Annotated in this window: 58 protein-coding genes, 1 tRNA gene and 1 pseudogene (2 of these 60 running past the window's edge); 43 read left to right on the top strand and 17 right to left on the bottom strand. The window is 66.7% G+C overall.

Going from position 1 to position 56,127, the window contains the following annotated elements; translation table 11 throughout:
- From murG to FPZ54_RS07505, 10 genes are all read left to right on the top strand, one after another.
- On the top strand, positions 1–106 hold the 3' portion of the coding sequence (gene murG, locus FPZ54_RS07550) for an undecaprenyldiphospho-muramoylpentapeptide beta-N-acetylglucosaminyltransferase (RefSeq protein ID WP_145846154.1). The gene continues 1,058 nt to the left of window position 1, outside the view; 106 of the gene's 1,164 nt are visible here — the last part of the coding sequence; its start codon lies off the left edge, out of view; it ends in the stop codon at positions 104–106.
- Positions 103–1,533: a UDP-N-acetylmuramate--L-alanine ligase gene (gene murC, locus FPZ54_RS07545; RefSeq protein WP_145846152.1), complete on the top strand. Its 1,431-nt coding sequence runs from the start codon at positions 103–105 to the stop codon at positions 1,531–1,533. The genes murG and murC overlap by 4 nt, the downstream gene beginning before the upstream one ends.
- Entirely contained in the window at positions 1,530–1,724 is a 195-nt protein-coding gene (locus FPZ54_RS07540) for a hypothetical protein (protein WP_145846150.1), read from the top strand. The genes murC and FPZ54_RS07540 overlap by 4 nt, the downstream gene beginning before the upstream one ends.
- A gap of 109 nt (positions 1,725–1,833) precedes the next feature.
- Complete coding sequence (murB, locus tag FPZ54_RS07535) at positions 1,834–2,775, top strand: UDP-N-acetylmuramate dehydrogenase (protein WP_145846148.1); 942 nt, start codon at positions 1,834–1,836, stop codon at positions 2,773–2,775.
- Between the two features lie 145 nt (positions 2,776–2,920).
- Positions 2,921–3,826 carry a D-alanine--D-alanine ligase gene (locus tag FPZ54_RS07530; RefSeq protein WP_239019807.1) on the top strand — a complete coding sequence of 302 codons (906 nt, stop codon included), beginning with the start codon at positions 2,921–2,923 and terminating at the stop codon, positions 3,824–3,826.
- Positions 3,823–4,722: a cell division protein FtsQ/DivIB gene (locus tag FPZ54_RS07525; RefSeq protein ID WP_145846145.1), complete on the top strand. Its 900-nt coding sequence runs from the start codon at positions 3,823–3,825 to the stop codon at positions 4,720–4,722. Before FPZ54_RS07530 ends, FPZ54_RS07525 begins: the two co-directional genes overlap by 4 nt.
- Before the next feature lie 10 nt (positions 4,723–4,732).
- Entirely contained in the window at positions 4,733–5,995 is a 1,263-nt protein-coding gene (gene ftsA, locus FPZ54_RS07520) for a cell division protein FtsA (RefSeq protein ID WP_145846144.1), read from the top strand.
- Positions 5,996–6,109: 114 nt separating this feature from the next.
- A complete protein-coding gene (gene ftsZ, locus FPZ54_RS07515) occupies positions 6,110–7,603 on the top strand; it encodes a cell division protein FtsZ (protein ID WP_145846142.1) in 1,494 nt (497 codons plus the stop codon).
- A 128-nt stretch (positions 7,604–7,731) separates the two neighbouring features.
- On the top strand, positions 7,732–9,576 hold the full coding sequence (locus FPZ54_RS20325; RefSeq protein WP_145846141.1) for an SPOR domain-containing protein: 1,845 nt from the start codon (positions 7,732–7,734) through the stop codon (positions 9,574–9,576).
- Between the two features lie 40 nt (positions 9,577–9,616).
- Positions 9,617–10,783, top strand: coding sequence for a deoxyguanosinetriphosphate triphosphohydrolase (locus tag FPZ54_RS07505; protein ID WP_145846140.1), 1,167 nt, complete (start codon positions 9,617–9,619; stop codon positions 10,781–10,783).
- Between the two features lie 186 nt (positions 10,784–10,969).
- Here the strand turns inward: FPZ54_RS07505 and FPZ54_RS07500 are convergent, their stop codons facing one another.
- Positions 10,970–11,245 (bottom strand): hypothetical protein, encoded by a 276-nt coding sequence (locus FPZ54_RS07500; RefSeq protein ID WP_239019751.1) that lies wholly within the window; start codon positions 11,243–11,245, stop codon positions 10,970–10,972.
- Positions 11,246–11,472: 227 nt separating this feature from the next.
- Here FPZ54_RS07500 and FPZ54_RS07495 point away from each other — a divergent pair, with 227 nt between their 5' ends.
- Complete coding sequence (locus FPZ54_RS07495) at positions 11,473–12,987, top strand: DUF1800 domain-containing protein (protein WP_145846138.1); 1,515 nt, start codon at positions 11,473–11,475, stop codon at positions 12,985–12,987.
- A 4-nt stretch (positions 12,988–12,991) separates the two neighbouring features.
- The gene (locus FPZ54_RS07490) at positions 12,992–14,146 is read left to right on the top strand and encodes a DUF1501 domain-containing protein (protein ID WP_145846136.1); all 1,155 of its coding nucleotides are present in this window, start codon (positions 12,992–12,994) and stop codon (positions 14,144–14,146) included.
- Positions 14,147–14,234: 88 nt separating this feature from the next.
- Here the strand turns inward: FPZ54_RS07490 and FPZ54_RS07485 are convergent, their stop codons facing one another.
- On the bottom strand, positions 14,235–14,975 hold the full coding sequence (locus FPZ54_RS07485; protein ID WP_186456947.1) for a TylF/MycF/NovP-related O-methyltransferase: 741 nt from the start codon (positions 14,973–14,975) through the stop codon (positions 14,235–14,237).
- A gap of 148 nt (positions 14,976–15,123) precedes the next feature.
- Between FPZ54_RS07485 and FPZ54_RS07480 the strand changes: the two genes are divergently transcribed.
- The 10 genes from FPZ54_RS07480 (at position 15,124) to tatC (ending at position 23,459) form a co-directional block, all read left to right on the top strand.
- A complete protein-coding gene (locus FPZ54_RS07480) occupies positions 15,124–15,708 on the top strand; it encodes an SNARE-associated domain-containing protein (protein ID WP_145846133.1) in 585 nt (194 codons plus the stop codon).
- A gap of 59 nt (positions 15,709–15,767) precedes the next feature.
- A complete protein-coding gene (gene rarD, locus FPZ54_RS07475) occupies positions 15,768–16,709 on the top strand; it encodes an EamA family transporter RarD (protein WP_239019750.1) in 942 nt (313 codons plus the stop codon).
- Positions 16,710–16,764: 55 nt separating this feature from the next.
- Positions 16,765–18,492, top strand: a complete 1,728-nt coding sequence (gene argS, locus FPZ54_RS07470) for an arginine--tRNA ligase (protein WP_145846130.1) — start codon at positions 16,765–16,767, stop codon at positions 18,490–18,492.
- Positions 18,493–19,203: an SPOR domain-containing protein gene (locus FPZ54_RS07465; protein ID WP_145846129.1), complete on the top strand. Its 711-nt coding sequence runs from the start codon at positions 18,493–18,495 to the stop codon at positions 19,201–19,203.
- Between the two features lie 214 nt (positions 19,204–19,417).
- Complete coding sequence (gene nagZ, locus FPZ54_RS07460; RefSeq protein WP_145846127.1) at positions 19,418–20,419, top strand: beta-N-acetylhexosaminidase; 1,002 nt, start codon at positions 19,418–19,420, stop codon at positions 20,417–20,419.
- Positions 20,420–20,599: 180 nt separating this feature from the next.
- Positions 20,600–21,331, top strand: coding sequence for a segregation and condensation protein A (locus FPZ54_RS07455; protein WP_145846126.1), 732 nt, complete (start codon positions 20,600–20,602; stop codon positions 21,329–21,331).
- Positions 21,328–21,921 (top strand): SMC-Scp complex subunit ScpB, encoded by a 594-nt coding sequence (gene scpB / locus FPZ54_RS07450; protein ID WP_145846124.1) that lies wholly within the window; start codon positions 21,328–21,330, stop codon positions 21,919–21,921. Before FPZ54_RS07455 ends, scpB begins: the two co-directional genes overlap by 4 nt.
- A 28-nt stretch (positions 21,922–21,949) precedes the next feature.
- Positions 21,950–22,201 carry a twin-arginine translocase TatA/TatE family subunit gene (locus FPZ54_RS07445; protein ID WP_145846122.1) on the top strand — a complete coding sequence of 84 codons (252 nt, stop codon included), beginning with the start codon at positions 21,950–21,952 and terminating at the stop codon, positions 22,199–22,201.
- Positions 22,202–22,248: 47 nt separating this feature from the next.
- Positions 22,249–22,677: a Sec-independent protein translocase protein TatB gene (gene tatB / locus FPZ54_RS07440; RefSeq protein ID WP_145846121.1), complete on the top strand. Its 429-nt coding sequence runs from the start codon at positions 22,249–22,251 to the stop codon at positions 22,675–22,677.
- Complete coding sequence (gene tatC / locus FPZ54_RS07435) at positions 22,674–23,459, top strand: twin-arginine translocase subunit TatC (RefSeq protein WP_145846120.1); 786 nt, start codon at positions 22,674–22,676, stop codon at positions 23,457–23,459. Before tatB ends, tatC begins: the two co-directional genes overlap by 4 nt.
- 2 nt (positions 23,460–23,461) lie before the next feature.
- Here the strand turns inward: tatC and FPZ54_RS07430 are convergent, their stop codons facing one another.
- From FPZ54_RS07430 to FPZ54_RS20135, 3 genes are all read right to left on the bottom strand, one after another.
- Positions 23,462–23,596: an entericidin A/B family lipoprotein gene (locus tag FPZ54_RS07430; protein ID WP_145846118.1), complete on the bottom strand. Its 135-nt coding sequence runs from the start codon at positions 23,594–23,596 to the stop codon at positions 23,462–23,464.
- Positions 23,597–23,864: 268 nt separating this feature from the next.
- A complete protein-coding gene (locus FPZ54_RS07425) occupies positions 23,865–25,433 on the bottom strand; it encodes a sensor histidine kinase (protein ID WP_239019749.1) in 1,569 nt (522 codons plus the stop codon).
- An 11-nt stretch (positions 25,434–25,444) separates the two neighbouring features.
- Positions 25,445–25,627, bottom strand: coding sequence for a NepR family anti-sigma factor (locus FPZ54_RS20135; protein WP_145846116.1), 183 nt, complete (start codon positions 25,625–25,627; stop codon positions 25,445–25,447).
- A 232-nt stretch (positions 25,628–25,859) separates the two neighbouring features.
- Between FPZ54_RS20135 and FPZ54_RS07415 the strand changes: the two genes are divergently transcribed.
- From FPZ54_RS07415 to FPZ54_RS07410, 3 genes are all read left to right on the top strand, one after another.
- Complete coding sequence (locus FPZ54_RS07415) at positions 25,860–26,666, top strand: response regulator (protein WP_145846114.1); 807 nt, start codon at positions 25,860–25,862, stop codon at positions 26,664–26,666.
- Positions 26,667–26,716: 50 nt separating this feature from the next.
- Positions 26,717–26,854 (top strand): hypothetical protein, encoded by a 138-nt coding sequence (locus tag FPZ54_RS19775; RefSeq protein WP_186456946.1) that lies wholly within the window; start codon positions 26,717–26,719, stop codon positions 26,852–26,854.
- A 78-nt stretch (positions 26,855–26,932) separates the two neighbouring features.
- On the top strand, positions 26,933–27,550 hold the full coding sequence (locus FPZ54_RS07410) for a sigma-70 family RNA polymerase sigma factor (RefSeq protein WP_145846112.1): 618 nt from the start codon (positions 26,933–26,935) through the stop codon (positions 27,548–27,550).
- 39 nt (positions 27,551–27,589) lie between these two features.
- Here the strand turns inward: FPZ54_RS07410 and FPZ54_RS07405 are convergent, their stop codons facing one another.
- The gene (locus FPZ54_RS07405) at positions 27,590–27,790 is read right to left on the bottom strand and encodes a hypothetical protein (protein WP_145846110.1); all 201 of its coding nucleotides are present in this window, start codon (positions 27,788–27,790) and stop codon (positions 27,590–27,592) included.
- A 79-nt stretch (positions 27,791–27,869) separates the two neighbouring features.
- Between FPZ54_RS07405 and FPZ54_RS07400 the strand changes: the two genes are divergently transcribed.
- From FPZ54_RS07400 to FPZ54_RS07370, 7 genes are all read left to right on the top strand, one after another.
- Positions 27,870–30,557 carry a bifunctional [glutamine synthetase] adenylyltransferase/[glutamine synthetase]-adenylyl-L-tyrosine phosphorylase gene (locus tag FPZ54_RS07400; protein ID WP_145846108.1) on the top strand — a complete coding sequence of 896 codons (2,688 nt, stop codon included), beginning with the start codon at positions 27,870–27,872 and terminating at the stop codon, positions 30,555–30,557.
- 2 nt (positions 30,558–30,559) lie between these two features.
- Positions 30,560–31,033 (top strand): peroxiredoxin, encoded by a 474-nt coding sequence (locus tag FPZ54_RS07395; RefSeq protein ID WP_145846106.1) that lies wholly within the window; start codon positions 30,560–30,562, stop codon positions 31,031–31,033.
- A gap of 13 nt (positions 31,034–31,046) precedes the next feature.
- Entirely contained in the window at positions 31,047–31,895 is an 849-nt protein-coding gene (locus FPZ54_RS07390; RefSeq protein WP_145846105.1) for a ferritin-like domain-containing protein, read from the top strand.
- Positions 31,896–31,952: 57 nt separating this feature from the next.
- Positions 31,953–33,125 (top strand): M23 family metallopeptidase, encoded by a 1,173-nt coding sequence (locus tag FPZ54_RS07385; protein ID WP_145846103.1) that lies wholly within the window; start codon positions 31,953–31,955, stop codon positions 33,123–33,125.
- A 280-nt stretch (positions 33,126–33,405) separates the two neighbouring features.
- On the top strand, positions 33,406–33,768 hold the full coding sequence (gene erpA / locus FPZ54_RS07380) for an iron-sulfur cluster insertion protein ErpA (RefSeq protein ID WP_422396562.1): 363 nt from the start codon (positions 33,406–33,408) through the stop codon (positions 33,766–33,768).
- A 7-nt stretch (positions 33,769–33,775) separates the two neighbouring features.
- Positions 33,776–34,549 carry an exodeoxyribonuclease III gene (xth, locus tag FPZ54_RS07375; RefSeq protein ID WP_145846099.1) on the top strand — a complete coding sequence of 258 codons (774 nt, stop codon included), beginning with the start codon at positions 33,776–33,778 and terminating at the stop codon, positions 34,547–34,549.
- Between the two features lie 197 nt (positions 34,550–34,746).
- Positions 34,747–34,995, top strand: coding sequence for a hypothetical protein (locus FPZ54_RS07370; RefSeq protein WP_145846097.1), 249 nt, complete (start codon positions 34,747–34,749; stop codon positions 34,993–34,995).
- A 188-nt stretch (positions 34,996–35,183) separates the two neighbouring features.
- On the opposite strand, the gene FPZ54_RS07365 is transcribed toward FPZ54_RS07370, so the two are convergent.
- Entirely contained in the window at positions 35,184–36,341 is a 1,158-nt protein-coding gene (locus tag FPZ54_RS07365) for an N-acetyltransferase (protein ID WP_145846096.1), read from the bottom strand.
- A gap of 135 nt (positions 36,342–36,476) precedes the next feature.
- Between FPZ54_RS07365 and FPZ54_RS07360 the strand changes: the two genes are divergently transcribed.
- The gene (locus tag FPZ54_RS07360; protein WP_145849625.1) at positions 36,477–37,586 is read left to right on the top strand and encodes a fatty acid desaturase family protein; all 1,110 of its coding nucleotides are present in this window, start codon (positions 36,477–36,479) and stop codon (positions 37,584–37,586) included.
- Positions 37,587–37,594: 8 nt separating this feature from the next.
- The gene (locus tag FPZ54_RS07355) at positions 37,595–37,921 is read left to right on the top strand and encodes a hypothetical protein (protein ID WP_145846095.1); all 327 of its coding nucleotides are present in this window, start codon (positions 37,595–37,597) and stop codon (positions 37,919–37,921) included.
- 11 nt (positions 37,922–37,932) lie between these two features.
- Here the strand turns inward: FPZ54_RS07355 and lptG are convergent, their stop codons facing one another.
- The 6 genes and pseudogenes from lptG to FPZ54_RS07325 all read right to left on the bottom strand — a co-directional run bounded on the left by lptG (position 37,933) and on the right by FPZ54_RS07325 (position 45,367).
- Complete coding sequence (gene lptG, locus FPZ54_RS07350; protein ID WP_145846093.1) at positions 37,933–39,036, bottom strand: LPS export ABC transporter permease LptG; 1,104 nt, start codon at positions 39,034–39,036, stop codon at positions 37,933–37,935.
- The gene (gene lptF, locus FPZ54_RS07345; protein WP_186456945.1) at positions 39,033–40,232 is read right to left on the bottom strand and encodes an LPS export ABC transporter permease LptF; all 1,200 of its coding nucleotides are present in this window, start codon (positions 40,230–40,232) and stop codon (positions 39,033–39,035) included. Before lptF ends, lptG begins: the two co-directional genes overlap by 4 nt.
- A gap of 83 nt (positions 40,233–40,315) precedes the next feature.
- Complete coding sequence (locus FPZ54_RS07340) at positions 40,316–42,283, bottom strand: ATP-binding protein (protein WP_145846091.1); 1,968 nt, start codon at positions 42,281–42,283, stop codon at positions 40,316–40,318.
- 48 nt (positions 42,284–42,331) lie between these two features.
- Entirely contained in the window at positions 42,332–43,585 is a 1,254-nt protein-coding gene (spt, locus tag FPZ54_RS07335) for a serine palmitoyltransferase (protein WP_145846090.1), read from the bottom strand.
- Between the two features lie 4 nt (positions 43,586–43,589).
- Positions 43,590–43,832 (bottom strand): acyl carrier protein, encoded by a 243-nt coding sequence (locus FPZ54_RS07330; RefSeq protein WP_145846088.1) that lies wholly within the window; start codon positions 43,830–43,832, stop codon positions 43,590–43,592.
- Between the two features lie 75 nt (positions 43,833–43,907).
- Positions 43,908–45,367: pseudogene (locus FPZ54_RS07325) on the bottom strand (glycerol kinase).
- 152 nt (positions 45,368–45,519) lie between these two features.
- Between FPZ54_RS07325 and FPZ54_RS07320 the strand changes: the two are divergent.
- Together FPZ54_RS07320 and FPZ54_RS07315 are read left to right on the top strand one after the other, a co-directional pair.
- Positions 45,520–46,713, top strand: a complete 1,194-nt coding sequence (locus FPZ54_RS07320) for an AI-2E family transporter (RefSeq protein WP_239019805.1) — start codon at positions 45,520–45,522, stop codon at positions 46,711–46,713.
- Between the two features lie 45 nt (positions 46,714–46,758).
- Positions 46,759–46,835: transfer RNA gene (locus FPZ54_RS07315), tRNA-Asp, on the top strand.
- A 29-nt stretch (positions 46,836–46,864) separates the two neighbouring features.
- On the opposite strand, the gene FPZ54_RS07310 is transcribed toward FPZ54_RS07315, so the two are convergent.
- Positions 46,865–47,386, bottom strand: a complete 522-nt coding sequence (locus tag FPZ54_RS07310) for an Lrp/AsnC family transcriptional regulator (RefSeq protein ID WP_186456944.1) — start codon at positions 47,384–47,386, stop codon at positions 46,865–46,867.
- 72 nt (positions 47,387–47,458) lie between these two features.
- Between FPZ54_RS07310 and FPZ54_RS07305 the strand changes: the two genes are divergently transcribed.
- The 4 genes from FPZ54_RS07305 (at position 47,459) to FPZ54_RS07290 (ending at position 50,407) form a co-directional block, all read left to right on the top strand.
- Positions 47,459–48,568 (top strand): S41 family peptidase, encoded by a 1,110-nt coding sequence (locus tag FPZ54_RS07305; protein WP_145846086.1) that lies wholly within the window; start codon positions 47,459–47,461, stop codon positions 48,566–48,568.
- A 114-nt stretch (positions 48,569–48,682) separates the two neighbouring features.
- Positions 48,683–48,922 carry a DUF2312 domain-containing protein gene (locus tag FPZ54_RS07300; protein WP_066660091.1) on the top strand — a complete coding sequence of 80 codons (240 nt, stop codon included), beginning with the start codon at positions 48,683–48,685 and terminating at the stop codon, positions 48,920–48,922.
- A gap of 84 nt (positions 48,923–49,006) precedes the next feature.
- The gene (locus tag FPZ54_RS07295; protein WP_145846084.1) at positions 49,007–49,333 is read left to right on the top strand and encodes a heavy metal-binding domain-containing protein; all 327 of its coding nucleotides are present in this window, start codon (positions 49,007–49,009) and stop codon (positions 49,331–49,333) included.
- Between the two features lie 330 nt (positions 49,334–49,663).
- Entirely contained in the window at positions 49,664–50,407 is a 744-nt protein-coding gene (locus tag FPZ54_RS07290) for a YebC/PmpR family DNA-binding transcriptional regulator (RefSeq protein ID WP_145846083.1), read from the top strand.
- A 179-nt stretch (positions 50,408–50,586) separates the two neighbouring features.
- Here the strand turns inward: FPZ54_RS07290 and FPZ54_RS07285 are convergent, their stop codons facing one another.
- Positions 50,587–51,102 carry a hypothetical protein gene (locus FPZ54_RS07285; protein ID WP_145846082.1) on the bottom strand — a complete coding sequence of 172 codons (516 nt, stop codon included), beginning with the start codon at positions 51,100–51,102 and terminating at the stop codon, positions 50,587–50,589.
- A 161-nt stretch (positions 51,103–51,263) separates the two neighbouring features.
- Between FPZ54_RS07285 and ruvC the strand changes: the two genes are divergently transcribed.
- The 3 genes from ruvC to ruvB all read left to right on the top strand — a co-directional run bounded on the left by ruvC (position 51,264) and on the right by ruvB (position 53,659).
- A complete protein-coding gene (gene ruvC / locus FPZ54_RS07280) occupies positions 51,264–51,764 on the top strand; it encodes a crossover junction endodeoxyribonuclease RuvC (protein ID WP_145846080.1) in 501 nt (166 codons plus the stop codon).
- A gap of 157 nt (positions 51,765–51,921) precedes the next feature.
- The gene (gene ruvA / locus FPZ54_RS07275; protein WP_145846078.1) at positions 51,922–52,521 is read left to right on the top strand and encodes a Holliday junction branch migration protein RuvA; all 600 of its coding nucleotides are present in this window, start codon (positions 51,922–51,924) and stop codon (positions 52,519–52,521) included.
- Positions 52,522–52,630: 109 nt separating this feature from the next.
- A complete protein-coding gene (ruvB, locus tag FPZ54_RS07270) occupies positions 52,631–53,659 on the top strand; it encodes a Holliday junction branch migration DNA helicase RuvB (protein WP_145846077.1) in 1,029 nt (342 codons plus the stop codon).
- A gap of 44 nt (positions 53,660–53,703) precedes the next feature.
- On the opposite strand, the gene FPZ54_RS07265 is transcribed toward ruvB, so the two are convergent.
- The gene (locus tag FPZ54_RS07265; RefSeq protein ID WP_145846076.1) at positions 53,704–54,603 is read right to left on the bottom strand and encodes an OmpA family protein; all 900 of its coding nucleotides are present in this window, start codon (positions 54,601–54,603) and stop codon (positions 53,704–53,706) included.
- 214 nt (positions 54,604–54,817) lie between these two features.
- On the bottom strand, positions 54,818–56,127 hold the 3' portion of the coding sequence (gene typA, locus FPZ54_RS07260) for a translational GTPase TypA (RefSeq protein ID WP_145846075.1). The gene runs 505 nt beyond the window's last position; only the last 1,310 of its 1,815 coding nucleotides appear in the window; the start codon falls outside the window, past its right edge — the gene reads right to left on this strand; it ends in the stop codon at positions 54,818–54,820.

Genomic DNA, 56,127 nt, shown 5'->3' with positions numbered 1-56,127 from the left:
CGACCTCGCCGATCTGGTCGAATCGATCGACGCCGACTGGGCGTCGGCAGGAATGGGACGCGCCGAACCGGTGAAAATCGCGCAGGGCGGGGAGGCGTTTGCGTGAAGGGTGTCGCCAAGGATATCGGCACGATCCATTTCGTCGGCATTGGCGGGATCGGTATGTCGGGCATTGCCGAGGTGATGCACAATCTGGGCTACAGGGTGCAGGGCAGCGACGTTGCGGAAGGCTATGTCGTCGAGGGGCTGCGCGCGCGGGGGATCCCGATCACGATCGGGCAGAGCGCGGACAATCTGGGGGATGCGGCGGTGGTGGTCACGTCAACCGCGATCAAGCGCGACAATCCCGAGGTGCAGGGCGCCTATGCCCGGCGTATCCCGGTGGTGCGGCGTGCGGAGATGCTGGCCGAGTTGATGCGATTGAAGTCCACCGTCGCGGTGGCGGGGACGCATGGCAAGACCACCACGACCAGCATGATCGCGGCGCTGCTGGATGCGGGCGGGATCGACCCGACCGTGATCAACGGCGGCATCATCAACCAGTACGGCTCCAATGCGCGGCTGGGCGACAGCGAGTGGATGGTGGTCGAGGCCGATGAGAGCGACGGCAGCTTCCTGCGGCTCGACGGCACCATTGCCGTGGTCACCAATATCGATCCCGAGCATCTCGACCACTATGGCTCGTTCGAGCGGGCCAAGGATGCCTATGTCGAGTTCGTCGAGAATGTGCCTTTCTATGGCGCGGCGTTGCTGTGTCTCGACCATCCCGAGGTGCAGGCGATCATTCCGCGCGTGCGCGACCGGCGGATCGTGACCTATGGCTTTGCGGCTTCGGCGGATGTGCGTGGGGTCAATGTGACGCCGCACGCCGGCGGCAACCGGTTCGAGGCGATCATCCGCAGCCGCGACGGCACGACGCGCTCGATCGAGGGGATCGACCTGCCGATGCCGGGGCGCCACAATGTCCAGAACGCGCTCGCCGCGATCGGCGTGGCGCTGGAAATGGGAATCGACGATGCGACGATCCAGAACGGGTTCGCCCGGTTCGAAGGGGTCAAGCGGCGCTTTACGAAGGTCGGCGAGATCGGCTTTGCGGGCGCAGCGCCTGCGGTGGTGGTCGACGATTATGGGCACCATCCGGTCGAGATCCGCGCGGTGCTGGCCGCGGCGCGCGAGAGTGCGCAGGGGCGGGTGATCGCGGTGGTGCAGCCGCATCGCTATTCCCGGCTGGGCAATCTGATGGATGACTTCGCACAGGGCTTCAACGACGCGGACATGGTGCTGGTGACGCCGGTCTATGCCGCGGGCGAAGCGCCGGTGGATGGCGTGAGTGGAGAGGCGCTGGTCGAGCGGACGCTCGAGCGCGGGCATCGCTCTGTCGAGAGCGTTGCCGATGCAGACGCGCTGGCGGCGCGGATTGCCGAGATTGCGCAGCCGGGAGACCTGATCGTGTGCCTCGGCGCGGGCGACATCACAAAGTGGGCCGCTGGTCTGGCGCAAGCGGTTGATGCGAAGCGGAGCGTGGCGGCATGAGCGACTGGTTCACCCTGGCGACCGATATGCAGCGCGAGATCCTGCGGGCGCAAAAGGCGCAGATGGATGCGGCGCAGACGATGCTCGACGCGGGCAAGGAAGTCGCGAAGCTGCAGGAGGCGGGGGCGAAGGCCGCTGAGGCGAACCTGTCCTATTGGAAGCAATGGGCGAAATTGTGGGGGATGAAGTGAGGCTTTTCGCGTTCACTGTTCTCCTGCGAAAGCAGGAGGCCAGGGTTTCGAAGGGCGTCGCGCATGGCCCTGGGCTCCTGCTTTCGCAGGAGAATAGGGAGGCGGTCACGTGGTGACTGCGACACTCCCCAAGGTGCGGGGGAAGTTGACCCCCGACGCGCCGCTGGCCCCGCTGGTCTGGTTCAAGAGCGGCGGGACGGCGGAATGGTTGTTCGAGCCGGCGGATGTCGAGGATCTGGCCGATTTTCTGCGCGATCTGGACCCGGCGGTGCCGGTGATGGCGCTGGGGCTGGGGTCGAACCTGATCGTGCGCGACGGCGGGGTGCCGGGCCTGGTGGTGCGGCTGGGCAAGGCGTTTGCGAAGGTGCAGGCCGAGGGGTTGACGCTGACCTGTGGCGGCGGGGCGAGCGGGATATTGGTGTCGTCCACTGCGCGCGATGCTGGAATTGCGGGTGTCGAGTTTCTGCGGTCGATCCCCGGCACGGTCGGCGGCTTCGTGCGCATGAATGGCGGCGCCTATGGGCGCGAGACCATGGACGTTCTGGTCGACTGCGAGGTCGTGCTGCGGTCGGGCGAGCGCGTGACGCTGCCGGTCGATGCGCTCGGCTATACCTATCGTCACTCCGAATTGCCCGAGGGCGCGATCGTGGTGAGCGCGACGTTTCGTGGCGAGGCGGGTGAGCCTGCGGTCATCCAGGCCGAGATGGATCGCATCGCCGCCGCGCGCGAGGCGTCGCAGCCGTTGCGATCGAAGACCGGCGGATCGACCTTCAAGAACCCAGAGGGCGACAAGGCGTGGCGGCTGGTCGATGCGGCGGGCTGTCGCGGGCTGATGCGCGGCGGGGCGCAGGTGAGCGAGAAGCATACCAACTTCCTGATCAACACTGGTGACGCGACCAGCGCCGACATCGAAGGGCTGGGCGACGAGGTGCGCGCGCGGGTGAAGGCGGCGAGCGGGGTTGAGCTGGAGTGGGAGATACAAAGGGTGGGCTTGTTCGAATCTCCCTCTCTCCGCTTGCGGGGAGAGGGTCGGGGAGAGGGGCATGACTGATTCGACTCCCCCTCTCCCGGCCTCGCTACGCTCGGCCACCAGTTCGGGGTCAACATCGCCCCGCGATGTTGAGATTGTGCCGGGGGCACAATCGACCCCGAACTCCCCTGAAGGAGAGAGGGTAAAGTTGCACGTCGCAGTCCTGATGGGTGGCTGGTCGGCCGAGCGGCCGGTTTCGCTGATGTCGGGTGCGGGAATTGCCGAGGCGCTGGAGTCGCTGGGCCATACCGTCACGCGGATCGACATGGATCGTGATGTTGCGGCGAAGCTGGCGGCGGCGAAGCCCGATGTCGTGTTCAACGCGCTGCACGGCACGCCGGGCGAGGACGGGACGGTGCAGGGGATGCTCGACCTGATGGGGCTGCGCTATACGCACTCCGGCATGGTCACGTCGGTGATCGCGATCGACAAGGTGCTGACCAAGCAGGCGCTGGTGCCGCATGGCATTCCGATGCCGGGCGGACAGATCGTCTCGACCGCGTCGCTGTACGAAGCCGATCCGATGCCGCGGCCCTATGTGCTGAAGCCCGTCAATGAGGGGTCGTCGGTCGGCGTGGCGATCGTCACGGCTGAGGGCAATTACGGCAACCCGATCTCGCCCGAGGCCAAGGGGCCGTGGCAGGAGTTCGACGAACTGCTCGCCGAGCCGTTCATCCGCGGGCGCGAGCTGACGACGGCAGTTCTCGGGGACAAAGCACTGCTCGTTACCGAACTGAAGCCCAAGAGCGGGTTCTACGACTTCGACGCCAAATATACCGATGGCATGACCGACCATATCTGTCCGGCGGAGATTCCGGACGAGATTGCCGAGGCGTGCAAGCGGATCGCGCTCGATTCGCATCGCCTGCTCGGCTGCAAGGGCGCGTCGCGATCGGATTTCCGCTGGGATGACGAGCGCGGCCTGAGCGGGCTGTATCTGCTGGAGGTGAATACCCAGCCGGGGATGACGCCGCTGAGCCTGGTGCCCGAACAGGCCAAGGCCATGGGGATGAGCTATCCGCAGCTGGTCCAGGCGATCGTCGATGAAGCATTTCGCGAGGAGGAGGGATGAGCCGCAAGCCTGCCCGTCGTCCAACCGTCAAGCCCAAGCGCCGCGCCCAGGCGAAGCGCAAGCAGCCGCATCTGCTCGACCGGATGGTCGCGGCGCTGCCGGTGAGCGAGGCGACGCTGCACCGGATCATCGCATGGGGCATCACCGGCATTGCGGTCGCGTCGCTGATCGGCGTCGCGACACTGTTCGGCGTGCCCGGCGTGGTCGGCACCGCGCTGGCCGAGGGCATCGGCCGGGCGGGCTTTCGCGTCCAGCAGGTCGAGGTGACCGGGATCAAGCGCGCCGACAAGATGACGGTGTATAACTACGCCCTTGGCCAGAAATCGCGGGCGATGCCGCTGGTCGATCTGGAGGAGGTGCGCGGCAAGCTGATGACGATCGGCTGGGTCGCGGATGCGCGCGTCTCGCGCCGCCTGCCCGATACGCTGGTGGTCGATATCGTCGAGCGCAAACCGGCGGCGGTGTGGCAACATCAGGGGCAGCTGATGCTGATCGACGGCGAAGGCGTGCTGCTGGAGCCGGTTTCGGTCGATGCGATGCCCGATCTGCCGCTGGTGATCGGCGACGGCGCCTATGCGCAGCAGCCCGCCTATCAGCGGCTGTTGTCCGCCGCGCCGGCGCTCAAGCCGCTGGTCAAGGCGGCGACCTGGATCGGCAACCGCCGCTGGGACCTGTCCTTCAACACCGGCGAGCGGCTGGCGCTGCCGGAAGGGGAAGAGGCGGCGGCGAAGGCGCTCGTCAAGTTTGCGGAGATGGACGGGAGCGATCGTTTGCTGGGGCGTGGCTATCTGCGCTTCGATCTGCGCGATCCGACGCGGCTGGTGGTGCGGATGCCGGGACAAGTGATCCGCAAAGAGATTGAATCGGCAGCACAAACTGCCAGTGTGACCGAATAGGGGACATGAGATGGCCAAGAACGGACCCGAGGGGCTGATTACCGCGCTCGACATCGGATCGTCCAAAGTGTCGGCACTGATCGCGCAAAAGGGCGATGGCGGCGAATTGGTGGTGCTCGGCACCGGCCAGCGCGAGAGCCGCGGCGTCCAGCGCGGCTATATCGCCGACATGCACGCGACCGAGGTCGCGGTGCGCGAGGCGGTGGAGCAGGCCGAACGGATTGCCGGCACCAATATCGAGGATGTGTGGGTCAGCTTCTCCGCAGGCGGGCTGGTGTCGGACATCGTCCGACTCGAGGTCGATCTGGGCGGGCATCGCGTCGATCAGTCGGATATCGACGATCTGCTGCGCGCCGGACGCGACGCGATCAATCCGGGCGGGCGGATGGTGCTGCACGCGCAGCCCACGCGCTACACGCTGGACGGCCTGGCGGGCGTGAAGCAGCCCCGCGGGCTCCATGCCGAGCGGCTGGGGGTCGATATCCATGTCGTGTCGACCGAGGGTGCGCCGGTCCGCAACCTCGATTTGTGCGTCCGTTCGGCGCATCTGGAGGTCAAGTCGATCATCGCCGCGCCGGTCGCGACCGGACTTGCCTGCCTGTCCGAAGAGGAACGCGAACTGGGCGTCGCTTTGGTCGAGATTGGCGCGGGCGTGACCAATGTGTCGGTGTACAAGGACGGCGTGCTGACCGGACTTTCGTCGATCCCGGCGGGATCGGCGGACATCACCGACGATATCGCCAGCGCATTCGGCACGCGGCGCGGCCAGGCCGAGCGGATGAAATGCTTTTACGGCAGCGCCAACATGACGCCGCGCGACAATCACGATATGATCGATGTCGCCCCGGCCAATCCCGAGGATGAGAGCGAGGGCGCGCGCATCACCCGCGCGCAGCTGATCGCGGTGATCCGCCTGAGGCTCGACCGACTGATGGCCGATATCGGCAAGGAACTGGCGCGGCTCAATTTCGAGGATCCGGTGGGGCGCCAGATCGTGCTGACCGGCGGCGGGGCGGAACTGAAGGGCATTGCGGATTACGCACAACAGGCGTTGGGCCGATCGGTGCGGGTGGGGCGCCCACGCGGCCTGACCGCGTTGCCCGATGCCCATGCGGGTCCTGCATTTGCGACGCTGGCGGGGCTTGCGACCTTCGCCGCTGCCGATCCGGTCGATCTGCGCACGCTGGAGCCGTCGCGCGGCCAATTGGTGGTGCGGAGCAACCCGAAGGCGATGTTGCAGCGGATGATGGCCGCGTTTCGGGCGAATTATTGAGATTTCGTGTCAGTGGTGGCGGATATCGCTGGAACCGTTACACCGCATGGTGCAGAAACATGTGACAAACGGGTGTCGCTCAAGGGGCGCGCCGCCCGAGGAGACTGAACGAAGATGAGCATCGATTTCCTTCCGCAGGATCTGGACGAACTGACGCCGCGGATCACCGTGATCGGCGTTGGCGGCGCGGGCGGCAACGCGATCGCGAACATGATCCGCGCCGAGGTGCAGGGCGTCGAGTTCCTGGTCGCCAACACCGACGCGCAGGCGCTCAAGCAATCGAGCGCGGGCCACCGCATCCAGCTGGGCGCCAAGATCACGCAAGGGCTGGGCGCGGGCAGCCGCCCCGAAATCGGCCGCGCGGCGGCGGAAGAGACGATCGAACATGTGCAGGAAGCGCTGCAGGGCGCGCACATGGTGTTCATCGCGGCCGGCATGGGCGGCGGCACCGGCACCGGTGCGGCCCCGGTGATCGCCAAGGCGGCGCGCGACATGGGCATCCTGACCGTCGGCGTGGTGACCAAGCCGTTCGCGTTCGAAGGCAAGAAGCGCGCCCAGTCCGCCGAAGCGGGCATCGAGGAGCTGCAAAAGTTCGTCGACACGCTGATCGTCATCCCCAACCAGAATCTGTTCCTGGTCGCCAACGCCAATACGACGTTCAAGGAAGCGTTCGAGATGGCGGACGAGGTGCTGCAGCAGGGCGTGCGCGGCATCACCGACCTGATGGTCATGCCGGGCCTGATCAACCTCGACTTTGCCGATGTCCGCGCGGTGATGAGCGAGATGGGCAAGGCGATGATGGGTACCGGCGAGGCGTCGGGGGACAGCCGCGCGATCGAGGCGGCGCAGCAGGCGATCGCCAATCCGCTGCTCGACGGCGTGTCGCTGGACGGCGCCAAGGGCGTGATCGTCTCGATCACCGGCGGCGAGGATATGCGCCTGCTCGAAGTCGACGAAGCCGCGAACCATATCCGCGAGCTGGTCGACGACAATGCCAACATCATCTGGGGATCGGCGTTCAACCCCGATCTGGAAGGCAAGATCCGCGTGTCGGTCGTCGCCACCGGGATCGAAGCCGATCCGGCGGCGAAGCCAGCAGCGCCTGCCGCCAGCGCGGACAGCAGCCGCAGCTTTTCCTTCGGCACGGTTCGTCGTCCGATGGCGCCCGCCACCACGCCCGAAACGCCCGTCGCCGAGCCTGCGCCGGAACCGGCCGCGCAGGCGCCCGCCGAACCCGGCTTCGCCGCCGAAACGCCCGCCGCGCCCGACGAAGACGAGTTGACGCTGGAAGCGCCGGATGCGCTCCCAGAGGCTCCGGCCCCAGCCGATGACGAGCTGGTGTTGGGGTCGGACGCGGTGGTTCCCGCCGCGCCGACCGAACCGGCGGCCGAGGCGCCCGCACCCGAACCGACCATCCGTCGCCGCTGGCTGACCGGCGGTGACGACGAGCCCGAAGCCGCCCCGGCGCCTGCTGCCGAGCAGCCCAAGCCCAAGAGCGGCGGGACGTTGTTCGAGCGCATGGCGGCCGCGCGCAACGGCTCCAAGGACGATGACGACAAGGATCCGCTGGACATTCCGCGCTTCCTCAACCGCCAGAACAACCAGTAAGGCGACAGGCCCCGCATGATCCCGTGCGGGGCCGCCAGCATCCCGTCGCGCGCCCGGCTCGCCCCGCCGCTGGCATCAGGGATCGACAGGGAGCATTCAGCCGTTTTTTCGTGTAGCTGCGGCAGAGCATGACCCGTCAACTCATCCTCCGTGCCTTCGCTCTCGCCGGCTCCGCCGTTCCCCTGTCCCTGTCGATCGCCGCGCCCGCGTCCGCGCAGGAAGTGGTCGCGCCGCCGACGCCCAACGCCGATCGGCTGGCCGCGCAGATGCGCATTCTCGCGACCGATCCGCGCAATGTGGAGGCGCTGCTGACTGCGGGCGAAGCAAGCGCACGGCTCAACGATCCGTCGGCTGCTGCCGGCTTTTTCGCCCGCGCCCAGGCGCTCGCCCCGGGCAATCCCCGCGTTCAGGCGGGGCAGGCGATGGTGATGGTGCGGATGGAAAAGCCCGGTGAGGCGCTGCGCCTGTTCGCGGCGGCCGAGCGGGCGGGCGTGGCGATGCGCCCCTATGCTTCGGATCGCGGCCTCGCCTATGACCTGATCGGCGCGCAGGGCCATGCCCAGCGCGAGCACCGGCTGGCGATGCAGGACGATCCTGACGACGATACGATCCGCCGCTTTGCGCTGTCGCTTGGGATCAGCGGGCGGACCGACGAGGCGATGGCCGTGCTCGATCCGCTGCTCCGTCGCAGCGATCGCGGCGCGTGGCGCGCGCGCGCCTTCATCCTGGCGATGAACAATGATGCGGCGGGCGCGGACAAGATCGCGGCGAGCATGATGGGCGGATTCGGTAGTGCGCTGTCGCCCTTTTTCCGCCGATTGCCGACCCTGTCGCCCGCAGACAAGGCGTTCGCGGTGCATTTCGGCGAGTTGCGCCGCACCCCCGCGCGGATCGCCGACGCGCAGTCAGCGCCGCCGCTGCCCCCGCTGGCGCAGGAGCCGCCGGTACGGGTGGCGAGTGCGGACACCGCGCGCCCCGCCGAACCGGCGCGGCCCCGCCGCCGGAGCGAGGTGCGATCGGCACGCGAGGCGAGCGAGCGCGCCCGGGATCGGCAGGAGGCCGAGCGGCTTGCCCGCCAACAGGCCGAAGAGGCGGAAGCACGCCGCCTTGCGGAGGCGCGTGCGGCCGAGCAACGCGAGGCGGAGCGGCAAGCCGAACTCCAGCGCCAGGCGGAGGCGCAGCGATTGGCCGATGCGCGCGCGGCACAGGAGCGGGCCGAGGCTGAGCGGATCGCGCGGGAGGCCGAACAGCAGCGGCTGGCGCGAGCAGCGGCGGCCAGGCCAGCGACGCCGCCACCCGCTACCCGGCCCGATCCCGAGCCGTCCCAACCGGCACCGGTCGTCGTTGCCCGCGCGCCCGATCCGGCGCCGCGGCCGGGCTTTGCGCCCGATGGTGCGATGGTCCTTCCCGCCGAGACGGGGGGAAGGCCGCCGCGCATCGGTGCCGAGGACAATGTGATCGCGCGCATCGTTGCAGGCATCACCATTCCCGCGTCGGAACTGGGTGTCGAACCGATGCCGGGGCGCGAGGAGGCGCCTGTGGTTGCCGAGGCTGCGGCGCCCCCGCCGCCGGTGGTTTCACCTCCTCCTGAAGCGGAGGCGAAGCCGGAACCCGTCGCGAAGACGCCGGAGCCCAAGGCAAAGCCTGCGCCGAAGCCCCAGCCCAAAGCAAAGCCCAAGCCCGATCCGGCGAAGACCGACCCCGCGCGCCATTGGGTGCAGGTCGCGGGCGGGGCGAACGTCAAGGCGTTGCCGCGTGAGTGGAAGAGGCTGGCTGCCGAGGCCCCCGCCGAGTTTCGCGGCAAACAGGCGTGGACGACGCCGTTGCGCTTCACCAACCGGCTGCTCGCCGGGCCGTTCAAGAGCGAGGGCGCCGCGCAGGACTTCGTCAATGCGATCGCGAAAAAGGGCCTCTCGGCCTTTGCCTGGACCAGCGAGGCGGGACAGAAGATCGAGAAGCTCGACGTCAAATGATCTATGCGGCGGCGATGCCGATTCGCCCGAAATCCGCCGCGTGACCGCCCTCGCACCCTATGCCAGCGATCCGTCGCGCAGCCGCGGCCGCCAGCATGACGAGGGGCGCGGCACCACGCGCGGCCCGCGCGACGCGTTCCAGCGCGACCGCGACCGCATCGTCCATTCGATCAGCTTTCGCCGCCTGCGCCATAAGACGCAGGTGTTCATGGCCCCCGATGGCGATCATTTCCGCGTCCGGCTGACCCACAGCCTGGAGGTGGCGCAGATCGGGCGGACGGTGGCGCGCACGCTGGCACTCAACGAGGACCTGACCGAGGCATTGTGCCTGGCGCATGATATCGGCCACCCGCCCTTCGGCCATGCCGGGGAGCGGGCGCTGGAAGAGGCGCTGAGCGGGCAGGGCGGGTTCGACCATAATGGCAACACGCTGCGTGCGCTGATGGTCGTGGATTGCCCCTATCCCGGCTGGGACGGGCTGAACCTGAGCTGGGAGACGCTGGAGGGGCTGGCCAAGCATAACGGCCCGGTGACCGCTCCCGGCTGGGCGCTGGCGGCGGCGGATGCCGCATTTCCGCTCGACCTGACGCAGCATAGCTCGCTGGAGGCGCAGGTCGCGGCGATCGCCGACGACATCGCTTATGACAATCACGATATCGACGACGGGCTGCGCGCGGGGCTGCTGACGCTGGAACAGTTGCTGGAGGTGCCGCTGGTCGCGCGCGGATGGGATGCGGTGCGCGCGCGCTGGCCCGATGCGTCGCCCAAGCGACTGATGCGCGAACTGGTCCGCAACCAGATCGGGGTGATGGTCAACGACCTGATCGGCGAAACGCAGCGGCGGATTGCAGCGGCGGGGATCGAGACGGCGCAGGATGTGCGCGAGGCGGGGCAGGCGCTGTGCGGCTTTTCCGATGCGATGCGCGAGGAGGAGCGCGCGCTCAAGCGCTTCATGTACGCCAATCTCTATCACCATCCCCATCAGCTGGCGGCGGCGGAGACGGCGCAGGGCGTCGTCGCGGGCCTCTATGCAGCCTATGCCGCCGATCCGGCGCTCATGCCCGAGGCGTGGCGTGCGTCGCTGCCCGGCGAGGAGCCCTGGCGCAGCCGACACATCGCCGATTTCATCGCCGGGATGACCGACCGCTACGCCATCGCCCGCTATTGCGAGGCGGTGGGGCCGATCGATCTGCCCGAGGGGTTTTAGGAGCGAACATTCCTCCCCTGCCCCGCAGGGGAGGTGTCAGCGCAGCTGACGGAGGGGCCGCCCTCGCAGAGGGCGGAATTTTGCCGAACTGTTCACGGCCGTCTGCGCGGCCGCCCCTCCACCACCGCCTGCGGCGGTGGTCCCCCTCCCCTGAGACAAGCTCAGGGGAGGAATTCGTTTACTGGCTTACCGCGACGCGGTCTCGACACCCTTGGCGAGCGGCTTGGCGATGCGGAACGATACCGGCGTGCCGCCGACATTGCCCGTCACGCGGGTGCCGCGCACGGTGAGCGTGTAGCTCGACCCGCCCGGGAACGCCTTGCCCTCGAGCACCGTGGCGTCGCCGTCGCGGCTGCTGGTATAGACATAGGTGATACCGTCGCGCTTGAAGGTCCGCTCATTCGCATAGGCGGCGACGGGCAGGCTGAGGAGGACGGCAGCGCTGATGAAGGTCTTGATCACGATCTTTCTCCCTTTGGATTTGAAGGGCCAGATCGGCATCCCAAATGTTCTGTTCTCCGCGCCAGAATATGCTGCGTCGCAGCATTGCCAAGCGCGAAGGATGCAAGTGCGATTGCGCATGGCGCAGCCGCCAAAGCGTGCGATGCGCGCGACGAAATTTCAGCCCGGCACAGATTTGCGACAAAGCGGGCGTAGCCTTGTCTGCATCATCGCGCAGGAGTGCAACCATGTCCGACGTCAGTATCGCCCTCAACCGGTTCGGAATGGGCGGCCGCGCAGGGCAGGTGCCCCAGGGCGACCCGCGCCGCTGGCTGACCGCGCAGTTCGACCGGTTCGATCCGCGTCCTGCGCCGATCGCGGCGCTACCGGGTACGAAGCTGATCGCCAGCCAGCTTGCCACCTATCTCGCCGAGGCGCGGATGCTGGGGCAGCGGGCGCGGCGTGAGGCCGGAGCGCGCCGGGGCCGCGCGATGCAGGGCGAGGATGCGATGCGGATGCGCGCACCTGCCGATGCGACCGGCGGGGCGATGGCGGAAGAGGCCGGGAATGACCGCGATCCGGCGATGCAGGCGCGGCGCTTCGCCCGGCAACAGGGGCGCGATCATTATACGACCGCGGTCGGCGCACGCGCGCAGGCGGCGGTGGCGAGCGACACGCCGTTCGTCGAGCGGCTGGTGCATTTCTGGGCCAATCATTTCGCGGTGTCGGCGGACAAGGTGACGATGATCGGGCTGACCGGCGCGTTCGAGTTCGACGCGATCCGCCCCCATGTGCTGGGCAGCTTCCGCGACATGCTCCACGCGGTCGAGCGGCATCCGGCGATGCTGCTCTATCTCGATCAGGCGCAGTCGGTGGGGCCGAACAGCCCGCTGGGCGCGGCGGTCGCGCGGCGGCAGGCGCGACGCCAGATCGGCCTCAACGAAAATCTGGCGCGCGAAATTCTTGAGCTGCACACGCTGGGCGTGCGGACTGGATACAGCCAAGCCGATGTAACCGAATTCGCGCGGGCGATGACCGGTTGGAGCGTCGCCGGGCTGGGACGTGGTCCGGCCGCGCGGATCACCGGCACCGATGGCGAGCCGGGGCGCTTCGTCTTTGCGCCGCGCATCCATGAACCTGGCGCGCGCACGATCCTGGGCAAGCGTTACGAGCAGCAAGGCGAGCGGCAGGCAGCGGCGGTGCTCGACGACCTGGCGGTGCACCCGGCGACGGCGAAGCATATCGCCACCAAGCTGGCGCGGCATTTCGCCGGGGACGAACCGTCCGCGCCGCTCGTGACCAGGCTGGAAGCGGCGTTCCTGAAATCGGGCGGCGACCTGCCGACCGTCTATCGCGCGCTGATCGATGCGCCCGAGGCCTGGGTCGCGCAGCCGGTGAAGTTTCGCACGCCATGGGAATGGTCGATCTCGGCAATGCGGGCGCTGGGCACGCAGGAAATTCCTGCGCAGGCGGTGGTGGGACTGATGAACCAGCTCGGCCAGCCCATCTGGCGGTCGGGATCGCCCGCCGGCTATGACGATATCGCCGCCAGCTGGGCCGGACCGGACGCAGTGATGCGGCGGGTGGAAGCGGCGGAGCGCCTTGCCGCGCGCACCCGCGAGACGATCGATGCGCGTGCCCGCGCTGCCACACTGTTTCCCGATGCGCTCAGCGCGACGACACAACAGGCCATTGCCCGGGCCGAAAGTCCGGCGCAGGGTGTCGCGCTGATGCTCGTCTCGCCCGAATTTCTGCGGAGATAAGGTCATGATTTCACGCCGCAATCTCGTTCTGACCGGCGCCGCCGGGGCGCTGTCGCTGGGCTTTGCGCCGCGACTTGCGTTCGCGCAGGCGGCGACCGATCGCCGTTTCGTCTTCATCATCCAGCGCGGCGCGGCCGATGGACTCGCCACGGTCGCGCCGGTCGGCGACCCGGCCTTTGCCGCGCAGCGCGGCGTGCTGGCGGAGGAATTTGGCGACGCGCCAAAGCTCGACGCGATGTTCGCGCTGCATCCGCGCCTCACCAATGTGGCGCAGCTCTATGCCGCGAAACAGGCGTTGTTCGTCCATGCCGTCGCGTCGCCCTATCGCGACCGTTCGCATTTCGATGCGCAGAATGTGCTCGAGACCGGCGGGAACTCGGCCTATCAGCTCAAGGACGGGTGGCTGAACCGGATGCTCGGGATGCTCCCGGCCGACGAGCGCAAGGGCATCGCGGTCGCAGCGACCATTCCGATGGCGTTGCGCGGGCGGATCGAGGTGGCGTCCTATGCGCCCTCCGCGCTGCCCGACGCATCGGACGATCTGCTCGGCCGTGTTGCGACGCTCTATGCCGAGGATCCGCAGCTGCACGCGATCTGGCAACAGGCGACCGCCACGCGCACGCTGACGGGCGATCTCGTCGCGAACAATGGCCGCAACGCCGCCGCGACCGGCGCGCTCGCCGCGCGGCTGCTGGCTGCGGAGAATGGTGCGCGGATCGCGATGATCGAAACCGGCGGCTGGGATACCCATGCCGGCCAGCGCGGGCGGCTGGGCGCGCAGTTGAACGGACTCGACCAGATGGTCGCGTCGATCAAGGAGGGGCTGGGTCCGCTCTGGGACAAGACGCTGGTGCTGGTCGCGACCGAGTTCGGGCGGACGGTGAAGGTCAACGGAACGCAGGGGACCGACCATGGCACCGCGTCGGTCGCCTGGCTGCTGGGCGGCGCGGTGCAGGGCGGGCGGGTCGTTGCCGACTGGCCGGGCCTCGGCGATGCGGCGCTGTATGAAGGCCGCGACCTCAAGCCGACTGCGGGACTCGACAGCGTGATCGGCAGCGCGGCGGCGGCGCATTTCGGCGTCGACCCCGCGCGGACGATGGCGGCGATGTTCCCCGGGCAGAAAAGCGCGCGGGCGATGGGCGGGCTGGTGCGCGCCTAGGGTCTGAACTCCCGATGCCGGGATCGCCGATCCAGCAGAGCTGGAGACGATCCCGGTACTATTCGAGGAAGACGATCTGCGTGGAGGATTATACCTTCATGATCAGGCGTCCGCCGCGATCGAGCCGGTGCATCAGCATCGGTGCCTTGCCGCGAAAATAATCGTCGACGGCGACACGCGCACCTTCCCAACTGCCATAATCGTCAAGGATCAGAATCCCGCCCGGGGACAGGCGATCATAGAGGATATCCATCGCCGCCTTGGTTGGGGCGTGCCAGTCGGTGTCGATGCGGAGGACGGAGATGGTCTCTGGTACCTCTCGCTCCAGCGTTTCCTCCGCTTTTCCGACGACATAGCGGATTTCGCCCGGATACCCCGTAGAGGTCATGTTGGCCGTCACGTCATCGATGCCCGCACGACACCAGTCGGAGCCGTCGCCGATTCGCGTCTGTTGCCACTTTTCCATTGCGGGCGGGGCACCGCTCCGCGTCTTGCGGTCAAGTTCGGTCGGCTCCGACATGCCTTCATAGGTGTCGTACAGCCACATCCGGCGATGATCGCCGATCTCCTTGAGCGCGAGGGCTGCGGCCATGCTCGATCCGCCGCGCCAGACGCCGAGTTCGACGAAATCGCCCGGGATCTGCCGTGCCGACACATAGCGGACCGATTGAATCAGCGACCATAGCTTCTCCGGCGATGTCAGGGTGAACGGACGCACCCGTTCGATAATCGCCTGGTCCGCATCGGTCAGCTCCGGAATGAGGTCGACGGGCTCGACCGACGGGTGGCCGACGACAGCTTTGACCGCTTTCTTCAGTTGTAAGAGCATTGTCGTTTTAACCTCCCTCAATCGCCGGAATCGCCGACCGATGCCTGGAGTGTGGGCCGGGACGCTGTTCCCGGCAACCGGGATTTTCATCAACTATTACTGTGCCGCGACTTGCGCGCCGCCCGGTTCCGCCCCAGGCGTCGCATCGATGGACTATATATCGCTGTTTCTGCTGGCGTTCGGCGTCAATCTGCTTCCCGCATTCGGTCCGCCGACCTGGTCGATCATCGTGCTGTACGGGCTGAATGGCGATCAGCCGCTCTGGGCGCTGGTGCTGATCGGTGCGCTGGGCGCCGCGCTTGGGCGGCTCGTGCTGGCAATGGGGGCGCGGCGGTTTGCGCACTGGCTGCCGCAACGGATGCAGGACAATGTCGCAGCGGCGCGGATTGCGGTCGAGCGGCGCAGGCATAATGTCATCATCGCTCTCGCGCTGTTCGTGATCTCGCCGCTGCCGTCGGCGCAATTGTTCATGGCGGTGGGGCTGGCGCGGGTGCCGCTGCTTGGCTTCACCGCCGCTTTCTTTACCGGGCGGCTGTTTACCTACAGCTTTTACGGCTGGACCGCGCGCAAGGTGCGGGAGAGCGACTTTGGCGAGGTAATGCTCGCCAATCTCACCAGCCCGTGGGGGATCGCGCTTCAGGTGGCGATGCTGGGATTGCTGGTCGCTCTGGTCAGCGTCGATTGGGGCCGACTGTTCAACGTGTCGCGCGACGAGATGCGCGACAAGGACTGAAGGCTGAAGCGCAATCGTTTCGCCCGAAACGAAATCTTTCCGGCTGGCGCCTTTCCGCGGTGCAGCATCGCGCCTATCTCCCGCGCATGGCCCGGTCCGATCCGCCCCCAGCGCCGCAGCGCCTCGACCGTGCCGGGCTGATCCAGGGCTTGGGTGCCTATGGCATCTGGGGCGTGCTGCCGCTGTTCTTCTGGCTGTTGCAGGGCGTCGATGCGGCGGAGGTCGTGGCGGGGCGCGTGCTGTGGTCGCTGGGACTGCTCGTCATCGTCATCCTGGCGATGCGGCGCGGTCAGGCGATCGTCGCGGCGTTGCGGAACCCGCGCGCGATGCTGTTGCTGACCGCCAGCGCCGCGCTGATCTCGGTCAACTGGCTGGTCTACATCTGGGCGATCCATAACGGCCATGTGTTGGAGGGGAGCCTCGGTTACTTTCTCAACCCGCTGGTCAATGTGCTGCTGGGCGTCGTGCTGCTGCGCGAGAAGCTCGGGCGCGCGCAGGTGATCGCGGTAGTGCTCGCCGGGGTCGGTGTCGCGGTGTTAGCGATCGGCGCGGGGCAGGGGATCTGGATCAGCCTGACGCTCGCCTTTTCGTTCGGCTTTTACGGTCTGGTCCGCAAAGTCGCACCGGTCGGAGCGCTGGAAGGGCTGACGCTCGAAACCGCGATCCTCGCGCCGTTCGGCCTCGCTTATCTGTTCTGGCTGTCGAGCCATGGCGGACTCGCTTTCGGGCAGGAGGCGCTGCCGACCGCGGCGTTGGTCGCTTCGGGCGTGGTGACCGCCGTACCGCTGCTCCTGTTCGCGGGGGCGGCGCGGCGGCTGCCCTATTCGACGCTGGGGCTGCTCCAGTATCTCGCGCCGACGATGCAGTTCATCCTCGCCATCAGTTTTTTCGGCGAGCAGATGACTCTGGCACATGCGCTCTGCTTCGCGCTGATCTGGACCGGCCTTGCGATCTTCGGGATCGACAATTTCCTGACTGCGCGGCGGCGCCGTATCGCGTGACGTGAGGGCGCGGTTGCGCTAGAGCGCGCCGCTTCTGCAATCATCGGACCCGCACATGACGCTCTATACCCGTTTCGCTGCCCATCTCGACGCCGCGCTGGATGCCCTGGTCGCATCCGGCGCTCTTCCGGCGGGGCTGGAGCGACGCGCGGTGACCGTCGAGCCACCGCGCGACACGACGCATGGCGATCTGGCGACCAACGCCGCGATGGTGCTCGCGAAGCCCGCGGGCACCAATCCACGCGCGCTGGCGGAGAAGATCGCGGCCGAGCTGGAGAAGCTGGACGAGGTTTCGGCGGTGTCGGTCGCCGGACCGGGGTTCATCAACCTGACGCTGACCGACGCCACCTGGCGCGGTGAGCTTGCGGCCATCGAGACGGTCGGCGATGCCTATGGCCGGTCGCAGACGGGCGCGGGCGTCACGGTGAACATCGAATATGTCTCCGCCAACCCGACGGGTCCGATGCATATGGGCCATTGCCGCGGCGCGGTGGTGGGCGATGCGCTCGCCAGCCTGCTCGAAGCGGTCGGTCACACGGTGATCCGCGAATATTATGTCAATGACGCGGGCGGACAGGTCGATGTCCTCGCCCGCTCGGGGCACTTGCGCTACCGCGAGGCGCTGGGCGAGACGATCGAGATCCCCGAAGGGCTGTATCCGGGCGAGTATCTCAAGCCTGTCGGCGAGCGGCTTGCCGCCGAGCATGGCGACGCATTCGTCGGCAAGGACGAGAGCGCGTGGCTGGCGCTGTTCCGCAAGGAAGCGGTTGCCGACATGTTGGCGATGATCCGCAGCGACCTCGCGCTGCTCGGCATCCATCACGACCTGTTCTCGTCCGAGGCGGAGTTGCAGGCCGCTGGCAAGCCCGAAGAGGCCGAGGCGTGGCTGCGCGCGCGCGATCTGATCTATGACGGCGTGCTCGAGGCGCCCAAGGGCGAGCTGCCCGATGATTGGGAGCCGGTCGAGCTGCCGCTGTTCCGCTCGACCAGGTTCGGCGACGATCAGGATCGCCCGATCCGCAAGTCGAACGGCGCCTGGACCTATTTCGGCGCGGACATGGCCTATCACTTCCAAAAGGCGCAATCGGCCGACCAGCTGATCGACATCTGGGGCGCCGACCATGCCGGCACCGTCAAGCGCATCGTCGCGGCGGTGACCGCGCTGACCGAGGGCAAGACCCGGTTCGACGTCAAGCTCGTCCAGATGGTCCGCCTGCTGCGCGCCGGCGAGCCGGTGAAGATGTCCAAGCGCTCGGGCAATTTCGTAACGCTTGCCGATGTGGTGAACGAGGTGGGCAAGGACGTGGTCCGCTTCACCATGCTGACCCGCAAGGCCGATGCCCAGATGGATTTCGACTTCGCCAAGGTGGTCGAGGCGTCGAAGGACAATCCGGTCTTCTACGTCCAATATGCCCATGCGCGCGTCGCATCGCTCCATCGCAAGGCCGCCGAGGCCGGGATGGACGTGTCGGGCGAGGCCGACCTGTCCCTGCTTGATACACGCGAACTGGCGCTGGTGAAGCTCGCCGCGCAGTTCCCGCGCGTGGTCGAGGGGGCGGCCGCGGCGCGCGAACCGCACCGGATCGCCTTTTATCTCTATGACTTGGCCGCCGAGTTCCACGCGCTGTGGAACATGGGCAATGACGATCCCGGGCGCCGCTTCCTGCTTGCAGACAATGTGCCGGTCACCCGCGCACGGCTTTTCCTGGCCGACGCGATCGGGCAGGTTATCCGCAACGGTCTCAAGATGATGGGCGTGGAGGCCGTTCAGGAGCTGAGCTGAATGAACGCTGGCGAAGACTATGGAGAGGACCGGCTTCCCTGGCTGGAGACGGTCGAGGATGATTATCAGGAAGGCACCTCGTGGTTGCGCATCGTGCTGCTGGTGCTGGTCGGGCTGGCGATCATCGCCGCGGCGATCTTTGGCTGGTGGTGGTATCAGCGCACCGCGGGCGGCGAGGGCACCGGTGCGCTGATCAACGCGCAGGAGGGCGACTATAAGGTCAAGCCCGACAATCCCGGGGGCATGAAGGTCGAGGGCGAGGGCGACGCCGTCTTTGCCGCGAGCGAGGGCGCGACCACCAACGGGTCGGTCGATGTCTCCGCCGTGCCGGAGGCGCCGGTCGACGGCAAGGCCGCCCCCAAGGCGAGTCCGAAGGCGGTCAGCGGATCGAGCCGGGTGACCGCGCCGGTGCCGACACCGGGCGTGGAGAAGGCGGCGGCGCCGACGCAAAGGGCACCCGGGCCTTCGGCGGGGAGCGCGACGATCCAGCTCGGCTCCTTCCCCGACGCGGCGGGGGCGAACACGGCGTGGGCGCGGCTGTCGAAGCGGTTCGACTATCTCGCGCCGCTCGGCAAATTGGTCGAGAAGGCCGAGGTGAACGGGCGGACGGTGTACCGGCTGCGCGTCAATGCGGGCAGCAACGGCCAGGCACGGGAATTGTGCGGGCGGCTCAAGGCGGCTGGTGAGGCGTGCTTCCTGGCCGGGGGGTGAAACGTCCTGTTCCTCCCCTGCGCAGCAGGGGAGGGGGACCGCGCCCGAAGGGCGTGGTGGAGGGGCGGCCGCGCAGACGGCCGTGACCGGCTCGGCAAAATTCCGCCGCTTGCAGCGGCGGCCCCTCCGTCATCGCTTTGCGATGCCACCTCCCCTGCGGTGCAGGGGAGGAATTGGACTGGAATCTTGGCCGCGCCCCTGTTCTAACCGGCGCATGAAGCCCGTCATTTTCGGCCTGTCCGGCCCCGTCCTTACCGCCGATGAAGCCGCGTTCTTCCGCGATGCGGACCCGCTCGGCTATATCCTGTTCGGCCGCAACTGTGTCGATCGGGCGCAGATGCGCGCGCTGACCGACAGTCTGCGCGAGCTCTCCGGGCGCGACGACGTGCCGATCCTGATCGATCAGGAGGGCGGGCGCGTCGCGCGGATGGCGCCGCCGGAATGGCCCGCTTTCCCTGCCGGGCCGGCATTCGACGTATTGTATGAGCGCGCGCCCTCCTCGGCGATCGAAGCGTCGCGGGCGAACGGCCATGCGCTGGCGCTGATGCTGGCGGAGGTGGGCGTCACGGTGAACTGCGCGCCGTTGCTCGACGTGCGGCAGCCCGAGACGACGCCTGCGGTCGGCGGGCGGACCTTTGGCAGCGATCCGATGCGGGTCGCCGCTCTGGGCCGGGCGATGCTCGACGGCATGGCGCGCGGCGGGGTGGTCGGTGTGGTCAAGCATATGCCGGGGCATGGGCGCGGCGTGGTCGACAGCCATTATGAGCTGCCCGTGGTGCGCGCATCGGATGCCGAGCTGGAAAGCGATATCGAGCCGTTCCGCACGCTCAGGGACGCGCCGATGGGCATGACGTGTCACGTGGTGTTCGAGGCATGGGATGCCGAGCATCCGGCAACGCTCTCTCCCACCGTGATCCGCGAGGTGATCCGCGGGCGCATCGGGTTCGACGGACTGTTGATGACCGACGATATCGACATGAAGGCGCTGTCGGGCACGGCGGGGGAAAAGGCGGCGCAGGCGATCGCCGCAGGGTGCGACGTCGCGCTCGATTGCTGGGCGCGGATGGACGAGATGGAGGAGATTGTCGGGCGTCTCAGCGATGCGCCACCGGTGACGCTGGCGCGGCTGGAGCGGGCGATGGCCAGCGTGCGGCCGGAAGAAGCGGAGATCGAGGAACTGGTTGCCAAGCGGGAGGCGCTGCTTGGGTTGGTCTAACGCCCTAATTCCTCCCCCGAGCAAGCTCAGGGGAGGGGGACCGCTCGCGCAGCGAGTGGTGGAGGGGCGGCCGCGCAGACGGCCGACAACGTCTCGGCAAAACTCCGCCGTCTGCGCGGCGGCCCCTCCGTCATCGCTTCGCGATGCCACCTCCCCTGCGGGGCAGGGGAGGAATTTGCAGTGACCGACCCCCAGCCCCTCACCATCGATATCGACGGCTGGGAAGGGCCGCTCGACCTGTTGCTCGCGCTGGCCCGTAACCAGAAGGTCGATCTGCGCCAGCTTTCGATCCTTCAACTGGTCGATCAGTATCTCAACTATGTAAACGGCGCGCAGGAGTTGAAGCTCGAACTCGCGGCGGATTATCTGGTGATGGCGGCGTGGCTCGCCTATCTCAAATCGGCGCTGCTGCTGCCCCGCGATCCCGAGGAAACGCCCAGTCCCGAAGACCTCGCCTTGCGGCTGCAATTGCGGCTGGAGCGGCTGAGCGCGATGCGCGAGGCGGGCGCGCGGCTGGTGGCGCGCGACAGGATGGGGCGCGACGTGTTCGTGCGCGGCGCGCCTGAGGGGCTGAAGACCGTCCGCAAATCGCGCTGGCAGGCGGAAATCTATGACCTGATCGCTGCCTATGGTCAGATCAGTGCGCGGACGCGGCCGGTGATGCACATTGTCGCGGTGCGCCCGGTGATGACGCTGGAGGAAGCGATCCAGCGCGTGTCCGAACTGGTCGGGCAGCGGATCGACTGGACGACGATCGAAAGCTTCCTGCCCGATGGCGCTAGCGGCTTGTACCGCAAGTCGGCGCTCGCCAGTTCGTTTGTGGCCGCCCTCGAGCTCGCCCGGCAGGGCAGGGTGGAATTGAAGCAGAAATCGGCCTTTGCGCCGCTCTACCTCAAGGCGGCCGAGGCATGAAGGCGCCCGACGAGACGATGCGCGCGATCGAGGCGGTGCTGTTCGCGTCCGAAAACCCGCTCACGGTCGCGGAGATTCGCGCCTATGTGGGTGAGGAGGCGGATATTCCCGCCGCGCTCGCGGCGCTGGCGGCCGACTATGCCGGGCGCGGGGTCGAGCTGGTCGAGCGGGGCGGGCGCTGGCATTTCCAGACCGCCGCCGATCTCGCCAATTTCCTGCGCCGCGACCGCGAGGACAGCCGCAAGCTCAGCCGCGCGGGGATCGAGACGCTGGCGATCATCGCCTATCACGAGCCGGTGACCCGCGCGGAGATCGAGGCGATTCGCGGCGTGCAGATTTCCAAGGGCACGCTCGACGTGCTGATGGAGGCGGGGTGGATTCGCCCCGCGGGGCGCCGCGAAGTGCCGGGGCGCCCTCTGCTCTATGCCACCACGGCGGAGTTTTTGACCCATTTCGGCCTCGCCAGCCGCCGCGACCTGCCCGGAATCGACGATCTGCGTGCTGCCGGGCTGCTCGATCCGGTCGATCTTGCGTTCGAAGCGGCACATTCGGGCGGGGAAGCGGTGGTAACCGACGACGAAGACGACTAGATAGCCGGGGAATCAACGGAGAGTCCCGATGGGTAGCATGAGTTTGATGCACTGGCTGATCGTCGGCGTGCTCGTCATCCTGTTGTTCGGGGGCAGCCGCTTCTCGAACATGATGGGTGACGTCGCCAAGGGCATCAAGCAGTTCAAAAAGGGTATGGCCGAGGACGACGAGACGCCCGCAAAGCCGGCCGAGATCGAGGCGAAGCGCGTCAACGATCCGCAACCGCAGGCGCAACCGCAGGCATCGACCGAAGCGCGTCCGGCGCAGGACGAGCGCTGACTTTCACACCGCGGCCCTGTGCTGCGGCCAGGCGGATCGGCTGATCGATGCTTGACTTCAACGCGCCCGAATTCCTGATCGTGGGCATCGTTGCTCTATTGGTGATCGGGCCGAAGGATTTGCCAAAGGCGATGCGCCTTGTCGGCCATTGGGTCGGCAAGGCGCGCCGGGTTGCGGGCCAGTTCCGCAGCGGCTTCGACACGATGGTGCGCGAGGCCGAACTTGCCGAGATGGAAAAGAAATGGGCGGAGGAGAATGCGCGGATCATGCGCGAGCATCCACCCGAAAAGATGCTGCCATCCCCCGTCTATGATCCCAATCCCGAGGGGACGGCGCCTGCGGTGGTCGAGCCCGAGGATGTGCCGCCGACGACCGTCGAGCCGCCGGTGCTGAAGCCCGAATCGGAGCATGTCGCGCCCGAGGCGGCCGACCCGCCCAAGCCGCGCGCGCCGCGCAAGAAGAAGGCGGATTCGTGAGCGACGGGGACGAACTCGACAACACCGAAGCGCCGTTGCTCGATCATCTGATCGAACTGCGCCGGCGGCTGCTCTATTGCGTCGTCGCGCTGGTCGCGACCTTCGCGCTCTGCTTCTATTTCGCCAAGCCGATCTTCGGCATCCTGGTCCATCCGCTGGCGGCGGCGGGGCAGGATCGGCTGATCTTCACCCAGATTTTCGAAGCCTTCATGGTGCAGATCAAGGTCGGGTTTTTCGGCGCGCTGATGCTGTCCTTCCCGGTGATCGCCAACCAGCTGTGGCAATTCGTGGCGCCGGGACTGTACCGCAAGGAAAAGCGCGCATTGCTGCCCTTCCTGCTGGCGACGCCGGTGCTGTTCGCGCTCGGTGCGGCGATGGCCTATTTCTTCGCGATTCCCGTGGCGCTGAAGTTCCTGTTGGGACTCGAAGGCGATCTGGGCGGCGGGGTGAAGCAGGAAGCCCTGCCCGCGGTCGGAAACTATCTCGATTTCGTGATGCAGTTCATTTTCGCGTTCGGCATCTCGTTCCTGCTGCCGGTGCTGCTGATGCTGCTGGAGCGTGCGGGGATCGTCACCTATGAGCAGCTGAAGGGCGCTTGGCGCTACGCCGTTGTGGCCGCCTTTGCGATCGCCGCGGTGCTGACGCCGCCCGATATCGGGTCGCAGCTGTTGCTGGCCGGGCCATTATGCGGCCTGTATTTCCTGTCGCTCGGCGCGATTTGGTTCACCCGGCACCGCCGCCAGAAGGAAGAGGCGGCGACCGAAGCCGCCGCCGGGGAATAGGGTTATTTCGCGTCGTCGGCCGTGTCGGCGACGGTGTCGCCCGCAGACGAGACGTCGCGACCAAGTCCTTCGACCGTATTGCACGCCGACAGGGTAAGCCCTCCAGCAAGCACCGCCATGAACAACAATTTCCGCATGATATGTCTCCAACAGAGAGTCTGCGCGGATTGAATGCGCAGATCGCGCCTTCGTTCCGCTGTTGATCTGAAGTCGGGAGAGAAGGGCGGCGCCATCGCCGAAAGAATAAGACCCGGAAGCGTCACCGGGGGGGGAGGGGTTGACGCTTCCGGGCCTGTGTCTTGGATAGCGAGAGCGGGGGGGCAAAAGGTCGCTATCCGAATTGCATAACGAGGCGGGCGGGCGCGGGTTCCCGGGCTGACTCGATTTTTTTTTTGAACGGGAATTTCAGGCGCGGCCGGTGACCGCCACCGCGACCTCGAACGCGCCGACCATCGGGTCATGGTGCAGCTGGGACCGCAGCTGGCGAACCAGCCCGCCGATGATGCGCCCATAACGATGCTCGTAAAGGTCCGAAAAAGCAGCGGATTCGGTCAGCGCGGGCGAGCTGATGCGGAGCATCGCGCTGTCCGTTTCCCCTTCCATCTGGGTCGAGATGTTGATCTGCGCCGCCCCGCCCGCAAGCATCGCCAGTTCGACGATCTCGGTGATGAGGAAGGCGATGGCGACGGCATTGTCCTGCGACACCAGCAGCGGGGCGATGTCGATCCTGACCCCCACCGGGCTGTCATCCGGTGCGGTGGCGCGGAGGTTTGACGCCAGCTCGCCGATCACCGATCGCAGCTCGATCCCGCGCGTATCCTCGAACCCGGCATAATGGTGGCGGTGGACGACCGCGAGCGCATCGACGCGCCGCTGGATCGAGGCATAGGCGGCGAGCGCGTCGGGGCCGGGCGCGCTGCGCGAGTGGAAATTGATGAGGCTGGCGATGACCTGAAGGTTGTTCTTGACCCGGTGATGCACTTCGCGAGTCAGCTTGGTCTGGCGCGACAGCCCCTCGGCCAGGTCGAGTTCGTGAAGTTGCACGGTCCGGCTGAGATCGCGGAACGTGTCGCCGAGCGCGCGGATTTCCTGCGCGGGAATCTCACTTCCGGAAACCGGATCGATCAGCTCGCCCGGCTGATAGGCGCCGACCGTGGTGCGTAGCCGGCGCAGCGGACGGATGAGCAGCCGGTCGACGACGAACCAAGCGATCCCGGCGGCGAGAAACCACATCAGAAAGGGCGAGAGCGCGGAGATGATCGCGGATGAGGTCACCGGTGCGCTGGCCACCGTCATCTGGAGCTGGAGATTGTACAGCCCGAGATCGACGCTCTGCACTTCGGTGCGGCCGAGCAGCCCCTGGCCGTCGAGCGCCCGGAGCGTGAGATTGCGTTCGCCATCGGAAAGCAGGATGCCGAAATCACGGGCCATCGCGCTCGGTTCGGCCGCGACCGCAAGGAAATCCCGCGGGAAAAAGGCGCGCGCCACATGGCCGGTGGCGCCTGCAATCTCGATCTGAACGCCGCTGTCGGGAACCAGCCGGACCAGGGTTTGGTCGGAACGCAACTCCTCGCCCGCGACGGAAGGAAGCGGGACGCCGCAAATGACCCGGCGTTCGGGGTCGAGCACCACATAGCGGATGCCGCTTGCCGCCTGGGGTTCGAAGATTCCCGCGAGGCGCCCGCAATTGGGCGCCTGGCCCGGATCGGCGGGCAGGGCGGACCCGAGCTCGCGCGCTTCCCAGGCGAGTTCGCTGCGCAGTGACCGCGCCGATTCGCTGATCGCGATGCGCAGCCGTGCGCGCACCTCCTGATCGGCGATTCGGGTCGATTGGAGCGAGGCGAGAAAGGCGACGAGCGCGAAAGGCAGCAATGCCGCGCTGAGAATCAGGAAAACCTTGGCGCCGGTGGGCATCCGCGCCAGTGCCGCGACCGGCCCGCCGCCACCGCGCCGAGAAAGGTCGTGGCCATCCATTCGGCTTTGAATCAGTCTAGCTTGCGCAACAGGTCAAGCAGATCGTCGGGCACGTCCTCCGAGGCGGCGTCCTGATAGACACGACGCAGGGCGTCGCCGACATTTCGGCCGTCCTTTGGCGTGCTGATCTTGCGCGCCGGTTCATCCCCGCCCCGTCGCTGCGGTGATTTATTTTTGTCGTCGGCCGAAAACACCTCGTCCCCCTGATTGCCCGGGAAATGGGCGGATGCACAAAAACCGGGGCGTGTTCAAGTCACCGCCCCACGGCGAGAATGCCGCACAGTCCGCATGAAACCAATCTTAAGCTCGTTTGTTCCACAGGCGATGCGAAATCCGGGGAGGGGCTTTCTTCGGACCAGCAGACCACTTGCAAAAGCCACGATGCCGTGTCCACTACAGGGCATCGCCGAAGGAGAATAGTTCCACATGTCGCTTGGACAGCAGCTCGCGCCTCATCTTCCGTTCCTACGCCGCTATGGTCGCGCGCTCACCGGTAGCCAGATCGAGGGCGACCGCTATGTGCGCGCCACGCTGGAGGCGATCGTCGCCGCGCCCGAAGAATTCCCGCGCGACGTCGATCCACGCCTTGGCCTGTACCGCACCTTTCAGGCGATCTGGGGATCGACCCATCTCGACGATCGTCCCGAGCCGGGCGACACCGGATCGGACAGCGAGAATGAGGCGATCGCCCGTGCGCGGCTTGCCCGGCTGGCCCCGCGTTCGCGCCAGGCGTTGCTGCTGACGGCGATGGAGGGCTTCACCAGCGAGGATGCCGCCTATCTGCTCGAGGAAAGCGCCGATTCGGTCGAGGAGCTGGTCTCGCACGCGCTGTCGGAGATCGAGAGCCAGACCCGCGCGCGCGTGCTCATCATCGAGGATGAGCCGCTAATCGCGATGGACCTCGAAACCATCGTCCGCGATCAGGGGCATGACGTAACCGGCGTCGCGGTGACGCGGGACGAGGCAGTGGCGCTGGCGATGGAGGACCGCCCCGGCCTGGTGCTCGCCGATATCCAGCTGGCCGATGACAGTTCGGGCATCGATGCGGTCAAGGATATCCTGGCGCAGTTCAACGTGCCGGTGATCTTCATCACCGCTTTCCCGGAGCGGCTGCTGACCGGCGAGCGGCCCGAGCCGACCTTCCTGATTACCAAGCCGTTCCAGCGTTCGACGGTGAAGGCGGCGATCAGCCAGGCACTGTTTTTCGACCAGGCGACCGTTCCGGTTAACTGAAAGTTCCATTTCTTTCGGACCTAAAACGGTTTTGGGGGGTTGTTGGGGTCATGACTGATCACAACGACCCCCAGCATATCGAAACGGATCGCGCCCGTGCCGGAGCGACCCCGCATATGACCCGCTACATTCTCGCGATCTCGCTCGTGCTGATTGTGGCGATCTACGCGATCTATCTGCTTCTTTGACAAAAGGGGCTGGCGGCGACGATCGGTAGCCCTATCTCGGGCAGGACGGCGTGCGCCGATTCACATGAACGGATTTCAATGAGCGACACCGAACATCAGCCGGGCGAGGGGGAGCATGTCGCGCTCTCCGATCCCGAGTTCAAGGAACAGCTCGCGCTGGTGATCCCTCACCTGCGCGCGTTTGGCCGCTCGCTGTCCGGCAGCCGCGATCTCGCCGACGATCTGGTTCAGGAGACGCTGATGAAGGCCTGGGCCGCGCGTCAGCGGTTTCAGGCCGGCACGAACATGCGCGCCTGGACCTTTATCATCCTGCGCAACCTCTATCTCAGCCAGATGCGCCGCGCCCGGTTCAAGGGCGAGTGGGACGATCTGGTTGCCGACCGCATCCTCGCCGCGCCTGCCAGTCAGGATCGGCATGTCGAGCTTGCCGATATGCAGCGCGCATTGCTCCATCTGCCCCAGCCCCAACGCGAGGCGCTGATTCTGGTCGGCGCGGGCGGTTTCGCCTATGAGGAAGCGGCCGAGATTTGCGGCGTGGCGGTGGGCACAATCAAGAGCCGGGTCGCGCGCGGTCGCGTGGCGCTGGAAGCGCTGATGAATGGCGGGGACCTGCCGTCGCGCGCCGACAGCGAGAGCGACGGACGCAGCGCGCTCGATACGATCATGGATGAAGTGAACGAGTTGAGCCGCGACTGAGCCGCCCAATACCGAGCGGCCTTATCCGGAAATCCTCGTTCAGTGCGCGTCCGGGCCCCCGTTAACCGGCCCCTTGTCGGTGAGCTGGCGAAGCAGTGCGGCCATGTCGTCGGGAATTCCCTGATCACGCGCATAGGCGTCCCGCAGCACGAAGCCGATCGGGTCGGTCGTGCGTGGTGCTTCGACCCAATAGCCGCTATCGCGGCGTCCGTTGGTCTGTCGAGGCGGGTGCGTGCTCATGGGGGGTAGAACGTTTCATATCGAAATTTGTTGCTTGACATGTCATACAGAATCTGATGCGTTCAAGGCGTTCTGATCTATGGACAATATTCAGTCCGCGCTGGACGATGCGTTGAAGCGCGCGGCCCTGCATTCCCCCTTTCTGGCCCATCTGATCGCGCGGGAGGGCGAATTGGTTGATCGCCTCGACCGGGCGGCGGGCGATCCGTTCGCCGCGGTCCGAATTGACGATCCCGACATGCCGGTCGCCAGGCGGCTGCGGATCGAGCGGCGTCGACTGGCACTGGTCACCGCGATCGGCGACCTGGCCGGACTGCTCGATTTCCGCGCGACGACGCGTGCCCTGTCCGACTTTGCCGATTATGCGCTCGACAGTGCGATCCGCGCGGCGGTGGTGGAACGGGTACCGGACGCCGATCCGCGCGGACTGGCGGCGATCGCGCTGGGGAAACAGGGGAGCCATGAGCTCAACTACTCGTCGGACATCGACCCCATCCTGATCTTCGACCCCGCCACGCTGCCGTATCGCGAGCGCGATGCGGTGGATGAGGCGGCGGTGCGGATCGGGCGGCGGATCGTCGAAACGCTGCAGGCGCGCGATGCCGATGGCTATGTGCTGCGCATCGACCTGCGGCTGCGTCCATCGCCCGAGGTGACGCCGATCGTCCTGCCGGTCGATGCGGCGATCAGCTATTATGAATCGCAGGCGCTGCCCTGGGAGCGCGCCGCCTTCATCCGCGCGCGTGCCGCCGCCGGCGATACGGTGCTGGGGCAGGAGTTTCTCGACACGATCCGCCCGTTCGTGTGGCGCCGCGCGCTCGACTATGGGACGATCCGCGAGATTCGCGGCATTTCGCGCCGTATCCGCGATCACCATGCGCAGGGCCAGGCATTCGGCCCCGGATTCGATCTCAAGCGCGGACGCGGCGGCATTCGCGAGGTGGAGTTCTTCGCGCAGATCCACCAGCTGATCCATGGTGGCCGCGATCCCGCAGTGCGGACCCCCGCGACGCTCGATGCGCTGGCGGCGCTGGCAGCAGCCCGGCGGATCGACGCGGAACAGGCGCGCGTGCTGGCCAATGCCTACACGCTGTTGCGCACCATCGAACATCGCGTGCAGATGATCGACGACCGCCAGACCCATGCGCTGCCGCAAGGCGAGGCGCTCGACGCGGTCGCGCGGCTGCACGGACTGGAGGATGGCGGCGCGCTGCTCGATCTGTTGCGCCCGCATGTCGAGGCGGTGGGGCGCATCTATGACGCGCTCGACGGCGACGATAGCGACGATAGCGCGCCGCGCGGCGAGGCGGGTGCCGAGCGGGCGCTGAGCGAAGCGGGGTTCGTCGACCCGGCCGGCGCGACGCGGTTGATCGAAGGGTGGCGCAGCGGCCGCTACCCCGCGCTGCGCAGCCCGCCCGCGCGCGCGGCAATGGAGGCGGCATTGCCCCCGCTGCTCCGCGCGATCGGCGAGGCGCCCGATCCGGGGGCGGCACTGGCGCGGCTCGACACGATCCTCTCGCGCCTGCCAAGCGCGCTCAACCTGTTCCACCTGCTCGAGGCGCGGCCCAGCCTCGCGCGGCTGTTGGGAACGATCCTCAGCCACGCCCCGACGCTCGCCGACGCATTGGCGCGGCGGGTCGAGCTGATCGACGGGCTGATCGACGCGAGCGCGCTCGCGCCGGTCGGCAGCGTCGCCGAACTGGTCGTCGAGATGCGGCGCGGCGAGGCGGGGGACGATTATCAGCGGCTGCTCGATCGGGTGCGCCAGCAGGTCGGCGAAAAGCGCTTCGCCTTGGGCGCCCAGATCGTCGCCGGGGCGAGCGATCCGCTGGAAGTGTCGGCGGGCTATGCGCGCGTGGCCGAGGCGGCGCTGGAAGTGCTGACGACCGCTACCGTTACGGAGTTCGCCACGCGGCACGGCCGGGTCCCCGACAGCGAACTGGTGATCCTCGCGCTCGGCCGATTCGGTGGGGGAGCGCTGACCCATGCCTCCGACCTCGACCTCATCTTCCTGTTCACCGGCGACCATCTCGCCGAATCGGATGGCGAGAAGCCGCTGGGCGCAGTTACCTATTATAACCGGCTGGCGCAGCGGGTGATCGCGGCGCTGTCGGTCGCGACCGCTGCGGGGGCGCTGTACGAAGTGGATACGCGGCTGCGCCCGTCGGGTGCGCAGGGGCCGCTGGTCGTCTCGCTCGACGGCTTTGCCCGCTACCAGCGCGAGGAAGCCTGGACCTGGGAGCATATGGCGCTGACCCGCGCGCGGCCCGTGTTCGGGTCGGCGACGGCGCGCGCGGCGGTCGAGCAGGTGATCGGCAGCGTGCTGGCGGGCGAGCGCCCGACGCGCGACATCGCGGCGGAGGCCACGAAGATGCGCGCCGACATGGCCGCGCACAAACCGCCGGGCGGGCCGCTCGATGCCAAGCTGCTGCCCGGGGGCCTTGTCGACCTGGAGTTTGCGGTACATGTCCGGCAGCTCGACCGGCGAACCGGCTTCGACCCGCATCTGGGTGCCGCGATTGCCTTGCTCGCGGGGCAGGGGCTGGTGCCCGCCCCGCTCGGCGCGGCGCATGATTTCCTCACGCGGCTGCTGGTGACGATGCGGCTGGTCGCCCCCGATGCGCAGCCGCCGGGGCCCGCGACGCAGCCCATGGTCGCACACGCCGTCGGCGCGCAGGACTGGAACGCGCTGGTTGCATCGCTCGACCGGCATCGGCAGGAGGTGGCGAACGCCTGGGCCGCGGTGGCCGGGACGCAAGGGAGCTGAACATGGCAATCGAGGAAGGCGACCGGCTGCCTGCGGTCGATCTGGTCGATCTGGACGGAAAGACGTTCCGGCTCGACAGCCTGGCGGGCGCGCCGCTGGTGCTCTATTTCTATCCCAAGGACGATACCGCTGGCTGTACCCGCGAAGCGCAGGATTTCAGCGCGTTCAAGGCGCAGTTCGATGCGCGCGGCGTCGCGATTCTCGGCGTGTCGCGCGACAACACGATCAAGCATCAGAAGTTCGTCAACAAATATGACCTGACCATCCCGCTCGCGACCGACCCTGATGGCAAGGTGCTGGAGGCATTCGGCGCCTGGGTCGAAAAATCGATGTACGGCAAGAAATATATGGGCATCGACCGCTCGACCTTTTTGTTCGACGCTGACGGTCGGCTGGTCCGCGCCTGGCGCAAGGTCCGCGTGCCGGGCCATGTGATCGAGGTGCTCGAAGCGGCCAAGGACATCGGCGCTGCCTGATGATTCCCGCTTGATGACCAGCGTAAGCGAGGCGGCGCGCGCCGTGCTGCTGACCGCCGAACCCGCGGCAAAGGTCGCGGCGGCGCAGCGGGCGGCGCGCGACTGGCGGCTGGGAAGGCTCGACCATCGTTTCGACGGGGCGATGCCGGACCGGCCTGCCCGGCCCGATGCGCCCGAGCTGTTGCCGCCGAGGGAAATGCCCCGGCGCGGCAAGGGCGGGTCCGAACGCGGGCGGATCGCGCTGATCCACGCGCTGGCGCATATCGAATTCGTCGCGATCGATCTCGCCTTCGACATGGCGGGGCGGTTCGGCGGGCAGTTCCCGCGCAGCTTCACCGACGACTGGATGAAGGTCGGCGCCGACGAGGCGATGCACTTCGCACTGCTCGACCGGCGGCTGAAGCAGCTGGGCAGCCATTATGGAGCAATGCCGGCCCATGACGGGCTGTGGGAAGCGGCGGAGGCGACGGCGCATGACGCTGCCGCGCGACTGGCGGTGGTGCCGATGGTGCTGGAGGCACGCGGGCTGGACGTGACGCCAATGACGATCGAGCGGTTCGAGGCGGTGGGGGACATGCCGACGGCGGCGATCCTGCGCCGCATCCTGAACGATGAGATCGTCCATGTCGCGGCGGGGACGCGCTGGTTCGAATCATGTTGCGCCGCGGAGCGAATCAATCCGGAAAACTACTGGCGGACATTGCTCGCGCGCCATTTCCGGGGCTCCATTAAGCCACCGTTCAACGACTCGGCGCGTGAGACAGCCGGTTTAACGCGTGGTTATTATGAAAGCCTTGCCGTGCGCGGACCCACGGGGTCTAACCAAATCTGTCAGAGCGGAGGGGCTGCTCCTGACGTGTGAACGTTTAACACAGGGCGTGTGCCGTGATCGGCGCGTGTCTGTAGTTGCCGGGGACTCATGGTCAGCACTGCACTCAACGCGAATTTCGTCACGCGGTTCCGCGATCTTTTTACTACCCGCGATTTCATCTTTCACGACGGTCGCGATCTGAAGCGGTTCAGCGTTGCCGGACGCACCCAGGCGATCCTCGCCGGCGTCGCGGCGGTCACCATCACCTTCTCCGCCTATGGCGTCTCGCAGGCCGCATTCGGCGCCATCATGGCGACGGGCGTCGCCGGGACCGAAGTCACCCCCGAAGCGCGGATGGCAAAGATGCGCGCCGAAATGACCCAGCTCGAGGCCGATGTCGCGGCGATCAAGGAAGCGGCCAGGCTCCACGCCGCCCGGGTCGAACAGCGCCAGAAGATCATCGCCGGCGTGCTGGACGGCAAGGGTTCGCCCGCCGATGTCGGCGAGCCGATCGCCAATATCTCCTATTCTGGCGACAGCGACATGGCGCGCGAGGTTCTGGCCCCGCTCCGCAAGGTCGAGGCTCGCCAGGCCAAGCTCGCGGAAAAGGCGCAGCGCACCGCGCAGATGCGTCTCCAGCTGACCACCCAGCATCTGCGCAGCCTGGGCATCCGCCCCGAGCGCTATGTCTCGGTCGGCGGCATGGGCGGTCCCTATGAGGGCGCGCCCGCTACCGCGACGGCAGAGGGCAGCAGCGACGCGCAGTTCCGGTCGCTCTTCCAGACCTGGCAGAAGCTCGACGTGCTTGAGCAGTCGGTGATCGCGATCCCCTCGCTCCAGCCGGTCGAGAATATGCGCCTGACCAGCAGCTTCGGCGTCCGGTCCGATCCGTTTCACGGCACCGCCGCGATGCACTCCGGGATCGACATCCCCGGACCGCTGGGCACCCCCATCTACGCCACCGCCGATGGCGTGATCGGCCGCGCCGGTCGCTTCGGCGGTTACGGCAACCTCATCACCGTCAACCATGGCAAGGGCATCGAGACCCGTTACGGGCATCTGTCGAAGATCCTGGTCGAATCGAACACCCGCGTGCGTCGCGGCCAGCTGATCGGCCTGATGGGCTCGACCGGCCGCTCGACCGGCAGCCACCTTCATTACGAAGTGCGCGTCGATGGCAAGGCGGTCAACCCGATGCCCTTCATGCAGAATGCCAGCATCATCGAGCAGGTCGAAGAACGCGCCGCGCGCGTCCAGCTGACCGCGGTGGGCGGTAACTGAGCCGAACGAGATAACGGAGAGGGAGGGGGCCGCACCGGGGGAAGCCGGGCGGCCCTTTTCCGTTCTTCAATAGATCCCGTAACGACGCTGGCAAAGGCCAGCGGGGCGCGCTCAATCCATGGCCCGTTTGCCCTGAGCCTGTCGAAGGGCGTTCCTGCCCGGCCAACGATTTGCGGTAGCGGCCCTTCGACAGGCTCGGGGCAAACGGACTTTGGGACGATGCCCGTCGCCGAACCCTGCTCGAACTAACGCCGCAGGGCTTTTAGTTGCGGCGAGTACGATGCCGCCCTATCTGCAAACCATGGCACCCACGCTCTCCGAAGACATCATCCTGACCCCGTCCGCCGCCGCGCGTGTCGCGGCGATCGCGGCGAAGCAGGGCAAGCCCGCGACGCTGCGCCTCTCGGTCGAGGGCGGCGGCTGTTCGGGCTTTCAGTACAAGTTCGAACTGGCCGACGCGCCGCAGGCCGATGACACGGTCGCGCAGACCGACGGCGTCACGTTGCTGGTCGATCCGATCAGCCTCGATCTGGTGCGCGGCGCATCGGTCGATTTCGTCGAATCGCTGGGCGGGGCCGCGTTCCGCGTGACCAATCCCAACGCTGCGTCGGGCTGCGGCTGCGGCACCAGCTTCGCGGTCTGAGCGCGCCTTGAAGATCGTCAGCTATAATGTGAACGGCATCAAGGCGCGGCTGCCGCGCCTGATCGAGTATCTCGACGAGCAGCAGCCGGACGTGGTCTGCCTTCAGGAACTCAAATCGGCGGATGAAGGCTTTCCCGAGGCAGATATCCGCGCCGCGGGCTATGGCGCGGTCTGGCACGGGCAAAAGGGATTCAACGGCGTCGCCATCCTCGCAAAGGGCACCGATCCGGTCGAGCGCAAGCGCGGCCTGGCGGGCGAGCCGGAGGACGAGCATAGCCGCTATATCGAGGCGGAGGTGAACGGCGTGGTGATCGCGTCGATCTATCTTCCCAACGGCAACCCCGTTCCAGGACCCAAATTCGACTACAAGCTGCGCTGGATCGACCGGCTCGCCGCCCATGCGCGCGACCTGCTGGCCGAGGAGCGGGCGGTGGTGCTCGCGGGCGACTATAACGTCATTCCGAATGACGATGATGTCTATTCGGTCAAGGCAATGGCCGACGACGCCTTGATGCAGCCGGAATCGCGCCAGGCCTATCGTGCGCTGCTGGCGCAGGGCTGGACCGATGCGCTGCGGACCCGCTTCCCGGCGGGCCGCGTCTGGACCTTCTGGGACTATCAGGCCGGCGCGTGGCAGCGCGATGCCGGCTTTCGCATCGATCACCTGCTGCTCAGCCCGATCGCCGCCGATCGTTTCGCCGATGCGGGCGTGGACAAGGATTATCGCGGCCGGGAAAAGGCCAGCGATCACGCCCCGACCTGGGCGCGTCTGCGCCCCTGAAGCGCGTAACCAATTTTTGGTGAAATCCGCCGCCAATTGGCGAAAAATTTCCCATCCGTAACGATGGAAACCAGCTAAATCATTGATATTGCTGACTCTGAGTGTTTGGCACGCATAGTGCACTAACACGGGGGTGGGTAGAGCAGAGCAACCAGCCAGCCCGCAAGCCCCCAAGCTGAATCAGAGGAATAGCCCCCATGCGTATCACCATTGCCACTGCTGCTGCCGCCATTCTCGCCGCCGGTCTCGCAACCCCGGCCATGGCCGATCCCAAGCCCACGCCGCGTCCCGCGCTTGTCGGTACCGAGACCCGCGAGGAGATTTCCGGCGATCAGACCGTCTGCGTCAAGAAGACGCCGACCGGATCGCGCGTCGCACGCAAGGTCTGCAAGAGCCATGCGGAATGGCTGAACGAAGGTTTCGATCCCCTCGCGCCCCGACAGTGACGAGGGTGCGGCCCGCGGCGCCCCCTAACGCCGCGGGCCGCCTAGCGTTTGTTTCAGCAAAGCTGAAACGGTTGCGGCACCAGCCCGCTCCCCCACCCGGCCACCCAGCGCCAGTATCCTATGGGTGGCCGGGTGGGGGAGCGGGCTGGTGCCGCGATTCAGCGGAGCTGAATCTGACTCTGGCGCTTTCACAGCGGTTTCGCGTAGATGTGATAGACGCGGTTGACCTTGCTTTCGATCGTGTCCGCGATGGCGATCATTCCCTGATTGTCCTCCAGCACCCAGCCGATCTCGCCCCGCACCGATTCGAAATCGGTAACCGCAACGCGACGGATATATTCGATCATCATGAAGGCCAGCTGGCTCGCCATGCGCGACCCCTGAAGCCGCTTGACCACGCCCATCAGCGGCACGCGCATCGTCCGTGCCTTGCCCCGGTGCAGCCACCACAGCAATTTCGCCCAGCCCAACGGGAACAGATTGCCGCCCAACGGCCCGATCGCCTCGTTGAGGTCGGGCAGGGTAATCATGAACGCGACCGGCTCGCCGTCCAGTTCGGCGATGCGGATCAGGTCCTCGAACACGATCGGCTTCAATTTCTTGCCGACATCGTCGATTTCCGGCCCGGTCAGCGGGACGAAGCCCCAATTGTCCGACCATGCGTCGTTCAGGATGCCCAGGATGATCGCGGCCTCCTCGGCGAAGCGCGACTTGTCGACCTTGCGGATACGAATGCGCTCGTTCTTCTCGCCCATCGCGATGATGCGCTGGACCAGCGGCGGGAATTCTTTGGTGATGTCGAGCTCATAGGTCAGCAGGCGCTTGACGGGCTCGAACCCCGCTTCGGCGATATAGTCGCGGTAGACGCGCTTGTGATGCCCCATCATCACCGTCGGGGAATGGTCATGCCCCTGAACCAGCAGCCCCGGCTCCTCCCAGATCGACAGCGAGATCGGGCCGACGACACGGGTCATCCCCTTGTTGCGCAGCCAGGTCTCGGCGGCATTGAACAGCGCGCGTGCGACCGTCGCGTCCTCCGCTTCAAACAGGCCGAAAAAGCCGGTTCCGGGTCCGAACCCCTGCTCGGCAGGCATCTCCAGCGCCAGCCGGTCGATATGCGCGGCGATCCGCCCCACCGGTCGCCCGTCGCGCTCGGCCAGGAACAATTGCGCCTCGGCATGGCTGAACCAGCCATTTTTCTTCGGATCGATCGCGCCCGCGACTTCGCTGCGCAGCGGGGGGACCCAATGGGGATCGCCACGATTGAGCCTATAGGCGAGTTCGATGAAGTCGCGCCTGTCCGTCTTTGTCGTGACCGGGCGGATGGCGAGGGGGGCATTGGCCACGAACGGGACCTTTCGTTGATGAGCGTCAAAGCACTCACGCCAACGCGTGCCCAAGTCAACCGGAGGACGAACGAACGCCGGGGACCTGTTGAAATGCCACGCAATGGCCACGATCTCCTGCCAATGGCCGGACCCATGAATAGCCTAGCCCTTGATGCGGCTCCGCTGGAGCGTGAAGCCGCAGCGCCGGTAGCAGCGGCGAAGATCCGCCTGTCCGGCATGGCCGACGACCGCGCGATGCTGCGCGCGGCGGCGGAGCTGACGCGCGATCTTCAGACGCCCAGCCCACGCATCTACTGGACCGATTTCCTGCTGTCGGCGGCGCTCGGCTATGCCGCGCTGGCGGGTGCGATCCTTGCGCCCGCGCTCGGCTGGGCGCTGGCGAGCGGCGTGGTCGCGGTGCTCGCGCTCTATCGCGCCAGCCTGTTCATTCATGAGATCACGCATCTCAAACATTCCTTGCTGCCGGGCTTTCGCGTCGGCTGGAACCTGCTGCTCGGCATCCCGATGATGCTGCCCAGCTTCATGTATGAGGGGATCCACACGATCCACCATACGCGCACCCGCTATGGCACGGTCGAGGACCCCGAATATCTCCCGCTCGCGCTGATGAAGCCCTGGACGCTGCCGGTATTTCTGCTCGTCTCGCTGCTGATGCCGGTCGGACTGCTGCTGCGCTTTGGCGTGCTGGGGCCGCTGTCGCTCTTCTCGAAGCGGCTTCGCCGCCTCGTGGTCGGCCGCTATTCGGGTCTCCAGATCAACCCGAAGTTCGAGCGCAAGTCGCCCGAAGGCGCGTTCGCCCGCCAATGGCGCTGGCAGGAGATCGGCGCCAGCATCGTCGCGGTCAGCTTGATCGTCATGGTCGCAACCGGCGTGCTGCCGCTCAGACCGTTCCTGACCTATATGGCGGTCATTTCGGGCGTTGCGGTGCTCAACCAGGTCCGCACGCTTGTCGCGCATCTGTGGGAGAATGAGGGCGAGCCGCTGACCGTCACCGCGCAATATCTCGACAGCGTCAATGTGCCGGGCGGCTTCCTGCCCTATCTGTGGGCGCCGGTGGGCCTCCGCTTCCACGCGCTGCATCACCTGCTGCCCAGCCTGCCCTATCATGCGCTGGGCGAGGCGCATCGCCGCCTCTCGACCGCGCTGGGGCAGGAGTCCAGCTATCACGGTGCGAACTATCCCACGTTACGGGGGCTCATGGCGCGCCTCGCGACCAGCACGATGAAGCAGCGCGCAGGCTGAACCGCGACGTGAAGAACGTCCAGATCATCGACGACGCCGATAATGCGACATTCAGCGTTTTTCAGGCGTCCGATAACGAGTTCGCGCTGATCTTTCCGGGCGATTGCGACATGGAACTGGTTGAGCACTTCGTCGACCGTGTCGGTGAAGAGGCGGCGGGCAGGGCGCTAAACCGTATGTGGTCCCGTCCCATCCTCAAGCGCGACGTTAAGGGCATCCACGGGACGCTATTCTACGGTCGGGGTGACCATATCCCGGCTAGCAAGCGCGAAGTTGATTGGGCCGATGACGCGATAAACTCGGCGCAGCGGGATTTGTTCTTGCGCCATCGCTGACCAGCGGCGCGCTACTCCTCGCTCTTGAGAAGCACCGCCTCGCCGATCATCGCGAACAGCAGGAACGGCGCCCATGCGGCCAGGAAGGGCGGGTAGGCGCCGAGATTGCCCATCGCCAGTGCGAAATTGTCGGCCACGAAATAAAGGAAGCCGAGGCCCATCCCCATCACGGCGCGAACGAACAATTTGCCCGATCGCGCGATGCCGAATGCGGCGACGGCGGCCAGCAGCGGCATCAGCACCGACGACAGCGGACCCGACAATTTATGCCATAGGGCGCCCTCCAGCGCCTTGGTCGGGCGACCCGCGGCGCGCAGATCGTCGATCGCCTCGCTCAACGCGCCGAACGACAGGCTTTCCGCATCGACATTCGCCAGCGTAAACTGATCGGGGCGAACGCCGCGCGCCACCACAACGCTGCCAAGCTTCGTCAGCGTGCCCGATTCGACGTCGAACCGCTCGGCGCCCTCGACGCGCCAGCCATCGCCTTCGCGCCGTCCGGTCTTCGCGCGGACCAGCGACTTGAGTACCGCGCCGTCACGCTCATAGATCGTGATACCGGCCAGTTGCGCCGCATCGGCCCGGCCCTTGATCTGCATGGCGTGGATCAAATGCGTCCCCTCGCGCACCCACACATTGCTGCGATCGCCGCGATCGATGGGGAGAGGGCCATATTCGACCTTCTTCCACGCCGCGAGCGTCGCGCTTGAGCGCGATACGATCCGGTCGTTGAAGCTGAACGAGAGGATCGCGACGCCAAGGCCCGCGATCATCAGCGGGGCGAGCACCTGATGCGCCGACAGGCCGGACGCCTTGAGCGCGATGATCTCGCTATTCTGGTTCATCGTCGTGAAGGTGACGATGGTGCCGAGCAGGACGGAAAAGGGCAGAAAGGTCGCGATGATCTGTGGCACGCGCAGCCCGACATATTTCCATACCTGCGCATCGCCATTGCCCGGATACGCAAGGATGCGCCCCGATTCGCTCAGCAGATCGAGCGTCTGGAGGATCAGCACCAGCCCGAACAGAAAGGCGAAGGTGTTGATGAGGAACGAGCGCGCCATGTACAGCGACACCGTTCTGGACGGAAAGAAATCGGTCAGCGCGTGGATCATGTCGCCACTTTCTTCCGTCGCTTGCCAGGCAGATATTTCGCGACCGCCTTCCACGCCTTGGCAAAGAATTTCTCGAGCGCGCCGATCGGCTGGCCGCCGGGGACATAGGCGATGGTGTAGTACATCCACAGCACCAGCCCGGCAAAGATCAGGAACGGCCCCCAAAGGGCGATCAGCGGATCGACCAGGCCGAGGCTGCCCACGTCCTGCGCATATTCGTTGATCTTGTGGTAGGTGACGATCATCACGATCGACAGGAACACGCCCAGCGCCGATGTCGATCGCTTGGGCGGCACGCCCAGCGCCAGCGCCAGCAGCGGCAAGAGCAGCATCGTCGCCACCTCGACCATTCGGAAGTGGAAGGCCGAGCGGCTGGTGTCGCGTTCCTCGTCGGTGACGCCCGGATCGGACCCGATCTTGGCCAGCTGGGGCAAGGTGAGCTCGAGATTGCTGGCGCCGCGCTGTCGGAACTGTTCGAATTTGGGCAAGTCGATCGGCAGGTCGTGCGCGTCGAAGGTCAGCACGCGCGGCGTATCGAATTTGGGGCTTTGGTGGATCAACGTGCCTTTGGTCAGGCGGAAGATGATGACGTCGGGATCGTCGGTACGCAGGAACTGGCCCTGTTCGGCGGTGGCCGAGACGATATCGCCGCCCCGCGCGCGCGCGCTCACGAAGATGCCCGACAGGTCGCGCCCCTCATTGCGGCTCTCTTCGATCCGCAGCGTCATCCGATCGCCCAGATTGGTGAACTCTCCGACCTTGATCGATGCGCCCAGCGCGCCGCTGCGCAGTTCGAACCGCAGCCCTTCGTAATTGTAGCGCGCGAGCGGCTGGATATAGCCGACGATCGCCAGGTTCATCGCGGCCAGCGTGATCGCGTACATGAACGGGACCAGCAGCATCCGGTTATAGCTGATCCCCACCGCGCGCAGCACGTCCAGCTCCGACGTGGTCGCCAGGCGGCGAAAGGCGAGGAGGATGCCGAGCATCAGCCCGATCGGAATGCCCAACCCAAGATATTCGGGCAGCAGATTGGCGAGCATCCGCCACACCACGCTGACCGGCCCGCCCTCGCTTGCGACGAAGTCGAACAGGCGCAGCATACGGTCGAGCACCAGCAGCATCGCCGAGATCAGCAACGTGGAGATCAGGGGGACGGCGATCAGGCGCGCCATGTACCGGTCGAGTGCGGTCATTGGGGGTGGTTTCGCGCCTTCACACTGCCTGTCGCCGGACGATCGACGGGGAGTCCCCGCTATATCGAACGGGGCGCGGAAATCTACCCTGCGGCACTGGTGGCATCGCTTTGCGCGGGGCGCCAGGCCAGAGCATCGACCAGCGCCTGTTCCAGACCCGCCAGTGTGAAGGGTTTGCGCAGCACCGGCCGCCCCCCGAACCGGTCCTGCTCCGCCTCGCCCGCATAGCCGGTGACATAGAGGATCGCGACACCATCCAGTTGCGGCTCGAGCGCGGCGATCATCTCGGGCCCGGTCTGGCCCGGCATGATGACATCGGTGAGGATCAGATCGAGCGTGCGCAGTCCCGCGATGATGCGGGGCGCCTTCAGCGGGTCGTCGCACTCCACGGGGCGGTGGCCCAGCTCCTCCAGCGCGGCGAGTGTCGCGGACAGGACGCGGGGATCGTCCTCGACGACAAGGATGTCGAGCGCGTCGCCGGGCGCGCCCTGCGGACCGATCCGTTCGGGAGCGGCAGACTCGTCCGTCTTCGCGGCATGGCAGGGCAGCAGCATCGTCACCGTCGTGCCCTCGCCAACTGCGGAATCGATCACCACCTCGCCGCCCGACTGGCGGACGAACCCGAAAATCTGGCTGAGGCCCAGACCCGTTCCCTTGCCGACCGGCTTGGTGGTGAAAAAGGGTTCGAAGACCCGCTCCATCACCTCTTTGGACATGCCCGATCCCGTGTCGGTTACCGACAGGCGCACATAATCGCCCGGCGCGCACGCGCCGCCATGATCGCCGTCCAGGGGCACATGACCGCAGGAAATGGTGAGCGTGCCGCGCCCGTCCATTGCGTCGCGCGCATTGACCGCCAGGTTGAGCAGCGCGTTTTCGAGCTGCACCCGATCCGCCCAGACATGCCATCCCGCACTCTCGCAGCGCGTTTCGACGGAAATGCCTTCGCCCAGCGTGCGATCAAGCAAATTGGACATGCCCGCGATCAGCTCGCCCGGCTCGATCGCCTCGGGCGCCAGCGCTTCGGAGCGGGCGAAGCCGAGCAGCTGGCGGGTCAGCGCGGCGGCGCGGCTGGCGCCTTCGGCGGCATTGTCGATATGGCGCGCCGCGTCGCCGGCATCCTCGGGCAGGTTGCGCTTCGCCAGCTCGATTCCGCCCAGCACGACCGCGAGCATATTGTTGAAATCATGCGCGATACCGCCGGTCAGCTGGCCGACCGCCTCCATCTTTTGCGCCTGGCGCAACTGCGCCTCCGCCGCGGCGCGTTCGCGCGCTTCGGCCTGGAGGCTGGCGGTCGCGCGGGCGACGGCGGCCTCGAGTTCGGTCGTGCGGCGGCGCTGCGCCTCGGCCTCTGCGGCGGCGGCGGCGCGTTCGCGCACCGCGCGCAGGTTCAGCCAGCCCAGCACGATCGCGCCGAGGACCAGGAGCACGCCAAACAGCATCAGGTTGCGCGTCTCCGCGACGGCGTCGGCGCCGGTCGCGCGCGCCTGTTCGGCGCGTTGACGAAGACGGACCCGCTCGGCCTCGAAAATCGCGCCGATCTCGCGCGACAATGCGGCAAGATGGGGCGAACGCCGTGCTTCGTTATAATAGGCATAGGCCGCTTGGTTGCGACGGACATTGGTGTTGCGGGCGATCTGTGCGAGTTCGTCTCCGCGCGCCGCATAGGCCGCGCGCAGGCGGGCGAGCCGGTCGCGCTGTCCGGCATCGCTGCGCACGCGGCGTTCCAGCAGCGCGATCTGCCCGCCCGCCGCCTGCCATTCGGCGACGAAGTCACGCCCCACTGCATCGTCTCCCGCGACGACATAGCGGCCGAGCGTCGCTTCGGCGCGGGCCAGCGTCGCACCCAGGCTTTGCGCCAGCACCATCACTTCGTAGCTTTCGGACTGGCGCGACAGCGCGATTTCGCGCTGCCCGTCCGCGAGCCGCTGGTTGGCCACAAGCCCGATGAGGACCGCGATCCCCAGCAGCGCCAGCAGGATCATCGACGCGGCGCGCCAGTCCATCGCGACCACGCGACGCCTGAACTTCTCGAAACCGCCCTCGCTCATGGCGCGGAACCTAGGCTTTGGGTGGCGCGATGGCCAGTCCTGCAACGGTCAGCCGATCACTCCGGTCGCCTGTCCGGCACTCTTGAACATCGCCAGGATGCGCTCGACCTGCTCGGGCGTGTGCTCGGCGCACAGCGAGCAGCGCAGCAGGAAGGTCCCCGCCGGGGTCGCGGGCGGACGCGCCATATTGACGTAGAGCCCGGCCTCGAGCAGCGCCTGCCACATCATCACCGCCTGAACCTGATCGGTCAGGATCACCGCGATGATCGCACTTTCCGCTGTCTCGGTGCCGAGCTTGAAACCCATTTCCTTCAGGCCGGAATGGACCGCACGTGCATTCGACCACAGCCGCTCGCGCTTTTCATGCGCGGTCATCAGCTTGCGGATCGACGTCGCGGCAGTCGCGACCACGCTGGGCGGCAGCGACGCGGTGAAGATATAGGGGCGACAGGCGAGGCGGATCGCCTCGAACTTCGGGTGGTTCGACACGCAGAATCCGCCGACCGTACCGACCGATTTGCTGAAGGTGCCGACGATGAAGTCGACATCGCCCTCGCATCCCTGCGCCTCGTACACGCCGCGGCCGTTGGGGCCGTAAAAGCCCATCGAATGCGCCTCGTCGCTCAGCACCATCGCGCCGTGCTTCTTGGCGACCGCGACCATTTCCTTGAGCGGGGCGACGTCGCCCAGCATCGAATAGACGCCCTCCAGCACCACCAGCTTGCCGGCCTCGGCGGGCAGGCGGCCGAGCCGCTTGTCGAGATCCTCGACGCTGTTGTGGCGGAAGCGGACGATCTCGGCGACGCCCTGCTTGCACCCGTCATAGATGCTGGCGTGGCTGTCGGCGTCGAGAATGATGTAGTCGCCCTTGCCCGCCAGGGTGGAGATCATGCCCAGATTGGCCATGTAGCCGGTCGAGAAGACGATCGCGCCGCTTACGCCATAGAAATCGCGCAGCGCCTGTTCGACCTCCATATGGTCGCGAAAGGTGCCGTTCAGCATCCGGCTGCCATTGGTACCTGAGCCGAACTGGTCGAGTGCCTTGTGCCCCGCCGCGATCACGTCGGGGTCGAAGGTCATGCCCATATAATTATAGGTGCCGAGCAGGATCGTATCCCGGCCCTTGATCACCGCCTCGGTCGGCGACTTCACCTGTTCCATCACGATCGCGAAGGGATCGGTCACGCCGCTATCGAGCAGCGCCTGGCGTTCGGCGATCAGGCCGTCGAACTTGCTCATCAGGTCGGGCTTCGTGCCCTCCAGTGCGGCGGGCACGTCGGCGGTCTGCAGCGCGTCGGTCATTGTGTCAGGCCTTCAGCTTCTGGACCGCATCGACCAGCTGGCCGACGGTTTCGATCTCGGCCTGCATGTTCATCGTGATAATGATGTCGAACTCGTCCTCGATCGCCGCGACGAAATCCATCACGGTCAGGCTGTCCCATTCGAGATCGCCGGCAAAGGTGGTGGAATCGGTCAGTGCGATGCCCTTCTTGTTGAAGGGTTCGATCAGGCCGGTGACGGTGGCAAAGATGTCGTTACGATCGCTCATGCGCGGTCCTTAGAGGTGAGCGGTCCCACTGCCAAGCGATTGCGGCGGAATCGCGGTCAATGCGGGGCGGAGTTGTTACCCGACCACGCCCGCCACCGCCCGCTGCCACCCCGCCAGCCGCGCGTCGCGCGTCGCGGCAGCCATGGCGGGTTCGAACAGCTCCACCGCGCCGCGCATCGCCGCTGCTTCCTCGAGGCTCCCGAAAAGGCCGCATCCCACGCCCGCCAGCATCGCGGCGCCAAGTGCCGTCGTCTCGGTAAAGCGCGGCCGCTCCACCTGCACGTCCAGCAGGTCGGCCAGGTCCTGCGCGATCCAGTCGTTGGCGACCATTCCCCCGTCGATGCGCAGCCGCGACCAGTCGCAACCGTCCGCGGCGAAGGCGGTCTTGAGGTCATGGCTCTGGTGCGCCATCGCCTCCAGCGCGGCGCGCACGACATGCGCCTTGCCGCTCGCGAGGCTGAGCCCGCTGATCGACCCGCGCGCGCCTGGCTCCCACCACGGCGCGCCGAGGCCGGACAGGGCAGGGACGAAATAGACTCCGCCATTGTCGACCACGCTACGCGCCAGCGCCTCGGTCTCGCCCACATCGTCGATCAGCCCCAGCGAATCGCGCAGCCACTTCACCACGCTGCCCGCGACGAACACCGATCCCTCGATCGCATAGGTCCGCTTCCCGCCGAGCTGGCACAGCAATGTCGAGAGCAGCCGGTGGCGCGAGGTGGGCTGGCGATCCCCGGCATTGGTCAGCATGAACGCGCCGGTGCCGAAGGTCGCCTTGGTATCCCCCGGCGTCAGGCACGCCTGACCGATCGTCGCCGCCTGCTGGTCGCCCGCCATGCCGCAGATCGGGATGCGCCCGCCGAACAAAGTCGTCTCGCCGAACCGCCCCGCACAGTCGACGATCTCGGGCAGCGCGCCGCGCGGACAGTCGAACAGATCGAGCAGCCGTCGCTCCACCCCCCGCTGCCAAGGCCCATGAGGAGCGTGCGCGATGCATTGGTGGCGTCGCTGATATGCAAGCCGCCGGTCAGCTTCCAGACCAGCCAGCTCTCGACCGTCCCGATCGCCAGCCGGTCGCCCGCTTCGCGCAATTGCGGCCAGTTCGCCATCGCCCAGGCGATCTTGGTCCCGCTGAAATAGGGGTCGAGCAGCAATCCGGTGCGCGCCTGCACCCCCGGCTCGTCGCCGCGTTCCTTCATCGCGCGGCAGAGTTCGGCGCTGCGCCGGTCCTGCCACACGATTGCGGGCGCCAGCGGCTCGCCGCTTTGCTTGTCCCAGAACACCACCGTCTCGCGCTGGTTGGTGATGCCGATCGCCGCGATCGAGTCGGATCCGCCCGCGCGCTCGACCATCGCCGCCGCGCAATTGGCCGATTCGGCCCAGATCTGCGCGGCGTCATGCTCGACCCAGCCTGGCTGCGGATAGCCCTGGCTGAGCGGCACCGCTTTGCTATCGAGGCAGCGTCCGTCGGGCGCGAACAGCATCGCGCGGGTCGAGGTCGTTCCCTCGTCGATGACCAGCAATATCTCTCCCATCGGGGGCAGGTTAGCGAGGATTACATCGCGCGCAAATCGCGCTAGGAGCGGGAACAGGAAAGGCGGTCTGCGTGGACACGGGAATCGGCAGGGACCATCGCGAGGGAGGAGAGGGCGAACCGCTCGAGTCCGCGCATCACTTCGTCCCCGTCGTGCCGCCCGCCGACCATGAGACCGAGGCGGAGAATCGCCGCGACCGGTTGCTCGCGGGACTGACGCTGATGATCGGCGTCGGTCTCGTCCTCGCCATTCCCTTCGCGCTCAAAGCGGGGTCGCCCTTCTTCCTGCCGCTCACCGCCGCGATCGTCATCGCCATCGCGCTGGTCCCCATCCTCGAATGGCTGGAGCGGCATCGCGTCCCCGCGCCGCTCGCTGCGCTGATCTGCGTGCTGCTGTTCCTCACCGCCGCCAACGCCGCGCTCGCCTCGATCGTCGTTCCCGCCTGGGGCTGGCTGTCGCTGCTTCCCGAGCGGATCGACAATATCCAGTCGAACGTGAAGCCGCTGATCGATTTCTATTCGAATTTCGAGAATTTCGTGAACCGGACGATCCAGGAGCTCGCCTCCTCCCGCCCGATCACTCCGGCCGAGACCGCGGCGGAGGCGCCGCCGCGCTCGATCCTCGAACTCGCGGCGACCAGCGCGCCGACCGCGTTCATCGAGATGTTCTTCGCCGTACTCGTCATCTTCTTCTTCCTCTCGGGCTGGACGCGGCTGCGGCGCGGCGCGATCACCAGCCGCACCAGCTTCGGGGGCGCGATGGCGACGGCGCGGGTGATTCAGGACGTGGTGGACGACACTTCCGCCTATCTCGGTACGATCACCGCGATCAATGTGACGCTCGGCCTCGTGGTCGCGGGGGCGCTGTGGCTGATCGGGATGCCGACACCATTGATGTGGGGCGGCATCGTCGCGCTGCTCAACTATATCCCCTATCTCGGCCCGATCTTCGGCGCCGCCTTCCTCGCGGTCGGCGGGCTGATGACCTTTCAGGACGTGTGGACCGCCTTGCTGCCCGCCGCGATCATGATCGGGCTGCACACGATCGAGGCGAATTTCGTCACTCCGCTCGTGGTCGGGCGGCGGCTGACGATCAATCCGATCATGATCCTCATCTCCTTGAGCTTCTGGGGCTGGGTTTGGGGTACGCCCGGCGCGCTGCTGGCGGTGCCGCTGCTCATCATCATCCAGACCGTGCTCAACGCCGCGGGCAAGCCCGATATCGCCGGCTTCCTGTTCGAGCACGGCACGCTGGTGGCGCGCGGAAACCCCGCCGCGCCACAGCCCCAGCAGGTGCCGCAAAATATGGGTGAAACCGGTGTTGACAGCCCCGGGCCGCCCGGTTAGGTGCCGCGCTCTCGCAAGGGACCGCGCTTCGGCGCTGGAGGCCAAGCGGGTGTAGCTCAGTTGGTTAGAGCGCCGGCCTGTCACGCCGGAGGTCGCGGGTTCGAGCCCCGTCACTCGCGCCACCCCCCTGCAAGGGGTGGCTGCCCCTCTCTCAATCCGTATCGCCGGGCTTCAGCATCACCGCCGCACTCTGTTTGTGGACGCGCTTGACGAAGCTCGTCTCATAGCGCCGCACGGCGGGATCGGTCTGGAAAAGCCGCTCCGCCAGCGCGTTGTAATCGTCCATGTCGCGCGCGCAGATCAGCACGGCGAGGTCGTCCGCCCCCGCCACGTCCAGAATCATCTGCACCGCATCCTCCGCCGCCAGCCGCCCGCGCAGCGCCGCGATTCCGCGCTCCTCGGCATGATCATGCACCTGCACCCGCACCAGCGCGCGCAACCGCCGTGCGGTCAGCTTCGGCGCGAGCACCGCGACATCCGCCGCGATCCACCCCGCGCTGCGCAATCGTCGCACTCGCCGCGTCACCGCCGATGTCGATAGGGGTATATGCGCCGCCAGCTCGTCGGCGGTCGCCAGCGCATTCGCCTGAAGCAGGTTGAGGAGCCGGATATCGAAGGCGTCGAGCTTGCTCATAACCGCGCGACCGCGCTCCTGGATGACGAATTTCGGCACATAGCGCCTCGAGTTCGACTGCAAAAGGCGTGTTAGTCAACTATAACAGTCGGCGAACCGAGGAGGATATGAATGCGATCTCGATTTCTCGTTGCGGCTGGCCTGACGATGGCGGCGCCGCTGATGATGGCGCAGAGCAGCCCGACACCCGCAGCACCGGTACCGGCGACCGAAGCGCCCGCCTTCCCCCCGGCGATCGGCAAGGAGGCGGTGACGAAGCTGGCCGGGGAGATCGAGGCGAATTTCGTCTTCCCCGATGTCGCCAAACGCTACGCAGCCCGGTTGCGCGAACGGCTCGCCGCGGGTGCCTATGATGCGCCCGCCGACGCCGCCGCGCTCGCGCAACTGGTCACTGCGGATCTTCAGGCGGTGGCCCCCGATGGCCATCTGCGTATGCACCCCCCGCGTCAGCCGCTTGCGTCCGGTCCGGCCGGAGGCGCCCCGCGCGACTATCCGCCGCTGATGGAGCAGGCGGGCATGATCGCGCCCGGCATCGCCTTTGTCCGGTTCAACGCCTTCATGGGCGATCCCAAGATACTCAAGGATTTTGCCGCCTTTCTCGACGCCAATGCCGGGGCAAGGACGCTGATCATCGACGCGCGCACCCATGGCGGCGGCGGGCTGGAGGAGATGGACGTGCTGTTTCCCCGCATCTTCACCCGGGCGCAGCCGGTGATGGTGATGGACACCCGCGCATCGGTCGCCGAACAGGGCGGGCCGCTGCCGTTCGCCTCGCTGGTCAAGGTCGATGCGCCGAAGGAATTCCACCGCGCCGAACATCGCGTCACCCCGGCCAGCCCCGTTTCGCCCTGGAGCAAAGCGAAAATCTATTATCTGATCTCGGGCCGCACGGGTTCTGCGGCGGAGCATCTGGCGATGGTGTTCAAGGGCACCGGGCGCGGCACGCTCGTCGGCGTCACCACCGCCGGGGCGGGCCATTATGGCGGCACGATGGACCTGCCCGGCGGCTTTTCGGCCTTCATCCCCTTTGGCCGCAGCTATTTTCCGGGTGGCGATGGTTGGGAGCAGGTCGGGGTGCAGCCTGACATTGCGGTCGCCCCGGAGCGTGCGCTGGTCGACGTGCTGGTGCGCGAAGGCGTCGCTCCGGATCAGGCAGAGGCGCTGTCCGCATCGCACATGCCGAAAGGTTCGATGGAGCATCGCCAGCCCCGGCCGCGCTGACCGCGCGCGGGGGAATAGGGGGCCGCCGCTCTATCCACAGGATCGCCCGGCTGGCCCCTTGCACCCTCCGCACCAGCCGCTACACGCCCCCGTTCACCATTTATGGAGCGGGACATGAGCGACTCGATTTCGGCCGAGCAGCTGCGCCTTCTGATCGAGCGGATCGAGCGGCTGGAAGAAGAGAAAAAAGGAATCAGCGACGACATCAAGGACGTCTATGGCGAGGCCAAGGCGACCGGGTTCGACGCCAAGATCATGCGCACCATCATCCGCCTGCGGAAGATGGAGAAGCATCAGCTCGACGAGCAGGACGCCCTGCTCGAAACCTATCGCGCCGCGCTGGGGATGCAGTAAGCCTTTAATCCTCCCCCTGCCGGGGAGGATTTTCAGGATTGCCCCGCCACCCTAACATGCCGCCTCCCAACCGGAGTGCTCAGCATGATTCTCACCACCACCAGCACCGTCGATGGCCATGCCGCCACCCGCTATCACGGCATCGTGACGGCGGAGGTCATCATCGGCGCCAATGTCTTTCGCGACCTGTTCGCCGGCATCCGCGACATCGTCGGTGGCCGTTCGGGCAGCTATGAACGCCCGCTCAAGGACGCGCGCAGGACCGCGCTCGACGAGCTGAAGGACGAGGCGCGCGCGATGGGCGCCAACGGCGTGATCGGCATCGACTTCGACTATGAGGTGATCGGCAAGAACGGCTCGATGCTGATGGTCTCCGCTTCGGGCACCGCGGTGACGCTCAGCGGGGTTTGACAAGGCCGGTCACCCCGGCCCCCGTGCCGGGGTCCACTCCGCCTCGCGTCGAGCGCTCAAGCCTCTTGCTTCGCGCCTGCCTCCCGGTGGACCGCGGCACAAGGCCGGGGGGCGAAGGGTATTGGCTGAAAAAACCCCCGGTTGCGCCTCAACCCGCCCTTGCCCTAGAGACGCGTAGCATTTGATCTCGGCACCGGCCCGCTCCCCCACCCGGCCACCCATGGAATACACTGCCTTTGGGTGGCCGGGTGCGGGTAGCCCCGCAAAGTACTACTTTGCGGGGACCCCGTGGGGGAGCGGGCCGGTGCCGCCCACTCACAAGAGATACCCATGGCAGGCCATTCCAAGTTCAAGAACATCATGCACCGCAAGGGCGCGCAGGATAAGAAGCGCTCGGGCATGTTCAGCAAGCTCAGCCGCGAAATCACCGTCGCGGCCAAGATGGGCCTGCCCGATCCCGACATGAACCCGCGCCTGCGCGCGGCGGTCAACGCCGCCAAGGCGCAGTCGATGCCCAAGGACAATATCCAGCGCGCGATCGACAAGGCGAGCAAGGGTGACGGCGAGAATTACGAGGAAATCCGCTATGAGGGCTTCGGCCCCGGCGGCGTCAGCCTGATCATCGAGGCGCTGTCCGACAATCGCAACCGAACCGCCACCAACGTGCGCACCGCAGTGTCCAAAAATGGCGGCAATCTCGGCGCATCGGGATCGGTCAGCCACGCCTTCGACCGGGTTGGCCTCATCACCTATCCCGCGAGCGTCGGCGACGCCGAGAAAGTCTTCGAAGCCGCGCTTGAGGCGGGCGCCGAGGATGTGACGTCGAGCGAGGACGGCCACGAGATCTGGACCGCCCATGGCGACCTCCACGAAGTCGCCAAGGCGCTCGAACCCGTGCTCGGCGAAGCCGAAGGCGCGAAACTCGCCTGGCGTCCGCAGACGATGGTCGAGGTGGACGAAAGCGACGCCGCGACCCTGTTCAAGCTGATCGACGCGCTCGACGACGACGACGACGTCCAGACCGTCTGGGGCAATTACGAAGTCTCGGACGAGGTCATGGCGAAGCTCGGCTAGACCTCCCTGTCCGTCCGCAGGATGGGGGACGGAGGCACAGACTTGGCCTTGTGCAGCGAGGACTTGGTCGGAGCTGGGAGAGGGGTGGCGGCTGCATCGCAGCCGCGCGGGGATACCCCGCTCTGCCCCCAGCGTCGCGGGTGAGCAAACTGCCAAGCGAAGAGGGCGAATCGGAAGCGCTAAGCCGCCCGGTCGTCCACCGAGTCCTTGCCCAGCAGCGTGCGGACCCGCCACGCGTCGGACGCCCAGTTGGTGCCCTGCGAAAACGGGATCGATTCCACCCGTGGCGCGCTGTCGATCCAGGGGAACAAGTCGCGCTCTTCGCGATCCATCCGGTCCTCCAGTTCGGCGGTGCGCAGCCGCACCGCGACCGCATAGGCGCGCCAGTCGCGTACCACGACGTCGGGCGGGAAGCGCTTGGTATGCGCTGCAAAGCGCGCATAATCGACCGTGGTCGACTGGCAGAAGCGCTCGGCGGCAAGCCGCGCTTGCGGGTCTGCGTGCAGCCGCAGCCGAGGGTAGATCATCCGGTCCTTGAGCGTCAGTGTGCGCAATAGCGTGCGTGTAAAACGCCACCGCGCGTCGTTCAGCTCTTCGACGCCGGGCGGGTCGAACTGCCGGGCCAGCGTCGCCATCTCGACATTATACTCTCGCAACCGGCGATGTTCGGCAAAAAAGGGATCGAGATCGGACACGGTACAAACCCGCTTTCATGACTCCGGAACGACAGGGCGACATCGGATCGATGCCGGGACAGGCTGGCGCGCGGTCCATTTGTCTTTTAGGGCGCGGAGATGGCTAGAGGTCGGGCAACCAGCAGAAATACGTTACGGGACGCACCGCGCGCGGTAAGGCGATGAGCCCGACGCGCCTGATTCTCGGCCTCGATCCAGGACTCGGCACCACCGGCTGGGGGCTGATCCGCGCCGAGGGCAACCGCCTCAGCCATATCGCCAACGGCCAGCTCAAGACCGATGCAAAAGCGCCACTGCCCCGGCGGCTCGCGCATCTCGACGCAATGCTCGCCGCGCTGGTCGCCGATCACGCCCCCGATGGGGCGGCGGTCGAGGAGGTGTTCGTCAACTCCAACCCGCAATCGACGCTCAAGCTCGCCCATGCCCGCGGCGTCGCCATCGCCGCAGTCGCGCGCGTCGGGCTGGATGTTGGCGAATACGCCCCGCGCCTGGTCAAGAAGGCGGTGGTCGGCACCGGCACGGCGGAGAAGGCGCAGGTTCACGCGATGATCGTCCGCCTGCTTCCCGGCACGAAGATCGCGGGCGCCGACGCGGCCGATGCGCTGGCGGTCGCGATCTGCCACGCGCATCATCTGGGGAGCGCGCGCGCGCTGGGACGGTGACGGGCGCTTGTCTGTTTCCGCTTTCCTACAACAACCCGTTCCGTTTATGTACCACAGATGCGGGGCGCGGCGCCTGTTGGCGATCCGGATCGCGCGCGGCTGCGGAAGGCCGCGATAGTGTAAAGCGAGTGTAAACTTTGGATTTGGCGACACCGGCATGATCGCGCATTTGAACGGCCACCTCGCCGCGACCGGCATCGATCATGCGGTGATCGACGTGAACGGTGTCGGCTATCTCGTCGGCGCCTCTGCGAAGACGCTGGCGGCGCTGGGCGCGCTCGGCGAGTTCGTGACCGTGCATACCGAGATGCTGGTCGCAGAGGATTCGATCCGTCTGATGGGCTTTGCATCGGCCGAGGAACGCGACTGGTTCCGCCTGCTCACCGGCGTGCAGGGGGTAGGGGCCAAGGTCGCGCTCGCGATCCTCTCGATCCTTTCCCCCGCCGAAGTCCAGACCGCCGTGGCGCGAGCGGACGCTGCGATGATCGCGCGGGCGAACGGCGTCGGCCCGAAGCTCGCCCAACGCATCGTCAACGAACTCAAGGACAAAGCGGGTGGCATCGCGATCGGCAGCGGCGGCGCGGGGACGGCGGCTCCGGCCAGCGGCGCGGCGAACGACGCTGTGTCGGCGCTGTTGAACCTCGGTTTCAAGCCTGCGGAGGCGAGCAGCGCGGTGAGCGCCGCAAGCGACGAACTGGGGCCAGGCGCCACCCTGGACGCACTGGTCCGCCTGGCGCTGCGGAAGGCGGCGAAGTGACGGCTATTCTTCCCTCCGTCCGTCATGCTTGGGCTGAAACCGCTGAACCGACGCCCGCCGCAGGGTGGATGCTGAAACACGTTCAGCATGACGGAGTGGGGGGAGGCAAATGACTGAGCCTGACCGCATCCTGACCGCAGCCCGCCGCCCCGAGGACATGGACGCCGCGCTGCGTCCCAAGTCGCTCGACGAATTCGTCGGCCAGCGTGCCGCGCGCGACAATCTGCGCGTATTCATCGACGCGGCGCGCCAGCGTGGCGATGCGCTCGACCATGTCCTGTTCTTCGGGCCCCCCGGCCTTGGCAAGACCACACTCGCGCAGATTATCGCGCGTGAAATGGGCGTGGGGTTCCGCGCCACGTCCGGGCCGGTCATCGCCAAATCGGGCGACCTCGCGGCACTGCTTACCAATCTCGAGGATGGCGACGTCCTCTTCATCGACGAGATTCATCGCCTCGCCCCAGCGGTCGAGGAAGTGCTCTACCCCGCGATGGAGGACCGCGCGCTCGATCTGATGATCGGCGAGGGGCCGTCGGCGCGGAGTGTCCGCATCGATCTGCCGCGCTTCACTTTGGTCGGTGCGACCACACGGCAGGGGCTGCTGACGACGCCGCTGCGCGATCGCTTCGGCATTCCGGTCCGCCTGCAATTCTACACGGTCGAGGAACTGACCCGCGTCGTCACCCGCGCCGCCAGCCTGCTCGACCTGGCGATCGCAGAGGATGGCGCGGCGGAGATTGCCCGCCGCTCGCGCGGAACCCCGCGCATCGCCGGCCGGCTGCTGCGCCGCGTGCGCGACTTCGCCAATGTGCTGGGCGAGACGACCGTCCACGCCAAGGCTGCGGATGCCGCGCTCACCCGGCTGGAGGTCGACGCGCTCGGCCTTGACGCGATGGACCGCCGCTACCTTGCCATGATCGCCGACATCTATCGCGGCGGCCCGGTCGGCGTCGAAACGCTCGCCGCGGGCCTGTCCGAACCGCGCGATACGGTGGAGGAAGTGATCGAGCCCTATCTCATCCAGATCGGCCTGATCGCCCGTACCGCGCGGGGACGGTGCCTCAATGCCGCCGGGTGGAAACATCTGGGTCTAAACCCGCCTGCGGGAGCGCAGGAGGGGCTGTTCGACGGCAAATAGAAGTTGAAGGAAAGCGCCGGGGAACGGCGCTTTCCCCCTCCTCGTCAGTTGATCCGCGCTTCCTGCAGCCCGTCGACAGCCTTGCTGACGAGAATATTCACCGCCACGCGGCGGTTCTGTGCCTTGCCTTCGGGTGTCATATTGTCCGCCAGCGGATCGGCTTCGGCCATGCCGGTCGGGGTCAGCATCCGATAGGGTTTCCAGCCGCAGGCCTGTTGCAGGTGATTGACCACCCGGGTCGCGCGCTTTTCGCTCAGTTGCTGGTTGAGCTCCTGGCTGCCCGTCGAATCGGTATAGCCGACGACCAGCAACAGGGCGTTGTCCATGCTCTCCGCCTGGCTCGCCGCGGCGCACAGTTCGGCCTTGGCCTGTGCGGTCAGCACCGCCTTGCCGGTGTCGAAGTTCACATTGGTGGTGCCCTTGACATTATACTGGTCGATATTGCCGACGCGACCGCGCAGAGCCTCGGTCGCTGCGGTTTGTTCGGCAAAGCCCTGGCTGGTGCCTGTGCGGATCATCGATGCGGTGCGCAGGTCCTTGTTCGCGATCCTGACCTCGCTCGCGACCAGCCCACCGCCGAACTGGCGCGTCTTGACCGTCACCGGCAGACCGTTGAGCAGCGCGTCGCTGCTCCGTTTGGTGCGGGCCAGGCCCAGAAACCCGCCGGTCGACCGGATGTCGGTCGCATCGGTGACGGCGACGATAACGGGCGCACCGTCGGCGGTGGTGACCTGAACCTGATTGCCTTGGCGGGCCGAAATCATCCCCTCGACTTCCGGACCTTCGGGCATCTGATCCAGCGGCGGCAGCGCCTCGCCCTGGATCGTCACCGAATCCTCCGGCGTCAGGCCGGGCTGTTCCTGCGCGGCAAGGCCGGTCGGCGCGGCGGTGGCGAGCATCGCGACCAGCAACAGCTTTTTGGGGTGATTGGAAATGGCACGCATGAAGCTACTCCTACAAACTCATCCCGCTCTGGGGCCTGGGGCTAAGTCTGCGGGCGCGAAATTGGTTCCGGGGGGTGGGCCGAGGGGGGAGGCGACCGGAGGCTGGAACGCGGCGGGGCGATGCAGCCGGTGCGATGGGGGACATGTCCAGAAAGAAAAAGGCGCCGGGATTGCTCCCGGCGCCGTTACGGTCTGGCTGCGGTTGCGGCTGACTTCAGGCCGCCTTCGCCCGCGATGCACGTTTGCGCTCGTGCGGGTCGAGGAAGCGCTTGCGCAGGCGGATCGTCTTGGGCGTCACCTCGACCATCTCGTCATCGTCGATATAGGCAATCGCCTGTTCCAGCGTCATCTTCTTCGGCGGGGTCAGGCGGATCGCATCGTCCTTGCCCGACGAGCGGACGTTGGACAGCTGCTTCGCCTTCATCGGATTGACCTCAAGGTCGTCCGGCTTGGCGTTCTCGCCGATGATCATGCCTTCGTACAGCGCTTCGCCATGCCCGACAAACAGGATACCGCGATCTTCCAGCGTGTTGAGCGAATAGGCATTGGCCTCGCCCGCGCCGTTGGAGATCAGCACGCCGTTCTTGCGACCCTCGATCGTGCCCTTGAAAGGCCCGTATTTCTCGAACAGCCGGTTCATGATGCCCGTGCCGCGCGTGTCGGACAGGAACTCGCCATGATAGCCGATCATGCCGCGGCTGGGTGCGCTGAAGGTGATGCGCGTCTTGCCGCCGCCCGACGGGCGCATGTCGGTCATTTCGGCCTTACGGATGTTCATCTTGTCGACGACCGTGCCCGAATGCTCCTCGTCCACGTCGATGATGACGGTTTCATACGGCTCCATCTTCTGGCCGTCTTCCTCACGAAACAGCACCCGCGGGCGGCTGATGCCCAGCTCGAACCCTTCGCGGCGCATCGTTTCGATCAGCACGCCCAGCTGAAGCTCTCCGCGACCTGCGACCTCGAAACTGTCCTTGTCCTCCGCTTCGGTCACCTTGATCGCGACGTTCGATTCGGCTTCGCGGAACAGGCGGTCGCGGATCATGCGGCTGGTGACCTTGGTGCCCTCACGCCCCGCCATCGGCGAGTCGTTAACGGCAAAGCGCATCGACAGCGTCGGCGGATCGATCGGCTGCGCCTGGATCGGCACGCTGACCGACGTATCGGCGATTGTGTTGGAGACCGTAGCGACGGCGAGTCCGGCAAGGCTGATGATGTCGCCCGCCTGCGCCTCGTCCACCGGCACGCGATCGAGGCCGCGGAACGACATGATCTTCGACGCGCGGCCGGTTTCGATGATGTTGCCGTCCATATCGAGCGCATGGATCGGCTGGTTCACCTTGACCTTGCCGCTGGTGACGCGACCGGTAAGCACACGGCCAAGAAAGTTGTCGCGGTCGAGCAGGGTGACGAGGAAGGTGAAGGGCGCGTCGACGTCCAGCGCGGGCGGCGGGACATGATCGACGATCTTCTGGAACAGCGGCTTCAGCGTGCCCTCGCGCAGCGTCGGATCCTCATTGGCAT

It is taken from the genome of Sphingomonas suaedae, from assembly GCF_007833215.1.
Taxonomy (GTDB): domain Bacteria; phylum Pseudomonadota; class Alphaproteobacteria; order Sphingomonadales; family Sphingomonadaceae; genus Sphingomonas; species Sphingomonas suaedae.
Note: the sequence above shows the minus strand (reverse complement) of the source record. Positions and strands in the feature narration are given on the sequence as shown.

Coding starts and splice junctions, on each gene's coding strand:
- FPZ54_RS07480 (WP_145846133.1), top strand. CDS start 15,124: ATGGACTATATATCGCTGTTTCTGCTGGCGTTCGGCGTCAATCTGCTT.
- ruvA (WP_145846078.1), top strand. CDS start 51,922: ATGATCGCGCATTTGAACGGCCACCTCGCCGCGACCGGCATCGATCAT.
- lptG (WP_145846093.1), bottom strand. CDS start 39,036: ATGATCCACGCGCTGACCGATTTCTTTCCGTCCAGAACGGTGTCGCTG.
- FPZ54_RS07330 (WP_145846088.1), bottom strand. CDS start 43,832: ATGAGCGATCGTAACGACATCTTTGCCACCGTCACCGGCCTGATCGAA.
- FPZ54_RS19775 (WP_186456946.1), top strand. CDS start 26,717: ATGACTGATCACAACGACCCCCAGCATATCGAAACGGATCGCGCCCGT.
- FPZ54_RS07495 (WP_145846138.1), top strand. CDS start 11,473: ATGTCCGACGTCAGTATCGCCCTCAACCGGTTCGGAATGGGCGGCCGC.
- FPZ54_RS07290 (WP_145846083.1), top strand. CDS start 49,664: ATGGCAGGCCATTCCAAGTTCAAGAACATCATGCACCGCAAGGGCGCG.
- FPZ54_RS07425 (WP_239019749.1), bottom strand. CDS start 25,433: ATGGATGGCCACGACCTTTCTCGGCGCGGTGGCGGCGGGCCGGTCGCG.
- FPZ54_RS07525 (WP_145846145.1), top strand. CDS start 3,823: ATGAGCCGCAAGCCTGCCCGTCGTCCAACCGTCAAGCCCAAGCGCCGC.
- tatB (WP_145846121.1), top strand. CDS start 22,249: ATGCTTGACTTCAACGCGCCCGAATTCCTGATCGTGGGCATCGTTGCT.
- lptF (WP_186456945.1), bottom strand. CDS start 40,232: ATGACCGCACTCGACCGGTACATGGCGCGCCTGATCGCCGTCCCCCTG.
- FPZ54_RS07385 (WP_145846103.1), top strand. CDS start 31,953: ATGGTCAGCACTGCACTCAACGCGAATTTCGTCACGCGGTTCCGCGAT.
- FPZ54_RS07400 (WP_145846108.1), top strand. CDS start 27,870: ATGGACAATATTCAGTCCGCGCTGGACGATGCGTTGAAGCGCGCGGCC.
- FPZ54_RS07405 (WP_145846110.1), bottom strand. CDS start 27,790: ATGAGCACGCACCCGCCTCGACAGACCAACGGACGCCGCGATAGCGGC.
- spt (WP_145846090.1), bottom strand. CDS start 43,585: ATGACCGACGCGCTGCAGACCGCCGACGTGCCCGCCGCACTGGAGGGC.
- FPZ54_RS07465 (WP_145846129.1), top strand. CDS start 18,493: ATGAACGCTGGCGAAGACTATGGAGAGGACCGGCTTCCCTGGCTGGAG.
- nagZ (WP_145846127.1), top strand. CDS start 19,418: ATGAAGCCCGTCATTTTCGGCCTGTCCGGCCCCGTCCTTACCGCCGAT.
- ruvB (WP_145846077.1), top strand. CDS start 52,631: ATGACTGAGCCTGACCGCATCCTGACCGCAGCCCGCCGCCCCGAGGAC.
- FPZ54_RS20325 (WP_145846141.1), top strand. CDS start 7,732: ATGACCCGTCAACTCATCCTCCGTGCCTTCGCTCTCGCCGGCTCCGCC.
- FPZ54_RS07530 (WP_239019807.1), top strand. CDS start 2,921: ATGGGTGGCTGGTCGGCCGAGCGGCCGGTTTCGCTGATGTCGGGTGCG.
- FPZ54_RS07415 (WP_145846114.1), top strand. CDS start 25,860: ATGTCGCTTGGACAGCAGCTCGCGCCTCATCTTCCGTTCCTACGCCGC.
- FPZ54_RS07390 (WP_145846105.1), top strand. CDS start 31,047: ATGACCAGCGTAAGCGAGGCGGCGCGCGCCGTGCTGCTGACCGCCGAA.
- FPZ54_RS07540 (WP_145846150.1), top strand. CDS start 1,530: ATGAGCGACTGGTTCACCCTGGCGACCGATATGCAGCGCGAGATCCTG.
- FPZ54_RS07485 (WP_186456947.1), bottom strand. CDS start 14,975: ATGCTCTTACAACTGAAGAAAGCGGTCAAAGCTGTCGTCGGCCACCCG.
- FPZ54_RS07340 (WP_145846091.1), bottom strand. CDS start 42,283: ATGAGCGAGGGCGGTTTCGAGAAGTTCAGGCGTCGCGTGGTCGCGATG.
- FPZ54_RS07305 (WP_145846086.1), top strand. CDS start 47,459: ATGCGATCTCGATTTCTCGTTGCGGCTGGCCTGACGATGGCGGCGCCG.
- FPZ54_RS07410 (WP_145846112.1), top strand. CDS start 26,933: ATGAGCGACACCGAACATCAGCCGGGCGAGGGGGAGCATGTCGCGCTC.
- scpB (WP_145846124.1), top strand. CDS start 21,328: ATGAAGGCGCCCGACGAGACGATGCGCGCGATCGAGGCGGTGCTGTTC.
- erpA (WP_422396562.1), top strand. CDS start 33,406: ATGCCGCCCTATCTGCAAACCATGGCACCCACGCTCTCCGAAGACATC.
- FPZ54_RS07265 (WP_145846076.1), bottom strand. CDS start 54,603: ATGCGTGCCATTTCCAATCACCCCAAAAAGCTGTTGCTGGTCGCGATG.
- FPZ54_RS07360 (WP_145849625.1), top strand. CDS start 36,477: ATGAATAGCCTAGCCCTTGATGCGGCTCCGCTGGAGCGTGAAGCCGCA.
- ftsA (WP_145846144.1), top strand. CDS start 4,733: ATGGCCAAGAACGGACCCGAGGGGCTGATTACCGCGCTCGACATCGGA.
- FPZ54_RS07490 (WP_145846136.1), top strand. CDS start 12,992: ATGATTTCACGCCGCAATCTCGTTCTGACCGGCGCCGCCGGGGCGCTG.
- FPZ54_RS07295 (WP_145846084.1), top strand. CDS start 49,007: ATGATTCTCACCACCACCAGCACCGTCGATGGCCATGCCGCCACCCGC.
- ruvC (WP_145846080.1), top strand. CDS start 51,264: ATGAGCCCGACGCGCCTGATTCTCGGCCTCGATCCAGGACTCGGCACC.
- FPZ54_RS07370 (WP_145846097.1), top strand. CDS start 34,747: ATGCGTATCACCATTGCCACTGCTGCTGCCGCCATTCTCGCCGCCGGT.
- FPZ54_RS07445 (WP_145846122.1), top strand. CDS start 21,950: ATGGGTAGCATGAGTTTGATGCACTGGCTGATCGTCGGCGTGCTCGTC.
- FPZ54_RS07430 (WP_145846118.1), bottom strand. CDS start 23,596: ATGCGGAAATTGTTGTTCATGGCGGTGCTTGCTGGAGGGCTTACCCTG.
- FPZ54_RS07395 (WP_145846106.1), top strand. CDS start 30,560: ATGGCAATCGAGGAAGGCGACCGGCTGCCTGCGGTCGATCTGGTCGAT.
- argS (WP_145846130.1), top strand. CDS start 16,765: ATGACGCTCTATACCCGTTTCGCTGCCCATCTCGACGCCGCGCTGGAT.
- ftsZ (WP_145846142.1), top strand. CDS start 6,110: ATGAGCATCGATTTCCTTCCGCAGGATCTGGACGAACTGACGCCGCGG.
- FPZ54_RS07300 (WP_066660091.1), top strand. CDS start 48,683: ATGAGCGACTCGATTTCGGCCGAGCAGCTGCGCCTTCTGATCGAGCGG.